The following is a 40,939-nucleotide window of genomic DNA, read 5'->3' as shown; positions in this document are numbered from 1 at the left end:
GAAGAGGGGGTGTTCGGTGTCGAAGGGTTGGGGGTGGTGTTCGGGGGAGGCGTTGGTGATGGTGTCGTGCCACCACAGGTCGCGGCCCTCGGTCCAGGGGACTTCGGTGTTGGTGCGGCGCACCACCAGCACATGCTCGACCGTCGTCGCATCGGCACCCAGTGCCTCGTCCACCGCCGCCTTCAGTGGCGCCGCCGTACCGCGGCGCCACTGCCCATCGGTGGTGACCACCAGCCGCGCACCGGCGTCGTCGACCCGCTGGCGCAGCGCCGTCGGGGAGAACCCGGCGAACACCACCGAATGCGTCAGACCCAGCCGCGCACAGGCCAGCATCGCCACGATCGCTTCCGGCACCATCGGCATGTAGATCGCCACTCGGTCACCGGCCACCAAGCCCAGTTCGGTGAAGTAATTCGCCGCCCGACTCACCTCCGCCAGCAGCTCGCGGTAGGTGATCGACCGGGAGTCGCCGGGTTCGCCTTCCCAGTGGATGGCGACCTGGTCGCCGTGGCCGTCGAGGACGTGCCGGTCGACGCAGTTGTAGGCCACATTGAGCGTGCCGCCGACGAACCACTCCGCATACGGTGCGTTGCTCCAGTCCAGCACCCGGCTCCACGGCTGGTCCCAGTGCAGCCGCCTGGCCTGTTCGGCCCAGAATTCGAGCCGGTCCGCCGCCGCCCGGTCGTACAGGGCGGCACCGGCATTGGCGTTCGCGGCGAAGTCGGCGGCGGGCGGGTAGGTGGCGGGACTGTCGAGCTGGTCGACGGTGACGGTGGTCAACGCGTTCACTCCTAACGAATGAGCAAGGGGGACAACAGGAATCCGGTAGCGATCAGTGCACCACCGCCTTCTCCGCGCCCACCCCGGTCAGCGAGCGCACCTCCATCTCGGCGGCCTTGGCCGGGTCCTCGCCGTCGCGGCCACCGACCAGGGTGCCGACAATGCCCAGCGCGAAGGCCAGCGGGATGGACACGATGCCCGGATTGGACAGCGGGAACCAGGCGAAGTCCGCGCCGGGAATCATCGCCGATGTGGAGCCCGAGACCGCCGGGGAGAACACGATCAGCACGATGGTCGAGATGAGGCCGCCGTACATGCTCCACAGTGCGCCGGTGGTGTTGAACCGCCGCCAGAACAGCGAATACAGGATGGTCGGCAGATTCGCCGCCGCCGCGACCGCGAAGGCCAGCGCCACCAGGAAGGCGATGTTCTGGCCGTTGGCCAGGATGCCGAGCCCGATGGCAAGCAGCCCGATCACCACCGCGGTGTAGCGCGAGACCCGCACCTGGCTGGCCTCATCGGCCTTACCGTGCTTGAGCACGCTGGCGTAGATGTCATGGGCGAACGAGGCCGACGCGGTGATCGTCAGCCCGGCCACCACCGCGAGGATGGTGGCGAACGCGACCGCCGAGATCACGCCGAGCAACAGCACACCACCGAGTTCGAAGGCCAGCAGCGGGGCCGCCGAGTTCTGCCCACCCGCCGCGGCGAGGATCTTGTCCGGGCCGACGATGGCCGCCGCACCGTAACCGAGGACCAGGGTGAACAGATAGAACGCGCCGATCAGGGCAATCGCCCAGACCACCGAGCGCCGCGCTTCCTTGGCCGTGGGCACGGTGTAGAACCGCATCAGCACATGCGGCAGACCGGCGGTGCCCAGGACGAGGGCCAGACCGAGGGACAGGAAGTTCAGCTTCGACATCTCGCTACCGCCGTACTGGGCGCCGGGTGCGAGCACATCACGGGCGGCGACCGCCTCGCTGGTCGAACCGCTCACCGCGGCCTGTGCCGAACCAAGGATGTCGGACAGGTCGAACCCGAACTTCGCGAACACCACGATGGTCATCACCGCAGCGCCGGTGATCAGCAGGACGGCCTTGATGATCTGTACCCAGGTGGTGCCCTTCATCCCGCCGACGAGCACGTAGACGATCATCAGCACACCGACCACCGCGATCACCACGGCCTGCCCGGTCTTGCTGGAGATATCGAGCAGCAGCGCCACCAGACCGCCGGCGCCCGCCATCTGGGCGAGCAGATAGAACAACGACACCGTCAGTGTGGTCAAGGCCGCTGCGGTGCGCACCGGCCCCTGCTTCAAGCGGAAGCTCAGCACATCGGCCATGGTGAATTTGCCGGTATTGCGCAGCATCTCGGCCACCAGCAACAACGCGACCAACCAGGCGACCAGGAAGCCGATGGAATAGAGGAACCCGTCGTAGCCGTACACCGCGATAGCGCCCGCAATGCCGAGGAAGCTGGCCGCGGACAGATAGTCACCGGCGATGGCGATGCCGTTCTGCGGGCCGGAGAAACCGCGTCCGCCGGTGAAATAGTCGGCGGCGGTGGTGTTCTTACGACTGGCGCGGATCACCACGACCATGGTGACCACGACGAACAGCGCGAAAATGCTGATATTGGCGATCGGATTGCCGACGGTGGCGTCGGCGGCCAGATGCTGCACGCTCATGCCTCGGCCCCTTCGAGTTCCTCGCGGATGGCCGCGGCACGCGGGTCGAGTTCCCGGTTGGCGAACCGGACATACAGGCCGGTGATGACGAAAGTGGATACGAACTGTCCGAGACCGAGCACCAGCCCGACATTGATATTGCCGAACAGCGTGGTGGCCATGAAATCGTGCGCGTACGCGCCGAGCAGCACATACACCAGATACCAGGTGAGGAACAGTGCGGTCATCGGGAAGACGAAGCGACGCAATCGGGTTCGCAGTTCCTGGAATTCCGGGCTTGCCTGCATCCGGACGAATTCCTCCGGCGTCGGGATACGCCGCGGCGGTGCGGCGTCGGTATCGGTTGTGGTCATCACCCGGTCCTACCTGTGACGTGGCTTACGGTGTGTATCGAAGTTACGGCCGCTACCGCCCGCACAGAATGCTGTGGCCTGGGTCACTCGGCAGACGGATTCGACCGTGCGGTGAACGGTCGGATGAGTGCGACGAACGGTCAGCCCGCCGACAAACCGCCCTCGCGATCGGCGCCCATCCCGAGACGCTCGGGGGCGTGCATGCGGACGAAGATGCGCGCCACGGTGAGACCGTCCTGGCGTCGGGTCACCATGCTGACCGCGATCATCGTCGTGAACGCCAGCGGCACGCTGATCGCCGCCGGATAACCGAGCAGCACGGCGGGCCAGCCACCGGCCGGCTCCTCGGCGACGCCGCCGAGCACCGACACCACCGTCGCGCCGCCGGCGGCCAGCCCGCCGATGATCAGCCCGGACATCGCACCGGTGGCGGTGAGTCCACGCCACCAGATACCGAGCACGAGCAGCGGGCACAGCGTGGATGCGGCCACGGCGAAGGCCAGCCCGACCGTCCGCGACAGATCCAGCGACACCACCGTCAGCGACAACCCGAGCGGCACCGCACCCGCCACCAGCGCCGCCGCCCGGAAATCGCGGATACGACCGCGCAGCACATCGGTGCTGAGCACGCCCGCGATACTGACCAGCAGTCCGGACGAAGTGGCGAGGAACGCCGCGATCGCGCCCGCCGCGACCAGCGCGGCCAGCAGTTGACCGGGCAGCCCATCGAGTACCGAACCCGGCAGCAGCAGCACCGCAGCATCGGAGGTGCCGGTGATGAGCAGCTGCGGTACGTACAGGCGCGCGAACACACCGAGCAGAATCGGGAACAGATAGAACCCGCCGACCAAGCCGATGACGGCCAGCGCGGTGGCGCGGGCGGCGCGACCATCCGGGTTGGTGTAGAAGCGCACCAACACATGCGGCAATCCCATGGTGCCGAGGAAGGTCGCGATGATCAGCGAATACACCTGATACAGCGGATGCGGGTCGCCGAATCCGCCGCCGGGCAGCAGCCAGGCCGCACCGTCGGCGGGTGCGCCCGCGACCACCGGGACCGTGGCGCCCGCGTCGAGCACCAGCCGGGTATCGGCGGCGAGTTCATGTTCACCCGCCCCGAGCGAGACCGGGCCGTCGACGGCGCGGCCGTCGACCGTTCCGGTGATCGTCACCCGCTGCGGTGCGTCGACCTGCACGATCACCGGTGTGGTCACCTCAACGGTGGTGGACTGCGCGACGGTCGGCGGTGCGGGGGAGCCCACCGGTTGGTGCGCGCCGAGGAAATGTCCGAGCAGCACCAACGCGGGCAGTGCGACGGCGGTGAGTTTCAACCAGTACTGGAACGCCTGGACCAGCGTGATGGAGCGCATACCGCCACCGACCACATTGGCGATCACGATCGCGCCGACGGCCACCGCACCCACCCACCCGGGAACGTCGAGCAGGATGCGCAGCGTCAGCCCGGCGCCCTGGAATTGGGGGATCAGATACACCCCGCAGATCAACACCACCACCAGTGCCGCGAGCCGCCGCAAACGCAGTGAGCCGAGCCGGAACTCGGCGAAATCGGGCACCGTGTAAGCGCCCGACCGACGCAGCGGCGCCGCGACGAACAGCAGCAACCCGACATAGCCCGCGGTGAATCCGACCGGATACCACAGCGCGTCGGCGCCGTATTTGGCGATCAGCCCGGCGACACCGAGAAACGAGGCCGCCGACAGATATTCACCCGATACCGCCGCCGCGTTCCAGCGCGGGCCGACACTGCGCGAGGCCACCAGGAAATCGGAGGTGGTGCGCGCGAACCGGACCCCGTACCCGCCGATGATCACCGTGGCCGCCGCCGCGAGCAGCAGCGCCGCCACCGTCAGCCAGGTACCGGCCGTCGACGCCTCGGCCATCTCAGTCCTCGGCCAGTTCGAGGAAATCGTGCTCATTGCGTTCGGCCAGCCGCACGTAGCCGCGGCCGATCGCATACAGCGCCGGATAGGCGGCGACGCCGAGTAGCAGCCACGGCAGCCGGATGCCGAGCACATGGGCGCCCGCGAGGGATTCGATCCCGAACAACAGTGGCAGTGCGCCGAGCATCGCCACCGTCACCAGGCCCAGGCGCAGGGCGAGCCCGAGTTGGGCGCGGATCAGTCCGCCGATCATGGCGGCGCCGATCTCGGTCTGCTCGGCCACCTCCATTCTGGTGTGCACGCGTCGGGCGCCGCGCCGTTCGGCCAGCACCACACGTTCCCTGGGCGGACGCGGCTGCGGGCTCGTCATCGGCCGGTCCAGGTCTGGCGTGGTCCACGGACCAGCCGCTGTTTGAGTTCACGCACCTGACGGCGGCTCACCGGCAGTTCGACCGCCGCCGCGGCGCCTTCACCGCGCAGGCACACCACGGTGCCGCTGCCCACCGTGCGCATCCCGGTCACCTGCCGCAATGCCACCAGATACGAGCGATGCACTCGCAGGAACCCGGCATCCTGCCAGCGCGCCTCGAGCGCCGAGAGCGGGATACGCACCAGATGCGATCCGGCGCTGGTGTGCAGTCTGGCGTAATCGCCGTCGGCTTCCACCCAGCTCACGCTGGAACGGTGCACGAGCGTGGTGACGCCCGCCAGCTCGACCGGGATCACCTCGTTGGTGTCGGCCGCATCCGGCGGAGTCTCGGTATCGGGTGTCGCCGCGGTGGCACGTGCGGCGGCGATGCGCCGTACCGCTTCGGCCAGTCGGGCCTCACGCAGCGGTTTCAGCAGGTAGTCGACCGCACCGAGGTCGAAGGCGGCGACGGCCTTGTCATCGTGTGCGGTCACGAAGACCACGGCGGGAGGCGTGGCGAATTCCGACAGAATGCCCGCCAGCTCCATCCCGTCCAGTCCGGGCATATTGATATCGAGGAACACCGCGTCGACCGGGTGCGCCCGCAGTAGCCGCAGCGCGCTGGTGGCATCGCTCGCAGCGTGGATCTCGGTCACCACGGGTTGGGCTCGCAACAGATAGACCAGCTCATCGAGGGCGGGCTTCTCATCATCGACGGCCAGCACCCGCAGCATCGCCAGTCCCTTCCGGTGTCCTACATCACAGCCCACTCATCGTAGACAGTGGGCAGTGCGGGGGGCGTCCCCCGTTCGGTCGCCGTCGCCGAATCGGTGCTGTGCCCGGCGGCCAATGCCATCCGGTGGGGCGCCGCCGATCGAGCGTCCACGATCCGCAGAAGATGGGGCGTCCGCATCGCCACCCTCCGTTGACGGTCGTGTCGGTTCGCCTCGGAGGAGCCGACGAGCACACTTGAACCCGGCCCCGGAACTCCGGCATTCGTAAGCCGACCTCGGTTCCCCGCGCTGGGCGCAGTGTCGGCTCAGCCGGATGCTGGTGCCCGATGCCACGGTGCGCCGACCGATCTCTGGCCGCCGCCTCACGCTCGGATTCCCGCGCGGAACTTCGGTACTCGCATGCTGACCTTGGTGCCCGCGCCGGGCGCCGTATCGACCACCAGCCCGTAATCGTCGCCAAATGCCGCGCGCAGGCGATCATCGACATTGGCGAGGCCGACGTGCGCTGATTCACTGGAAGCGGTGGCGCCGGAACCGGATTCGACGGCGTCGAGTTCACCGGAGCGCAGCAGTTCCGGGTCCATGCCCGCACCGTCGTCCTCGACACTGATCATGCAGTCGGTGCCCGCGTCGGCGGCCACGATGCTGACGGTGCCGCCGCCGGTGGCTCCGGCCAGACCGTGCCGCACGGCGTTCTCCACCAGCGGTTGCAGTGCGAGAAATGGCAGCACCACGCCGAGCACCTCCGGCGCGATCTGCAACCTGACCTGGAGCGCGTCGCCGAACCGGGCCCGCTCGAGCGCCAGATAGCGTTCGATATTGCGCAGTTCATCGGCCAGCACCGTGTACTCGCCCGCGGCGCGGAACGAGTAGCGGGTGAAATCGGCGAATTCGAGGATGAGTTCGCGGGCGCGGGCGGGATCGGTGCGGACGAAGGAGGCGATGGTGTTGAGCGCGTTGTAGATGAAATGCGGGCTGATCTGGGCGCGCAGCGCGCGGACCTCGGCCCGGTCCAGCCGGGCCCGCGAGGCGTCGAGTTCGGCCAGTTCCAGTTGACCGCAGGCATAGCGGGCGACTTCGGCGACGGCGCCGAGCGTGCCGGGGCCGGGAGTGCCGGTGGTGACGACACCGAAAGCGCCCACCACGCCGGTGCCCTCGATGATGAGTGGCTGTGCGATGAGGGTGCGCCCGGCGTGGTTGCCGCCGCGTCCGCGCGCCTCACCACCGGGCCCACCGACCAGTACCGGACGTTCGCCCGCCATGGCGCGTCGTGCGGCGTCGGTGAACGGTTCGCTCAGATCGGCGTGCGGCCCGTCCCATGCCAGCAGTGTGGCCTCGGCATCGGCCACCCCGAGCGCGTCGGCGCCGGTCAGCGCCCGCAGATGTGGTGCCGCTTCGGTAGCGGACTTCTCATCGAGTCCGCGGCGCAGCGGGCGGGCCGCCAGCGACGCGGTGTGCAGCGCCGAATGCACGGCGCGTTCGGCCGGTGTGGTGACCACCCGGCGCGTCCGCGACCAGATCAGCAGCGCCACCACCAGCACCACGCCGACGACGGCGACCGTGACGATCGTGGTCGTCATGTCGGCAGCCCGATCGCGCACCTGCGACCGCCCGGTCCATGGGGGATGCCGAGCGCAGGACGGCGGCCACCGGAGACACCATCGCTACCCGGGGCCCGCCCCGGGTAGCGATCCACCTGCGCCGTCGGCGGGCGCGGATCATTCATGTCCTGATTGTGCCGCTGGTCGCCGGCGCCGTGGCCGGTTCGGCGCGGTCGCCGGGTCGTGAGTGCTCGGTGTCGCGGAGTCGAAGGCGATCAGCCCTGGTACTTCTCGACCGTGAATTGGACGGTGCCCGGCTCCGGGATATGGGCCGCGCCGACGGTGACGGTGGCCTCGAATCGTCCGATACCCGGCGCGAACAGGGCCGAGCGCCCGTCGGGCATCCAGGTTCCCGGCCCGCTCGGGGTGTGGGTCTTCGAACCGGTCTCGCCGGTGTCGAGGTTGCGCCAGTTCAGGGTGACCGGCAGCCGACACGAGCCGACCCCGTACATATGCGCGGTGACGGTGAACGACGCGTGCTCGGGATATCCCGGCCCGGTCACCGACGCGTCGATCTGCGCCACGCACGGACCATCGGTCAGCGAGTACACCGTCTGGAACTTGCCGCCGTTCTCGGCCGCCGCGGGCGCCGCGGTCACGGCCAGCGCCGTCACGGCGAGTGCGGAGGCCGCCGGAACGGCGAAAGCGAGCTTGCTTGTCATCATCGACCACCTCGAAGGGCTCGTCATGGATGGGATCACGCCTGCTGCCCGGCGACCCTACCAGCGCCCCGGACTGCTCTCCGGTGGTTTCGCGACGTCCGTACGGTGACGGCCCCTCGGCGATTCGGCGGAATCGCTGTGTCGTGCCTCAGAGATCGCGTTCGGTGACGATTCCGCTGTGCATTGCCCGCTCGGCCAACCGCATTCGCTTCTGGTTCTGCGGCAGATCCTCGATCCCGAATTTGATGAACAGCGCTCGCAGATGGGTTTTCACCGTTTCGGCGGCGAGGAACAGTTCCCGTGCGATCTGCTGATTCGACGCCGGCGTGGCGAAGGTGGTGTTGTCCTTGTACGGCCTGCACAGGGCGATCAGCACGGCCATCTGCGCCTGCGTCAGGGATTGCGGTGTCGGCATGGTGGCCGAGACGAGGGTGTGGGCGCCACTGGCCCGGCTCAGATCGAGGTAGGTCATCCTGGTCGAACCGATGCGGATACTGTCACCCGGCCGCAACCGATGCCGTCCGGTGAGCCGGTGCCCGTTGACAAAGGTGCCGTTGCGGGAGAGTCCGTCGTCGACGATCGTCCAATGCCCGCTCAACCATTCGATCGTGGCATGCAGTCGCGATACCTTACCGTCGGTGCCGAGCGAGATATCGGCCTGCGACGACCGCCCCACCGTGATCCGCAGCGTCCCGGCGCCGAGGGTCACCTCCCGGCGATGTCCTCGGTCGTCGGTGTAGCTGAGCCGTGGTTCCTCGGCGAAGTCGCCGGTCACCACCCACCCCTTTCTGCGTTGCCGCGGGCGACGGTCATTCACATTCTAGAACCGGGCGTATGGCCGGGTCGGCGCCATGACGACGCGCTCGGGCCTGCTTTTCCCACACGCCGCCCGCTGCCGAAAGGTATGGCCGAGTTCCACCCTGGTGGGGAAGCTTCAGGCGGCTGTCGTGGGCGACGCTTACTGCACGGTCCAACCGGATCGACAACAACATTCGCTCGGTACGGAGACCGATCGGACCAGCAGAAGGTGACAACCATGAACAAGCTCGTAGTGCGTGCGACCATCGCCGCGGCGGCCGTGGCTCCGATGATCATCATCGGCGGCGGCGTCGCGTCGGCAGGGCCGGTGATCGTCCCCAACGCGCCGGGGGAGATCGCCATCGGCGATCCCACCGGCACGGAGACGTGGACCTGCGCGGTGTGGGGTCCGTGGAAGACCGACTCGGTCTCCGTCGACCCGGTCACTCCGGCGAAGCTGGTGGGCGGGTTCGAGCCCGGCGCACAGGTCACCGGCGCCTGCTTGGGCGACACCATCCCGTGGATCGCCTTCATCAACGGCCCGGCGGGTCCGTGAGGTCGTAGCCTCGACCGTCTGTCAGACGGTCAGGCACCCCGGTCCGAGCAATGCCTTCAGATCGCCCATCAATGCCGACGACGGTGAAACCCGCAGGCTGTCGTCCAGTTTCAGCAGCGTGGTCTTCTCCCGGGCGCCCACATGGCGCAGATGCACATCGGAGGTGCCCGGATGGCTGGTCAGCACTCGTTTGAGGGCGGACACTTTTTCCGGGGTGCACATGCGGGTGGGAATGGTGACGGCCAGCGGTTTGGCCACGCCGATGGCCGACAGGTCGGGGACGGCGAGGTCGTTGGCGATCAGGGAGATCCGGTCGTCGCGGACCGAGACCCTGGCCTTCACCAGCACCACCGCGTCCTCGACCACGTCCATGCCGTACACCGAGTACGACTGCGGGAAGAACAGCACCTCCACACCACCGGTGAGGTCCTCGAGCTGGGCGGAGGCCCAGGCCAGGCCGTTCTTGTTGATGCGGCGGTTCACCGAGGCGAGGATGCCGCCGATGGTGACCTGTGCGCCGTCTTTGACCTCACCTTCGAGGATGGTGGGGATCGGCGTATCCACCTGCGCGGCCAGCACATGCTCCACACCGTTGAGCGGATGCCCGGAGACGTACAGGCCCAGCATCTCCCGTTCCAGGGCGAGCTTGTGTTTGGTCTCCCATTCCTCGTCGGGCACCTTCACGTTGAACACCGACGCCATCGAATCGTCGCCGTCGTCCATTCCGCCGAACAGGTCGAACTGACCCATCGCCTCGGCCTTCTTGGTCGACATCACCGCGTCGATGGCATCGGAATGGATCAGCAGCAGACCCTTGCGCGGATGCCCGAGCGAATCGAAAGCGCCTGCCTTGATGAGAGATTCGGTGACCTTCTTGGTGCAGGCGATGGCATCGATCTTGTTCAGATAATCGGAGAAATCGGTGAACTTCGATTTCTCCTTTCGCGCGGCGATGATCGAGGACACCACATTCGAGCCCACATTGCGCACCGCGCCGAGACCGAACCGGATATCGGTGCCGACCGAGGCGAAGTTCTGTTCGGATTCGTTGACATCCGGTGGCAGCACGGTGATGCCGAGCTTGCGGCAGTCCGACAGATAGATCGCGGCCTTGTCCTTGTCGTCGCCGACGGAGGTGAGCAGGCCGGCCATGTATTCGGCCGGATAGTTGGCCTTGAGGTAGGCGGTCCAGAACGAGACCAGGCCGTATCCGGCGGCATGCGATTTGTTGAACGCGTATCCGGCGAACGGGAGAATCGTGTCCCACAGCGCCTTGATCGCGGGTTTGGAGAAACCGTTGTCCAGCATGCCCTTTTCGAAGCCCTCGAACTCGGCTTCCAGCACTTCGGCCTTCTTCTTACCCATGGCGCGGCGCAGAATATCGGCTCGACCGAGGGAATACCCGGCCACCTTCTGCGCGATCTGCATGATCTGTTCCTGATAGACGATCAGGCCGTAGGTATCGGCCAGGATCTCCTTCAGGGGCTCTTCCAGCTCGGGATGAATCGGCTTGACCTCTTGCCGATTGTTCTTGCGGTCGGCGTAGTCGTTGTGCGCGTTCATGCCCATGGGGCCGGGGCGATACAGCGCGAGCACGGCGACGATGTCCTCGAAGCCGGTGGGCTGCATGCGGCGCAGCAGATCGCGCATGGCGCTGCCGTCGAGCTGGAACACGCCGAGCGTGTCACCGCGGGCCAGCAGTTCGTAGGTGGGCGGATCGTCGAGCGGCAGATGATCCATATCCAGATCGATGCCGCGGTTGGCCTTGATGTTGTCGAGCGCGTCACCGATGACGGTGAGGTTGCGCAGGCCGAGGAAGTCCATCTTGAGCAGGCCGATGGCCTCACACGACGGATAGTCCCAGCCGGTGATGATGGCGCCGTCCTGGGCGCGTTTCCACACCGGGATCGCGTCGGTGAGCGGCTCGGAGGACATGATGACCGCGCAGGCGTGCACACCGGCGTTGCGGATCAGCCCTTCCAGCCCGCGCGCGGTCTCGTAGATCTTCGCGATATCGGGGTTGTTGTTGATGAGTTCACGGACCTCGGCGGCTTCCTTGTAGCGCTCGTGGTCGGGGTCGGTGATACCGGAGACCGAGATGTCCTTGGCCATGATCGGCGGCGGCAGCGCCTTGGTGATCTGGTCGGCGATGGCGAAACCGGGCTGGCCGAACAGTACTCGCGCGGAGTCCTTGATCGCGGCCTTGGTCTTGATGGTGCCGAAGGTGATGACCTGCGCGACCCGGTCGCTGCCCCATTTGTCGGTGGCGTAGCGCACCATTTCCCCGCGGCGGCGATCGTCGAAGTCGATATCGATATCGGGCATCGAGACGCGTTCGGGGTTGAGGAACCGTTCGAAGAGCAGACCGTGCGGGATCGGGTCGATATTGGTGATGCCCATCGCGTAGGCCACCAGCGAACCGGCCGCCGAACCACGGCCGGGACCGACCCGGATACCCACCTCGAGCGCATGCGCGATGAGGTCACCGACGACGAGGAAGTAGGCGGGGAAACCCATCTCGCAGATGACCGACAGCTCGTACTCGGCGCGGCTGAGATATTCCTGCGGCACACCGTTGGGGAAGCGCCGGTCCAGGCCGCGCATGACCTCCTTGTGCAGCCAGCTGGCCTGGGTCTCGCCCTCGGGCACCGGGAAGACCGGCATCCGATCCCGGTGTTCCCACACCTCGTCGTAGGACTGCACGCGTTCGCCGATGCGCACCGTGTTGTCGCATGCGCCGGGGATCTCGGCATCCCAGAGGGCACGCATCTCCGCGGCCGATTTCAGGTAGTAGCCGTCGCCGTCGAACTTGAAGCGGGTCGGGTCGCTCAGCGTCTTACCGGTCTGGATGCACAGCAGCGCCTCATGGTTGGTCGACTGGTCCTTGGTGACGTAATGACAGTCGTTGGTGGCCAAGGGCGGAATGGCGAGCTTGTTGCTGACCTCGATCAGGCCCTCGCGTACGCGACGCTCGATGGACAGGCCGTGGTCCATGACCTCGAGGAAGAAGTTGTCCGGCCCGAAGATCTCCTGCCATTTGGCGGCGGCCTCCAGGGCTTCGCGATCGTGGCCGAGGCGCAGCCTGGTCTGCACCTCGCCGGAGGGGCAGCCGGTGGTCGCGATGATGCCCTCGGCGTGCTGGGCGATGATCTCCTCGTCCATGCGCGCCCATTTGCCGAGCTGGCCCTCGATGGAGGCCAGCGAGGACAGTTTGAACAGATTACGCAGGCCGGTCGCGTTCTCGGCCACCATCGTCATATGGGTGTAGGCGCCCGAACCGGAGACGTCGTCGCCCTTCTGGCTCGGATCGCCCCACTGCACACGTTTGGTGTCGAACCGGGAGGCGGGCGCGATATAGGCCTCGATGCCGATGATCGGTTTGATCCCGGCCTTCTTGGCGGAGTTGTAGAACTCCGAGGCGCCGTACATGTTGCCGTGGTCGGTCATCCCGACGGCCGTCATGCCCAACCGGTTGGCCTCGGCGAACAGCGGCGAGATCTTGGCCGCGCCGTCGAGCATCGAATACTCGGTGTGGTTGTGCAGGTGAACGAACGATCCGGACGAGTCGGCCAAGACGGTCCTTCCTCCCAAGGTCGCGACGGGGGTTGGCGGATCAGATTCTAGGCCGGGCCACCGACAGGGTCGCCGCGGCGCTCCGGCGGGGAGACCGACGTCGCACCCCACTCGGCGTGTCGCCGAAGCCGACCCTCGGCGCGTCGTTCACCGGAACTCGTCGGAGCGTCGATCACGTCCGGATCGGACACCGCCGAGAGCGGCTCCACCGCGGCACCCGCCCGCACCTACCGATGCCCTCGACCTACCTATCGGCGCATTCTCGGTCCGTCGTCGACCGCGCCGCACCGCCCGGTTCTCGGCGTGTTGCAGCCGGTCCTACTGTGGGGAGCCCCGACATTGCCCATGCCGTCCGAATCCGTCGGTTCCGAGAGTTGCCCGATACCCCACCACAGCTCGCCCGTGCACACCGATCGGGACCGGGTCCCGCTGTACACCGCGGAATTCGCCGCCGATCCGCATCGCGCCTACCGCGACATGCGCGCCAGGTACGGCTCGATCGTGCCGGTGGAGCTGGCTCCTGGCGTCCCGGCGACGCTGGTGATCGGCTACCGAACCGCCGTGCGGATCATGCACGACCCCGACCATTTCCCGGCCGATCCACGCGCCTGGCAACGCGGTATCGCCGCCGACTGCCCGGTGCTGCCGATCCTGTCCTGGCGCCCGAACGCGCTGCGCAGCGCGGGCGCCGAACACGACCGCTACCGGCGTGCGGCGACCGCGGGCATCGATGGCGTCGACTTGCACAGCGTGCGCGGCACCGTCGAAGGCATCGCTACCGTGTTGATCGATTCCTTCCGTACCACCGGTGCCGCCGACCTGCACCGTTCCTACGCCGCCCCGCTGGCGTTCCAGGCGATCAACGCGTTGCTCGGATGCCCGCCCGACATCGGTAACGAGATCGCGGCGGCGACGGCGGCGATCTTCGATGGCGTCGACACCGTACACAGCGATCGGCGTCTCGCCGCGGCGATGCTGCGATTGATCGAACTGAAACGGGCCGAACCCGCCGCCGATATCACTTCCCGCCTCATCGACCATCCGGCCGGTTTCGCCGACGAGGAACTCATCCACCAGCTCGGCATCCTCTACGGCGCCGGGAACGAGCCGATGCAGAACCTGATCAGCAACTCGTTGCTGCTGATGCTCACCGATGAGCGGTTCGCCGGCAGCATGCTCGACGGCAGCCTGTCCACCCGCGACGCTCTCGATGAGGTGTTGTTCCATGATCCGCCGATGGCCAATTTCAGCGTGACCTATCCACGCCGACCGATTCTGATCGACCACACCTGGCTGCCCGCCGATCAGCCGGTGGTGATCGGACTGGCCGCATGCAACAACGACCCGGAGATCGGTGCGGGACCGGTCACGGGCAACCGGTCACATCTGGCGTGGGGCGCGGGCCCGCATGCCTGCCCGGCCAGCACCGTCGCCTATCTGATCGCGCAGGACGCCGTCGACCAGCTGCTCGACGCACTGCCCGAGGTGCGGCTGGCGGTGCCGGTACACGAATTGACCTGGCGGCAAGGGCCGTTCCACCGTGCCCTTGCCGCGCTGCCGGTCGTCTTTCCCGCATCCCCGACGTGACCGACGACCGGCGGTCGGTCAGGCCAGGATGGTGGCCAGCTGCGGCATGTTCGCCGGGACGATGAATGTCTCGGCGAACGCGTCGGCCAGCGTGGAGTCGTACGCGGCCGCGTCCATGAGCTTCTGCAACGCCGCGGGCGGGTCGAGCAGGGTCATCGTCCACAGTGCCGCCGGACGGGCGATATCGGTGAGCCACGGCTTCGCCGCCGCCGCCATCCACGGCGCGTCGAAGCTACGGTCGGGGTCGTCGAGCACCGCCGCCGCGTAGTAGGCGGCGCACTGCGCGGCGCTGTTGGCGCCTTGCGCGCCACCGGGATCCATCCGGCACACCACGTCGCCGCCGCCGAGTACCGGCAGACCGGAAGGCATGGTGCCGACGGGTTCCCGCAGCACCGGAGTGATCGCGCCGACCAAGGTCGCGCCCGCGTCGGTCGGTTCGGCATCGCGGAAACGCGCGGCCAGTGCGGGCGGCAGATGCCGGGCGAGGATCTCCCGCGCCACCCGCAGCCGCTCGGCGGGCGTGGTCGCGGTGTCGAACACGTCGATCCCACCGCCCGGAAGCACCTCGAACATCAGGGTGTCACAATGCCTTTCCTGACCGGGAGGTCCGGTGAGCGCGGGCGTGGAGACGACCTCGCCGAGGCCGGGCAGCGCCACATACATTCCGAGTCCGTCCGGATCCGGTGTGACGCCGTCCAGGTACAGTGCCGCGAGCCTGCGTGCGGGCCGACTCGGTACCTCGAGGCTCTGGTCGACGGGAAAACATCCGGCCAGTTCCGACGAGGCCCGCGTGACGACGGTCAGATCGTATGCGGTGGCCCGGCGATCGAGTTCGGCGAGCGGTAGGTCGGCGATGTCCACCCGCCCGCCCTCGGCCAGGAAATCGGTGAACCAGCGAGCGAAGACGGTGCGCTGGTCGACGCTGCGGGCCGGTGCGCTGAATCGGCCGGACCATCCGGCCACCGCCTCGCCGTCGACGGCCATGGTGAACCGGACGCCGCCGATGGCGGGTGCGGTCGATGCCCAGAAGTCGAGGCCCGCCGCCGATTCGAGCGCCACGGTCCGCGCGAATTTGACCTGGGTGCTGGTCATGGCGCCGGACAGCACCGCATCGGCGTCTCGGTCGGTGACCAGTGAGACGTCCTGTCCGCCGCGCAGCAAACGCAGTGCCAGTGGCAATCCACATTCGCCCGCGCCAACCACCTGTATCTGTGCCACGTGTGCATCCTTCTGGAATCGATCGGTACCGACGCCAGCCATCGTGTGCCGATAGGTAGGACCGGTGCATCGGTAGCCGATGCCGGGCGCACACGCGGTCACCGACGCCGGGCCGGGGACCTCCGGCCCGGGACGTTTGCCCCTTTTCGGTGTTCGCCGGCCGCTATGCTGCACCACCGTGACGGCCAGATCTTCGCGCTTCGGTGCTTCGCCACCCGCGACCACCAGCGATTTCATCGGCCGCGAGCGTGAGCTGGACAAGATCGGCATGCTGCTGCTCGGTTCGAATCGGTTGATCACCCTGATCGGTGCGGGCGGTATCGGCAAGACCCGGTTGGCGACCGAGGCCGTGCACCGATTCCACAAGGCGAAACGGGTGCCGGTGCAGTGGGCGAGGCTGGCTCGGCTACCACGCGGCGCCGACGCGGCGGCGGTGGAGAACGAACTGGCGCAATCATTGGTCGATGGCGACTTTTCCGGGCGGTCCACCTGGGACGCGCTGCTCGATACGCTGGCGCGTACCGATGCGGTGGGGCGCACGGTGCAGACGATCCTGGTGATGGACAACTGTGAACACGTGCTCGACGGCGCGGGCCGCCTCATCGCCGACCTGATCGGTGCGGTTCCCGGTCTGACCGTCGTCGCCACCAGCCGGGAGGCGATCGGCTGGGTCGACGAGTGCCTGGTGCCGGTCGGGTCCTTGACCGCGGAGCAGGCGTTGACCCTGTTCCGCGGCCGGGCCGAACTGACCGGCCACGACATCGTCGGCGATACCGATCAAGAACTCGCGGCGGCGATCTGCCGTCGGGTACACAACCATCCGCTCGCCATCCAGCTCGCCGCCGCGCGGTTGCGCAGGCAACCGTTGTCGATGATCCTGCGCGATCTCTCCGGTGCGGAGTCCGACCGCAGGTTGGGTTGGTCGCCGGGGCGACGAGTCGGAGCCGACGGCAGGCATCAGGGCATCCGCGATGTCATCGCCTGGTCCTACGATCTGTGCCACGACAAGGAGCGGCTGCTGTTCGAGCGTTTGTCGGTGTTCGCCGCCGGCTACGACCCCGATCCCGGCGATCCGGTCGGATCCGATATCGGCGCCGAACTGGAGGCCATCGAAGCAGTCTGTTGCGACGATGCCGATGCGGGTGCCGACGGTATCGCCCGCGACGAGGTCGAGGGCCTGCTCGAGCGGCTGGTGGATCAATCGATCGTCTCGGTACATCTGACCCAGGACACCGTGCGGTACTCGCTGCTGGAGAGCTTCCGGGTGTTCGCCCAGCAGCGGCTGCGCGAGCGGGCCGCGGGTGCGCAGACCGCACGGTTCGGCGACCGGCACCGCCGCTACTACCGCGATGCGGTGGCCAGGGCGGGCAGCGACTGGCTCGGCCCGGACGAACAGGCATTGCTGGAGTGGGCGCGCGCGGCGTGGGACAACCTGCTGTGCGCGATCGACAGCGCCGAAGCCACCCCCGGCCAAGCCTCGGTCGCGCTGGAGATCATGGTCGGGTTGATCGCCTTGCGGGTGCCGTTCTTCAAGGGGTCGCTGCGCGAGTCGAAACATCTGGCCGAGCGGGCGCTCGCCGCTACCCGCGATCTCGACCCGCAGCCGGTCGAGTTGCAGGTCACCGCGATGGCCATGATCGGTTGGATCAGCCTGTGCCAGGGGATTCCGGCCGAGGCCGAACGTCTGCTCGACGATTGTGTGGCCGCCTGCGTGGCCGATCCCGGCGCGGTGGAGCGAGCGCGCCGGGAGCCGGAGACCGATCTCGGCCTACCCGCGCCGGTCGAGTTCACCCGGGGCAGCCAGTTGATGTTGGCGGACAACGATCCTCGTGCGATCGAGGTGCTCGCGCGGGCGCGTCGGAAGTTCCTCGCGGCGGGAGACCGCGGTGCGGCGTCGATGGCCGAGATGTTCGAGGTTCTCGCCACCGGCTTCGCCGGAACACCCGCGCGGGCACTCGAATCCGCCCGCCGTCACCTCGCGGACGCCGGTCGATCGGGGGCACGGTGGGAACAGTCGTGGGCCGAACTCAGTTCGGCTCTCGCCCTGATCAAGAACAGTGATACCGAGACCGCGCTCGCCACGGTGCGCACCACCCTGGCCGACCAGCTGGCCATGCGTGATCAATGGGGCGCGGTGTGGGCGGTCCACATGTACGCGTGGGCGCTCGCGCGCAAGATCGCCGACGCGCACGGACAACCATCCACACACGGTGCGCAGTCGCGGGAATGGGCCTTGGAGGTTGCGCGGATCCTCGGTGGTGCGGCCACGCTGCGTCGGCGCCTCGGCGTGGATCTGACCAATCTCGCCCCGTTCCGAATGGAGACCGAGCGGGCGGCGCAGGTCTCTCGCTCGGTGCTCGGTGCGGGGGCCTTCACCACCGCCGAGCGGGAGGGCGCGATGCTGCGTCCCGAACTCGACGAGGTGACCGCCTTGGTGCTCGGCACCCTCTCGCTCGACGCTCTGCCGGTGCACCATCCGGTCCGACGGCACCGCCCGACACGGTGGCAGGAACTGTCCGCGGCCGAGCAGGACGTCGCGACCCTCGCGGCGGCGGGCTGGACCAATACCGCGATCGCCGCCCGTCGCGGCAGTTCCTTCAAGACGGTCGATGCCCAGATGGCCGCGATATTCCAGAAGCTCACGATCACCTCACGGGACGACATCATCGCCCTCGTCCCCGCCGAGCGTCGGGCACGAGTCGCCCAGGAGGCGTCCCGCCGGCCGAACAAATCCAGGAGGCGGGATCCACGACCACCGGCGCCCTGACCACACCGCCGCGCCCGAGTGGATGCGTTCGGGCGCGGCGGACATCGGCGCATCGTGGATCCTGTGCTGTCCGGGGCGCTCGATCGCCACCCGATCCGACGGCGTCGGTGTCACCGTGTCGGGTGTCAGACGGCGACCGGCGTCGGCTCCGCCGCTGGTGCGGGTCCGGCGCCGGTCGTCACACCGGCGGACCCATCGCGCCGTTGGAGCGCCGCGGCCCCGGCCACCAGCCCCAGCGCCGCCACGCCGAGCGCCGCGCCGATCCATGCCGTCGCCGGGTAGCCGAGTCCGGCGGTGAGGGCGGCCCCGCCCAGCCAGGGGCCCGCGGTGATGCCGACATTGAACGCGGAGGTGTTCACCGCCGCGGCCATGGTCGGTGCGTCGGGCGCCAGGGCGAAGACACGGGAGGTGAGGACAGGGTTGGTGCCGAAACCGAAGGCGCCCAACGCGATCGCGAGCAGCACCATCGGTGCGATGTGTGTGGCGGTGAGCGCGATCAGGGCCGAGGTGACGATCAGCCCGGCGACGCCGACGGTGAGGGTGCGCATCGGGTAGGCGTCCGCGGTCCGCCCACCGACGATGATGCCGAGCAGCGCGCCCGCCCCGTATCCGGCCAGCACCGCGGGCACCCAGGATTCGGGCAGGCCGGTGGTGTCGGTGAGCATGGCACCCAGATAGGAGAACGTGATCAGGAGGGCGCCGGTCGCCACGGCGGTCATCGCATAGGACAGCCACAGGCTCGGCCGGGTCATGGCGCTCAGTTGGGTGCGCACCCGCGGTGGCCGGGCGGGACGTCCACCGGGAATCTTCGCCAGCACGCCGAGCACGGCGGGCGCGGACAGGATCGCCACCGCCCAGAAGGCGGCTCGCCAGCCGAAATGCTGACCGATGACGGTACCGAGCGGCAGACCGATCACGGTGGCGACGGTCAGCCCGCCCGCCACCACGCTCATCGCCCGCCCGCGCATATTCGGCGGTACCAGGCTCACCGCCGTCGCCGCGGCCACCGCCCAGAATCCGGCGTAGACGAATGCCGCGACCACGCGCGTGCCGAACAGCACCCAGTAGTCGGTGGCCAGCGCCCCGACGATGTGCGCGGCGATGAACACGGCGAGGAATGCCAGTAGCGCGGTGCGTCGCGACCAGCGCAGGGTCAGCACCGCGAGCACGGGTGCGCCGACCAGCATGCCGAGCGCGAACGCCGAGATCAGCAGTCCGGCGCGCGGAATCGTCACGCCGAGGTCGGTCGACATCTCGGTGAGCAGGCCCGCGAGCATGAGTTCGGAGGTGCCCTGGGCGAATATCGATAGACCCAGGATGTAGATGGCAGTGGGCACGGATGACCTTCCCTTATTTTGAATTGATCAGTCCAAAATGTGGACATGAAAGAGTGGCGGCTCGAAAGCCGCTGGGGGAGTCGGGGTTACAGGACCTCGAGCGCGGTGGTGGCGATGGCCGCGCGTTCCTCGCGGTCGGCGCCACCCCGTGCGGCGACCTGGATGCCGCTGATCGTGGCGATCAGGAACAGTGCGAGGGTGTGGGCGTCCTTGTTGCGGCGGATGTCACCGGCGCGTTGGCCGCTCTCGATGACCGCGGTGAGCAGTTCGAGCCGATATCGCTGGTCCGTGCGCAGCGTCGCGGCCACGCGGGTATCGCGGGGGCCGAGTTCGACGGTGGAATTGACCACGAGACAGCCGATCGGGTCCTCGTCGGGAGCGTCGACCGTGCGCCACAGCAGTGTGCGCAGCTTCTCGGCGGCCGGTGCGTCCGCGTCCAGGACCTCCTCGGTGGCGGCGTTCTTGACTGCCATATAGCGGCCGAGCGCCCGCTCGAACAGATCGTGCTTACTGGTGAAGGTGTTGTAGATGCTGCTGCGGCCGAGGCCGGTCGCGGTGCACAGGTCCTGGGTCGAGGTGGCCTCGTAGCCCGCCGACCAGAATGCCCGCATCGCCGCGTCGACCGCCTTGTCCTCGTCGAAGCCTCGTGGTCGCGCCATGGGGGCACCGTAGCAGTTTTGGACCGATCAATTCAATACTGCTGTGGACCGCGGATGCCGAGGACGTCGGGCGCGTGCTCCTACGTTCCGGTTTCGGCGAATACCGGTACTGGGCAGGGTGATCGGCAGCGCGAGCGAACCGGCGAACCGCATAGGAAGATGAGCGCCACATCGGCTGAAAACGTTGGGAGACAACATGACCGAGCAACTGATCCAATTGCCCACACCCGGCGAGTCCATCCTCGACACGCACGACCGTATCCGCCGCGCCGGTGAGGTGGTCCCGATCGAACTGCCCGGCGGGGTGCCCGCATGGCTTGCCGTCAGCCATCGAGCCGTCGGCGAAATCCTCGACGACAAGTCCTTCGCCAAGAACGCGGTGCACTGTCCCGCCCTGCACGACGGCAAGATTCCCGCGGATTGGCCGCTCCGAGCGCTGACCGATATGCAGCACATGCTGAACCAGGACGGCGCCGAGCACCGGCGGCTGCGCAAAACGATCAACAAGGCGTTCACGCCCGGCCGGATCGCCGCATTGGCACCGCGCATCGAGCAGATCGCAGCCGAACTCATCGACAGCTTCCCGCAGACCGACGAGATCGACCTGATATCGAACTACACGACGCCGCTGCCGGTGCGCGTGATCTGCGAACTCTTCGGTGTGCCGGAGGACGAGCAGCCGCAGCTCAAGGGCTGGACCCTCACAATCGTCTCCACCGAGAGCACCGGCGAACAAGCGCACGCCGCGATGGCCGCCATGATCGGCTACTTCACCGAATTGCTCGACCGTAAACGACGCGACCCCGGCGACGATCTCACCTCCGCCCTGCTCGCGGCGAATGCGGAGAACGAACTCACCGACGCCGAACTCGTCGAGATGATGTGGCTGCTGATCGTCGCCGGACACGAGACGACGGTGCATCTGCTCGGCAATGCCGTCGTCGCGCTGCGCGAACACCCCGAGCAGCTCGCGAAAGCGCAGGCCGAGGACCGCTGGGACGATGTGGTCGAGGAAGTCCTGCGCTATCGCTCCTCGGTGGTCGGCGCGCTCATGCGCTATGCCCGCACGGATGTGAAGGTGGCCGATGTCGACATCCCGGCGGGCGCCATGATGCTGTGGCACGGCGGGGTCGGCCGTGACCTGCTGCGCAACCCGGACGCCGACACCTTCGATATCGACCACGACCATCGTGATCAGCTCGCCTTCGGGCACGGACCGCATTTCTGCCTCGGCGCGCCGCTGGCCCGTCTGGAGAGCCGGATCGCGCTGTCGACGCTGTTCCGGCGGTATCCGGATCTCACCCTTGCCATCGATCCGGCCCGTATCGAGTACATCTCGCAAATCAGCACGGTCGGTCCGCTCGCGCTTCCGGTGCGTTTGACCCCGGCGACGTAGCCGCCACGATCGGCGTCGGCGAGCAGCCGCGGTGTCAGCGCTGCTCGTCGGCGATCTGCTCGAGCCGGTGTTTGCGGAACTCCCTCGGTGACTGTCCGAAACGTTCTTTGAACGCCGCGGAGAACCAGTTGGGTGTGAAACCGGATCGGGTCGCCAACTCGGCGATGCTCAGGTTCGTGCGCGGGTCTTCCAGCAGATCACGAGCGACGCGCAACGCCTCGTCGCGCCGCATATCGCGAAAGGTCGTCCCGTGCTGTTGCAGCACCAGACGCAGTTGACGGGGCGACCAGCCGAGCGCCTTGGCGACGGCGGGTAACCGGACGTCGCTGTGCCCGATGTGCTCGCGCAGATGGCGCCGGATGCTCTCCGCCACCTCGGCGTGGACGAGTGGTTGCGGCTGGGTGTCACCGGCGCACAGCATGCACAGCAGCTCCGTGACGCGATCGCAGATCGCATTGAAATCCCGATCGGTGAGGTCGGCCTCTTCGGCGGACACCGTGCGGATCATCTCGCCAGCGACCCGGCCGAGGCCGCGGCTCATATCGATGACGGCCCGCAGGTGGCCGCTCGGCCGCAGCCGGTGATCGACCTCGGCCCGTGGAATCTGGAACGCGAAGGCGGTGGAGTCGGGGATGTGCAGGCCGCAGGCCACCTCCATCCCGGTCAGGATCGCGCGACCGGTCGGCACCCGGATCACCTCATCGCCGAACCGCATCGAGTAGGTGCCTCGTTCGGGGATGACGACCCAGTAGAAGTCGTCGCCCGGAACCTCCCGGACATGCCTGCGGGTGCGGGAGGCCGTCCGGTCGCCGTGCTGATTCCAGCGCAGCAGGCGATACGCGCTCGTCTCCTGGCCGGTCAGGCTGGCCCGCAACTGCTGCGGATCGTGGAAATAGTGCGCCATCGGAACGAATCCGTCGGCGATCGCCGACCATGACTCGGGATCATTCGCGACTACTCCAAACCAACGCACCGTCACCGCCCGCCGTTCGTGGATCAGCCGTATCCTAGCCCCTCGCGCCGGGGCCGCTGTCATGAAATCCCCTGTCCTGGGGACATACCCGGCGCTATGGCGACACCGCGACTCCCAGCGTCTGGGCGACCATGAATTTCGGGCGGCCACCGTAGAACACCTCGATATCGCGGATCTCGAATCCGGAGCGCTCGATGAGTCCGCGGATATCGCGGTCGAGATGGCAGCCACCGGCGACCACGTTCTGGATCGGGTCGAGTCGGTGCTGCCAGCGCTGGACCCTGCGGTCGGGTGCGAGTCCGTGCTCGACGAAATGCAGGGTTCCGCCGGGGACCAGCACACGCCGGATCTCCGCGAGCGCGGCATCGATATCGGGGATGGTGCACATGGTCCATGTCGATACCGCGGCGTCGAAGCTGTTGTCGGCGAAGGGCAGCGATTGGCCGTCCAGTCCGGCGCGCTCGATCGGCACGGTCGCGGCGGCCACCCGTTTCGCCGCGAGCTTCCAGCCGAGGTCGGCCGGTTCGACCGCGCTCACCGTCTGCACCGTCGGCGGATAGAACGGCACGTTCAGACCGGATCCGAACCCGATCTCCACCACCCGTCCGGACAGTCCGCCGCACACCCGCTCGCGCAGGGTGTCGTTGGCCTTCATCCCGCAGGCGACCTCGACCAGGCGGGGGACGACGCGATCGTTGTAGATACCCACGGCCTCCACTGTGTCAGCAACCACATCGCGGCACCAGATCCGACCCTGATCGGTGCGCCTGCTCGAGGCATGGACGGAACTGGTCGGATGGCCGACTGTCCGGCCGAACGACATCGGCGTCGCGCCCATGTCAGCAGCGTTCATACCGACGCGCGTAGGGCTGCGACTCCGGCGGGGTATCGCGCCAGGATGGCTGGCAACCGCAGATGAAGACATGAGGAGGCCGTCGTCGGCGCCCGCGCACAGCTGAGCTGATGCTGCACCATGCCGTGCGATGCTGGCGCGGTGACGAGGTTCGAGGTGTGGGCGCCGACGCCGGAGTTGGTGCGGCTGGATATCGAGGGCGTCGTCCATCCGATGCGGCGTTCGGGCGACGGCTGGTGGTGGGCGCAGGTGGATGCCGCGCCCGGCTCCCGTTACGGGTATCTGCTCGATGACGATCCGGCGGTGCTCCCCGATCCGCGCTCGGCTCGCCAGCCCGAGGGCGTGCATGCTCGTTCGGCGGTCGACCGCGGTGCACCGGATGCGTGGACCGATGCCCGCTGGACCGGCAGGCAACTGGCTGACGCGGTGTTCTACGAACTGCATATCGGGACCTTCACTCCGGCGGGCACATTCGATGCGGCGATCGAACGGCTGGATCATCTGGTGCGGCTCGGCGTGACGATGGTGGAGTTGATGCCGGTCAATGCCTTCGACGGGTCGCGGAACTGGGGCTACGACGGTGTGCTCTGGTATGCGGTGCACGAGGGGTACGGCGGTCCCGATGGGTTGCGCCGCTTCGTCGACGCCTGTCATACGCGCGGCTTGGCGGTGGCGCTCGATGTCGTCTACAACCATCTCGGACCGGTCGGCAACTATCTGCCGCGATTCGGGCCGTATCTCGCCGAGCAGCGCACCACCTGGGGGCAGCGGCTGAATCTGGACGGTCCGGGCTCCGGTGAGGTGCGTCGCTACATCATCGACAACGCCTTGCGGTGGTTCCGGGATTTCCATATCGACGCCCTGCGCCTGGACGCAGTGCATGCGCTCGCCGACACCACGGCGATCCATCTGCTCACCGAACTGGCCGCCGAAACCGACCGGCTCGCCATACATCTCGGCCGTCCGCTGACCTTGATCGCCGAAAGCGATCTCAACGATCCGACGCTGATCACTCCGCGCGCGGCGGGCGGTTTCGGGCTGACCGGTCAATGGAACGACGACCTGCATCACGCCATCCATGCGGCGGTCTCGGGCGAACGGCAGGGGTATTACGTCGATTTCGGCTCCATGGCCTGTCTGGCCGAGACTCTCGCGCACGGATTCTTCCATGCCGGAACGTATTCCACGTTCCGGGGCCGCAGGCACGGCAGCCCGATCGACCGGGCGGCGGTTGGGCCTTCTGCGCTGCTGGCCTACACCTGCACGCACGACCAGATCGGCAACCGGGCGACCGGCGACCGTCCGAGCGCCTATCTGTCCGACGGTCAGCTGGCCGTCAAGGCGGCACTGGTTCTGCTTTCGCCCTACACCCCGATGTTGTTCATGGGGGAGGAGTGGGGTGCGCGCACCCCGTTCCAGTACTTCACCTCGCATACCGACCCCGAGGTCGGCGCCGCCACCGCGGCCGGGCGGCGCGCCGAGTTCGCCGAGCACGGCTGGTCCACCGACGATGTCCCCGATCCGCAGGACCCGGCGACCTTCGAACGCTCGCGGCTCGACTGGACCGAACCCGATGATCCGGCGCACGCCCGGCTGCTGGCCTGCTACCGCGAGCTGCTGGCCCTACGCCGCAGTCGCACGGAACTCACCGGCTCGTGGACGTCATCGGCCGATATCGACTACGACGAGGACGCACGCTGGATCGTGATCCGCCGGGGATCGCTGATCGTGGCGTGCAACCTGTCCGCCGATCCGGTGCCGCTGCCCATCTCGGGTGCCGCAGTGCTGTTCTGGGACACGCCGACGCCCAACGCTGACGCGACCGTGCTCGCCGGACATTCGTTCGTGGTGCTCGATACCGAGTCGATCGGGTCGGCTCACCGCCACGCATCACAACCGGCGTAGAGCAGCCCACCGGACTCGCGTCTACCGAGACACGACCGCTCAGGTCAGATAGCGGTAGGCCGGTGAATCCGGTTCGAGCCGTTCGCATTGGATGGGTGAGGCGTCGATCCGCGCCATCAGCGGTTCCAGCTCCTCCGGCGCTCCGAGTTCGATACCGACCAGCGCCGCACCGGTCTCCCGGTTGTTGCGTTTGACGTATTCGAACAGGGTGATGTCGTCGTCCGGGCCGAGGACCTCGTCGAGGAAGCGGCGCAGCGCGCCCGGTTCCTGCGGGAAATCCACCAGGAAGTAGTGCTTGAGACCCTGATGCACCAGTGAGCGTTCGATGACCTCGCCGTAGCGGGAGACGTCGTTGTTGCCACCCGAGACCAGGCACACCACGGTGGAACCCGGTTCGACCGTGATACCGGCCAGCGCCGTCACCGCGAGCGCGCCCGCGGGTTCGGCGATGATGCCCTCGTTCTGATACAGCTCGAGCATGCTGGTGCAGATGGCGCCCTCGTCGACCTGCAACATACGAAACGATCCGGCACCCGACGGGGATTCGGTCGCCACCAGCAACGGCAGCGAACCGTGTGTGACCACCCGGCCGCCGAATCCGGCCACCGCCGCGTACGGCACATCGCCGATCCGGCGCACCGCGGCGCCGTCGACGAACGGGTCGATCTCCGGCAGCGTCACCGGACCGCCAGCGACCAGCGCCGCCGTCATCGAGGCGGCGCCGGCGGGTTCGACGCCGAGGATCGCGGTGTGCGGTGAACGTTCCCGCAGGTAGGTGCCGATACCGGCCAGGCAGCCGCCACCGCCGACCGGGACGACCACCAGGTCGGGGGCGCTGCCGAGCTGATCGAGGATCTCCGCGGCGATGGTGCCCTGCCCGGCCGCAGTGCGGGTGTCGTCGAACGGCGGCACCATGGTCGCGCCGGTGCGCGCCACATCGTCGGCGGCGGCCGCGGCGGCGGCATCGTAGGTTTCGCCGACCGCGATCAGTTCCACGAACTCACCGCCATGGATGCGGATGCGGTCGCGTTTCTGCTTCGGTGTGGTGGTGGGGACGTAGATGCGGCCGGTGATGCCCATGGCGCGGCATGCGAACGCCACCCCCTGGGCGTGGTTGCCCGCACTCGCGGTGACGACACCCGCGGCGCGTTCGACCTCGCTGAGCTGGACGACCAGGTTGTAGGCGCCGCGCAGCTTGTAGGAGCGGACCACGGTGAGGTCTTCGCGCTTGAGGTAGACCTGCGCACCGGTCCGCTGCGACAGGCGCGGGCACAGCTGCAACGGGGTCGGCTCGATGATGTCGGAAATTCGCTTCGCGGCCGCGTCGATCTCGTCCGCGTTCAACGGCGGACGGGTGGGCAGTTCAGCGAGCACATGGTGCGGATCCGACACTCGAATATGGTGCCACCCGCCGCGCCGCGACGCTGCGGCGGGTGGCGGCGGTGTCAGCGCGGGGTGAGGACGAAGACCGGGATCTCCCGGGTGGTCTTGGTCTGATAGTCGGCGTAATCGGGCCACACCGCGACCGCGCGCTCCCACCACAGCGCCTTCTCCTCGCCGACGACCTCGCGCGCGGTGTAGTCCTTCGTGATGGTGCCATCGCGCAACTCGACGTGCGGTTCGGCCTTGATGTTGTGGTACCAGACCGGATGCTTCGGCGCCCCGCCCAATGACGCGACCACCGCGTACTCGCCGTCGTGCTCGACCCGCATCAGCGGCGTCTTGCGCAGTTTGCCGGTCTTCGCGCCGCGGGTGGTGAGCAGGATGATGGGCACGCCGCGCAGCGTCGTCGCCTCCTCACCGCCGGAGTTCTCATAGGTTTCGGCCTGTTCGCGGGCCCAATCGGAGGTGCTCGGTGCGTATTCCCCAGTAAGTGGCATACCGGATCCGAACCACGGGCGGCCGCCGAATATTCCCGTATGCGGACCGCGGTCCGCCACTGGTGTCTGTGGCGCCCACGACAAAAAGTTCGCTTGCCCGAACTTTGTGGTCCGCATACCCTGAAGCCATGACCGCGTACCACCCCGAACTTCGCACCGCGAGCCGCGCACTTCCGGCCCGCCCCGCGACGATCGATATCGCGGGCAGCGACTGGCCGGTGTACAAGCTGGAAGCGCTGGTCGCGGGCCTGCTGGCCGGTCTGGCGCTGGCGCTGATCGTCGGTTCCGCGCAGTTCGCGGTACTGGCCGCAGCGGCGGTCGGCAGCGTGGTGTGGGCCGCCGGTCTGATTCGCGAGCGCTCCTGACCGCTGGCCCGCCTCAGTCGGCCCGGCTGCCGGACCGAGGTCAGGCGAACCTGAGCTGTTGCCGCATGATCTGAGCGGGCTCCCGGCTTCTGGTCCGCTCGACCTGCCGTGTCGTGCGACGGCCATGTCGGCGCCTTCGCTCAGTCCGGGCCCAGCGGCAGATCCGCCAACTCACCGCGCGAGACCACACCGAGCTTCGGATACGCCTTGTACAGGTGATGTCCGACCGTGCGCGGGCTCAGCACCAATTGGGCCGCGATATCTCGATTCGACAGGCCCTGGGCGGCCAGCCGCGCGATCTGTAGTTCCTGCGGTGTGAGTGCGGCGGCGGGCCCCCGCGTAGGTCGGGCGGTCGTACCGACACCCAGTGCGGCGAGTTCGGTCCCGGCCCGCTGCGCCCATGGTGTGAAGCCGAGCCGATCGAAGGTTTCGGCGGCTGCTTCGAGCTGGGTGCGTGCCTCGGTCTTGCGTTTATCGCGGCGCAGCCACTCACCGAACAGCAGCCGGGTGCGTGCCGTATCGAACGGGCGCCCGCCCGAGGCAAGGGCCTCGCGAAAGTAGTGTTCGGCCCGCTCGTCCGGGGCAGTGAGCGCACGGGCACGGTGGTCGAGTGCGGTGATCCAGTCGACCCCGGTCGCCTGCGCCCACGACGTCAGCCGGTCACGCGCCGCGACGGCCTGCTCCGGTGCGTCCGCGCGCACGGCCGCCTCGACCAGATCGGGTAGTACCCGCAAACCGATCACCTGATGACGCGCCGGTTCCACGGTGAGCGCGGTCAGCCGCGACAAGGACCCGTCCACCCGACCGAATCCCAGATCGAGCAGGCCGAGCGCCGCATGCGTCCACGTCGCTCCCGCCGCGTCCGGGCCGCCGAGTTCATCGGCCAGCGCCTTGTCGACCAGTTCGGCGCATTCGCGTTCGGCGCCTTCGAGCGCACCGAGATAGGCAAGGAAGCCGCACAGCTGACTGACCCAGTGCCCGTTGCCGATGTCCTCGGCGATCTGCAACCCTTCGGCCGCCGCCACCCGCGATTCCCGCGGTCTGCCGAGGAACAGCTCGGCCTCGGCGTGGAAGAACAGCAGCGGTGGCAGCAGCGCGATCCGCCCCTGTTCACGACATTGCCCCAGCAGTTCCCGCGCCAGCTCGTCCACCTGCTCGTCCGCACCGACAACCAGTCCCGCACCGCACATCTGCACCAGATCGCGCGGGCTGTCGGCCCCGTTGCGTCGGGCCTCGGCGGCGGCAGTGCGCAGGTCGGTCCGCGGGGAGATCGGAGGCATGTCGGATGGGCGTGTGCTGTCGGATGAGTGGGTGCCGTCGGGATCGGCGCCGTCGCGGACGTCGATGGGCGAGGCCGTGGTTCGGGTGTCTCGGCCGATCGTGGGCTCGGGCCGGTGGTCGTGCTCGGCGGCGGGTGGTGTGGTCCGTGCCGGACCGTCCGGGCCGGTGCGCGGTTCGAGGTCGGGCGCCGTTGTGTCGGGGTTGGTGGGGGAGTTGCGGGTCTGCGGTGGTTCGCCGACGGTCGCGGCGAGCAGGTAGTCGACTATCGGCGTCATCGGGTCGGTCGCGCAGAGTCGGAGCGCGCGGGTGCGCTCGGCGACCTGGGTGAGTTCGTCGGTGCCGAGATACCAGGCGGCGTGCACGGCCTGGGTCAGGATGCGTGCCGTTCGTGCGGGGTCGGCGGTGGCGTCGGCGGCCGACAGCAGCAGATGATGGGCGGCCCGCGGGCGGCCGATACCGAACTCGGCATTACCGCGTACATGCGCCAGTCGTGCGGTCAGCTGGCGATCGTCGGTCTGGGCCGCCGCCCGGTCGGCCAGCTCCCCGGCGCGGTCGTACTGCCCGGCCTCGATCGCGGTTTCGGCGGCCAGGACCAGGCGGCGGATGCGCGCGTCGGGGTCGACACTCAGGGTCGCCGCGCGCTCATAGGCCGCCACCGCGCCGTGGTAGCCGGTGCGCAGCCGGGCCCGCTCGGCGGTGTCCTCCAATGCGGTGGCGGCGGTTTCGTCGGACCCGGTCGCCGCGGCGGCCAGATGCCAGGCGCGCAGATCGGCGTCCTCCTCGGCGGTCGCGGCATCCGCCAGTGCGCGGTGTGCGGCCAGTCTGCGGGTCAGACCCGCGCCCTGGTAGACCGCCGAGCGCAGCAGGGGATGGCGGAAGGTGAGGCTGCGGCCGTCGCTGCGCACGATTCCCGCGTCCTCGGCGGGCGGCAGATGGGCCAGCCCGGCGCCGAGTGTTTCGGCGGCGCACAACACCGTCGCCAGATCGGCGGTATGCGCGGCGGCCGCGACCAGCAGCAATGTCATCGTGGGTCCGGGAAGTCCGCTGACCTGCCCATGGAACGCCACCCGCAACCGATCGGTGAGCGGCAGCGGATTCGGGCCCGCGTCCGGTGCCTCGGCCGCCAGCAGCGCGGGTAGCTCGAGCAGTGCGAGCGGATTGCCCGCGGCCTCGGTGAGCAGACGGTACCGAAGCACCGGCGCGAGATCCGGTGCCGTGCTGTCGATCAGGGCGGCCGCCGATTCTTGTCGCAGCCCGGTCAGCCGCAGCTCCGGGAGGCCGGGGGCCGGGAAATCGGTATCGCCGGCACGCGTGGCGAACAGCATCACCACGCCCTCGGCATCGAGCCTGCGGGCGGCGAACAGCAGCGCCTCGGCGGTGGCGCGGTCGAGCCAGTGCGCATCGTCGATGAGACACAGCAGCGGTCCGTCGGCGGATTCCTCGGCCAACAGGGTGAGCACCGCGAGCCCGATCAGCATGCGGTCGGCCGGATCTCGCGGCGCCAGCCCGAACGCGCCGCGCAGGGCGTCACGCTGCTGCGGTGGCAGCCGGTCCACCAGCGCCATACCCGGCCGCACCATCAGATGCAGCCCCGCGAACGGCAATTCGGCCTCGGATTCGATCCCCGCACTGCGCGCCGCCGGAATACCTTGCGCCGCCGCGTAATCCAGTAGCGCGGTCTTCCCGATCCCGGCATCCCCACGCACCACCAGCGCCGCGCTGCGTCCCGCGCGCGCCGCCTCGAGCAGCCGGTCGATCTCGGCTTGTTCGGCTTCACGCCCATGCAGCATGCGCCCAACGGTAGCGTCCGCCCGCCCTGTCCACCTGGTCGCGATGATCAGCGCGGCGAACCAGCTGCCGGTCCATCATGCAGACCGAAGGGCTCAGGAGTGCTGCCGGGTGAAGGCTCCCGCCGCCGCGGCTCGCGCGGTGCTGTCGGCGATCCGGTCCGGGAGGTCGGGGTCGGGTGGGGTCCGCAGTAGGACCAGGTGGTGGTAGATCGGTGCGGTGGCCGCGATCAGCACGGCCCGCGCGTCGGTCTCCGGTGGCACGTCACCGCGGCGTAACGCGCGCTCCACGACGATCTCGCACTGTGCGTACCGGCCCTCCCATAGCCGCTGCAACGCGCGCGCCGCTTCCTCCGACCGAAACGACACCGCGATCAGGGCGGCCGCGATCGACGGCTGTTCGGTCAGCGACTCCTGGATCTCCTCGTTCAGCGCGGCCAGATCACCGCGCAGGGTGCCGGTATCGCGTGGCTGCCAATCGATATCGCCCGCCGCGGCGAACACATCGGCGATCAGTCCGCCGACATCGCGCCACCGGCGATACACGGTCGCGCGATGCACCCCGGCGCGCGCGGCGACGGTGTCGATGGTGAGCGCGTCGTAGCCGTGTTCGGTCAGTTGGGCGTGCACCGCGGCCAGGACCTGGGTGCGGATGCGGGCGGTGCGGCCGCCGGGTCGCGGCCGGGGTGTGGTGGACGGCGGGGCGTCGTCGGAGGGTGCTGCGGAATTCATCGTCGGTCATCCGATGCTTGACGAAACAGAACGGAGCCTGCATTCTATTACGACAGTTGTCGCACTAGTGAGGTTTGCCGATGCTCATTCGAAGTGTTCACCCGACCCAGCGGTCCCTGATGTCCGCGCCGTCCTCGAATGCTTCGGAGTGTGTCCATGCCAACCCAGATCACCGCGCTCGCGGTCACCAAGTCCTTCCACGGTCGGACCGTCCTCGACGACGTGTCCTGCTCGCTCGGCGCGGGTGAGCGCACCGGCATCATCGGCGAGAACGGGTCGGGTAAGACCACCCTGCTGCGCCTGTTCGCCGGGCGCGAGCGGCCCGATCAGGGCGAGATCATCGTCCGATCCGATGGTGGGGTCGGCTATCTCGCCCAAGATGAGCAGCTGCCGCCGCAGCTGACGGTCCAGGCGGTCGTCGACCGAGCCCTCGGCGAATTGCGTGCCATCGAGCGACGCATGCGTCGGCTGGAGACGGCCATGTCAACGGGCGACGAGTCCGCGATGGCCGAATACGGCGAGCTGATGACGGTATTCGAACTGCGCGGCGGCTACGACGCCGACGCCAGGGTCGAGCAGGCCCTGCACGGTCTCGGCCTCGGCCTGGTGGATCGCGGCCGAACCGTCGGCGGGCTGTCCGGCGGGGAACAGGTGCGTCTGCGTCTGGCCGCGCTGCTCGCGGCCGGTCCCGAGGTGCTGCTGCTCGACGAACCGACCAATCACCTCGACGACGACGCCCTGACCTGGCTCGAAGATCATCTGCGCGCCCGCAGCGGCACCACCGTGGCCGTCTCCCACGACCGGGTCTTCCTCGAACGCGTCGTCACCAGCCTCTTGGAGGTCGATGCGGACCGGCGTCGCGTCGTCCGACACGGCAACGGCTACCACGGATTCCTCACCGAGAAGGCGGCGGCGCGACAGCGGTGGGAGCAGTCCTATGCGCAATGGCAGGCCGATATCCACCACCTCCGCGACACCGCCGCCACCACCGCGCGCGCCGTCGCTCCGGGTCGAGCCATGCGCGATAACAACAAGATGGCGTATGACCGGGCAGGCGGTCGGGTGCAGCAGTCGCTGGCGAGCCGGGTCCGCAATGCCGAGGAACGGTTGCGTCGGCTGCTCGCCGACCCGGTGCCGCCACCGCCGCGACCACTGCGTTTCCGGCCCGCGCTGCACACCGGCCAGGTGCGTGGTGCGGTGCTGGAAGCCACCGGCATCGCGGTCGAGGGCCGTTTGGAACGGACCGATCTCACGCTCGCCGCGGGTGAGCGGTTGCTGATCACCGGTCCCAACGGTTCGGGCAAGAGCAGCCTGTTGCGTGTGCTGGCCGGTGAACTCGCCCCTGACAGCGGCACCGTCACCCGCCGGGGTCGCATCGGTTATCTCGCACAGCAGCCACCGCCCGCCGAGCCGGGAGACACGGTGCTTGCCGCGTTCGCTCGCGGCCGCACCGGCGACCCCGACCGGTATGCCGAACAACTGTTGTCGCTCGGTCTGTTCGAGCGCGCCCAGCTGCGGGCGCGGGTGGCGGAGCTGTCCACCGGGCAGCGGCAGCGGCTGGCGCTGGCCCGGCTGGTCGTCGAACCGACCGAGGTGCTGTTGCTCGACGAGCCGACCAACCATCTGTCGCCCGGACTGGTGGAGGACCTCGAGGCCGCTTTGGCCGACTATCGCGGTGCGCTGGTGATCGTGAGCCACGATCGTCGGCTGCGTCAGCGCTGGCGGGGCGAGCGCCTCGACCTGCGGGCGTCGGCATCGGTCGCCTGAGCTTTTCCGAACCCCGAATACCCCGTACCCGAAGGAGTTTTCCTGTGCCCAACGCCCCCGCCGACCCGACCGTGCTCCATCCCATGCCCGGCCAACCGCGAGTGGTGCTACTGAAACCACTGGTCACCTCGCCCCTCATCGAGGTGGGGGAGTTCACCTATTACGACGACCCCGACGACGCCACCGCCTTCGAAACCCGCAATGTGCTCTACCACTACGGGCCGGAGAAGCTGATCATCGGGAAGTTCTGCGCCATCGCCACCGGGACGCGGTTCATCATGAACGGCGCCAATCACCGCATGGACGGCCCCTCGACGTTCCCGTTCCCCACCATGGGCGGTTCATGGGCGGCCCATATCGACCTGCTCACCGACCTGCCCAATCGCGGCGACACCGTGATCGGCAACGATGTCTGGCTCGGCAACGGCGTCACGGTGCTACCCGGTGTGCGGATCGGCCACGGCGCGATCATCGGCGCCGGCTCGGTGGTCACCGGCGATGTACCGGATTACGGCATCGTCGGCGGCAATCCGGCCCGCCTCATCCGCACCCGCTACGACGACCGCGATACCGCCCGGCTGCTGGCGGTGGCCTGGTGGGACTGGCCCGTGCAGCACATCACCGAGCATGTGCGCACCATCATGTCCGGCAGCATCGACGATCTCGAAGCGGCCGCCCCGGCGTGAGGCGCCGGACGCAGGCACTGCGCGAAGGGTAGGTAATCGGCCGCGAAAAGTACTTATAGATGACTGATTCGGCGACCCCCTGTCCGCCCATAACGTAGTTCTCATCAACCGATCAGGCGGAGAAACCGCAGATCAAACGTTATGGAGGACAGGATGAACACTCTCGTCGCGCAGTACCTGGAAGCCTGGAACACCACCGACGCGCAGGCTCGCGCCGCCGCCGTCGCACGGGTCTTCACCCCCGACGCCACCTACGTCGACCCGCTGGTGTCGGTCACCGGCCACGAGCAGCTGGCCGCCGCCATCGCGGGAGTGCAGGCCCAGTTCCCCGGCTGGGTGTTCCGGCCCGCCGGTCCCGTCGACGGCCACCACGACCAGGTGCGCTTCACCTGGGAACTCGGCCCCGTCGACGGCCCGGCGGTCGTCGTGGGCTTCGACGTCGCGATCATCGCCGACGGCCGCATCGCCAGCGTCTACGGCTTCCTCGACAAGGTTCCCGCCGCCGCCTGATCCGACCACCCCTCGCCTCTTCTCAGGAGTCATCATGACCACCACCGCTCCCGGCCACCTGTCCACCCTGCTCGCTCCCGGGCCCGCCCTGCTGCGGATCTCGCTGCGCCTCGACGCGGTGGTGACCGCCGCCAACGGACTCGCCTACCTGGCCCTGTCCGGTCCGATCGAATCCCTGCTCGGCCTCGACCGCGCCGTCGGCATCCCGATCGGCATCTTCCTCACCCTGTACGGCATCGGCGTCGCCCTCGTCGGACTCCCGGCGCAGATCAATACCACGGCCGTGCGCACCGTCATCGCGGGCAACACGGCCTGGGTGGTGCTGAGCCTGGCTGCCGTCTTCGTGATCGGACTGGATCTGACCGTGGTCGGCGGAGTCTGGGGCGTACTGCAAGCAATCGTCGTCGGCGGATTCGCGGCCATGCAATACGCGGGATTGCAGCGGGCTCGATAAGCAAAAATGTCTGAAGCGCAATCGAATACCGGAAATCCGGTCGGCCCCCGCCGACCGGATTTCCGGCGATATCGGATCGCACCTCGACGTATCGACGTCCTGGTGGCAGTGGGAGGAAGGGTGTGTCACCGCAGCTTGGAATGCCACTGCTCAGGGGTATCGACAATGCGGGGGCGGCTGCGGGATCTGATACTGCGGTGTGAGGTCGTGCGGTACTGCGGTGCGATGTGGGTGTGGGTCGGGGGTTTCTACCGTCGGGTCATGCGTATGCGAGTTCTTGCTCTGGCGGTCTGCACGGCTGCGGTGGTCCTGTCGGCATGTACGACGAGTTCGGTCGAGTCCACTTCGGTGGCCGAGGTCGGTGAGGCTCGCGTGGACACGGTGCGGGGTGACCTCGAGGCGATGGTGCGGGCGGGAGCCGTCGGGGCCATGGCGACGCTCACCGAGGGTGACTCCACCACGGTCGTGACTGCCGGTCTCGCTGATATCGGTGCGGGTGAACCGATTCCGGCCGATCCGCCGCAGCATGTTCGGGTCGGTAGCGTCACCAAGACGTTCACCGCTGCGATCGTGTTGCAGCTGGCGGCCGAAGGGCGGATCGATCTGGACCGGTCGATCGACACGTATCTGCCCGGTCTGCTCACCGGCGATGGCGTGGACGGGCGCGCCATCACGGTCCGCCAGATCCTGAGCCATCGCAGTGGTCTGCCCGAGCCGGTCGTCGCGCCGGAGATGAACGAGCATCGGGCGGCGGTGGACGGGATCACCACTACGCCGGTGGAGGTGATCGGGCTCGCCTTGCGGCAGCCCGCGCGGTTCGCGCCCGGCGCCCGCTTCGAGTACGCCAATATCAACTACATCGTCATCGGTATGTTGATCGAGGCGGTGACCGGGAACCGCTACACCGACGAGCTGCGCGACCGCATCCTCACTCCGCTGGGCCTGGCGGACACCTACCTGCCCGCCACCGGGGAAACCGGTCTGCGCGAACCGCATCCGACCGGCTACACCACCGTCGACGGCGCCGCGCTCGACGAGACGAGCATGGAACCGTCGGTGCCGTGGACATCGGGCGCGCTGGTGAGCACCGGCGCCGACCTGAACCGATTCTTCACCGCGCTACTGGCCGGTGAGGTGTTGCCGCCGACCCAACTGCGGCAGATGCTCGACGGAATCGATATGGGCAACGGCGACGGCATCTCCTACGGCCTCGGTATCGGATACTTCGAACTACCTTGCGGTGCACGATATGTCGGCCATACCGGCGACGTCCGCGGCTTCTCCACGATCTCCGGTGCGACCGCGGCAGGCCGATCGGTCACCTACTCCTACACCGGCACGCCCGCCCCCGTCGATATCGGTGCTGTGCTCACCCATGCCCTGTGCGGATGAACCTCCGGCACCGTATCAGCCATGGCCCCACTACTTCTCACGGATCAGTGATCTCCCGATGCGTCCGGTTCGCCCACCTTCCGGACGCGGGTTGTCGCCGCGGTGACGATCTCGCCGCCGAGATTTTCGGGGCGTAGCGGGGCGATCGCGCCGCCATCGCGGCCCACGAGGACGGAATGGGGTTCGTCGGCGGCGAAGGCGTGGCGTTCGCCCCACTGGCGCAAGGCCACGACGAGGGTGAACAGGTCCCGGCCCGCCGCGGTGAGTTCGTAGCGGTGCCGTTTACCGCCGGTGGTGGTCGTGGTGAGGATGCCGTGGTCGACGAGCCTGCGCAGCCGGTCGGTGAGGATATTGCGGGCGATCCCGAGCCGCTGCTGGAAGTCGGTGAAGCTCGCCGCGCCATCCATGGCGTCGCGCACGATCAACAGACTCCACCGGTCTCCCATGAGGTCGACGGTGCGTGCGACGGGGCAGGTGGGATCGGTCCACTCGCGGCCGGAGCCGAGCGGCGTCGGCATGGCACTCCTCCCAATTGGTTGCGATTTGAAACCATTATGCCCTACTCTCCAAATGGTTTCATTTTGCTACTTATTGGGAGGTCTGGTGGTCACGGGAGTAACCCGGTGCCAGCGAGCAGTGCTGGCGCTGGTGTGCGCGGTGGCGGTGTCGACGGTCTATGCGATTCAGCCGGTGCTGGCGGCGGCGGGCGCTGACCTGGGGCTGACCAGCGAGTCGCTCGGTGGGTTGGTCGCTGCTGGGCAAATCGGCTACTTCGTCGGCCTGATCCTGTTGGTGCCGCTCGGCGACGTGCTGAATCGTCGCAGGCTCATCACCGTGCATCTGGTACTCACCGGCGTGGGAGCCGCGATCGTGGCCGCCGCGCCGAACGGTGTCCTCGCGATGGTAGGGGCGGCGCTCGCGGGACTGTTCGCGGTGGTCGTTCAGGTGACCGTCGCCTACGTTGCCGCTGTCTCCGCACCTGGTGAGCGTGGCCGCAATATCGGTGCGGTCACTTCCGGTGTGGTGGTCGGAATCCTCGGCGTGCGAGTCGTCGCCGGTGCGTTGGGTGACACGGTCGGCTGGCGGTCGGTGTACGCGCTGCTCGCGGTGCTGTGCGTGGCGCTGGCCCTCACCGTCCCCACGATGCTCGACTCTCACAGCGGAACTCCCGGCGCTCGGTACGGGCAGGTGCTGGCGTCGATGTGGCGGCTCGTGCGTACCGATCGCCTGTTTCTGAGCCGCGGCCTGATCGCCTTGTTCCTCTTCGCGTCCTTCGGAACCCTCTGGAGCGGACTCGCTCTCGTCCTCGGCGCCGAGCCGTGGAGTTTCGGCACGACACAGATCGGCCTGTTCGGCCTGGTGGGCTTGGCCGGTATATTGGGCGCCGCCCGCGCGGGACGCTGGGCCGACTCCGGTCGCGCACAGACGATCACCGGCTACGCACTGGCTCTGCTCACCGTCACCTGGCTGCTCATCGCCCGCACCGAAACGACGCTGTGGCTGCTCATCGTCGGCATCGTCCTGCTCGACTTCGCCGTCCAGGCAGTGCATGTCGCCAACCAGCACCTGCTGACCACGGCCCACCCGGACCGCGCCAGCAGCGTCATCGGTGCGTACATGGCCTTCTACTCCCTCGGCTCCGCTCTCGGTGCGATCACCACCACGTGGGCCTACAGCATCTGGGGCTGGCCCATCTCCTGCGCGCTCGGCGCTGCCTTCTCTTTCACCGCACTGGTCGTGTGGGGACTGGCCCGCATCACCCGGCGCGATGCCGCGATCAGCCTCCGGCCTCGATCGGAGCGCCGAGACGCGGCGTCGCTGCAATGCTGACCGGCGATCCGATATCGGCTGCCGGAACCGGCCGGAACGCACGGCAGTGGTACGCCCGTCACATCGCTCGCCTCGGCCATCGGTCCCCGGTGGCTCGGCGACGTTCGGGGCGGTGGCTGAATGCCTCTACGGTGCGTTGCCACGCCGGTAGTCGGCGCGCAACTCGGCGTACATCGCTGTAGCGCGGCATCCGCGCGTATCCGGCGGCCCGACGGTCTTCGGAAATGTGAGACGGCTGTCGCCTCAGGTGGTTACGGTGGAGCGAGTAATCGGGCGATTAACGGTCCCGGGGGCGGGAACGAATATTCGGGTAGTGGAGTACGCGGGTCCCGGAGCGGGGTGCGGCGGGAGGATCGGGGTTATGAAACGTCTTGTGGTGTGCTGCGACGGCACCTGGAAGGCCGAGTCCAGCACGACGGTATCCAACATCATCAAGATCGCGCAGACCATCCGGTACAGCGCGCCCGACGAGCGCGGCGAACCGGTGCAGCAGTGGGTGACCTACGTATCCGGTCCCGGTGCGCGCGGCTTCCTCGCCGACCGGTTGATGGGCGGCGCGTTCGGCTTGGGGCTGGAGGCGAACCTGTCGGCCGCCTACTGGCATCTGGCGCTGAACTGGGAACCGGGCGATCAGATCTTCATCTTCGGTTTCAGCCGCGGTGCCTACACCGCCCGCAGCCTGGCCGGGCTGATCGGCCGGATCGGCATCATGACGCCGGAAGCCATGATCGACGGCAAGTATCCGCAGGCCCTTGCCATCCACAAGCAGCCGGTGCCGCCCGAGGGGGTCATCCCGGCGCAGTGGGAGGATTTCCGGCGCGAGAACTGCCATCCGGGTCCGGCGAAGATCGATTTCCTCGGCGTCTTCGACACCGTCGGTGCGCTCGGCGTGCCGGGGCTGACGTCGCTGCGGCACAAGTTCCACGACGTCCGGTTGGGCACGAACGTGCACTGCGCACGGCAGGCGTTGGCCATCGACGAACGGCGCCGCAATTTCGAACCCTGCCTGTGGGAGGTTCCGGTGGAGCCGAACGTGAAGTACCGCAGGGGTTTCCAACGGGTCAAGCAGGTGTGGTTCGAAGGCGTGCACAGCGATATCGGCGGCGGCTACACCGAATGCGGACTGTCGGACATCACGCTGCGCTGGATGGTGGCCGAGGCCGAATCGGTGGGTCTGGTGTTCGACCGCGACCGCCTGGAGAACCTGTCCGAACGCTGCGGCGGCGCCGACCACATGGCGCGCCACGATTCGCTCGGTATCGGCTACCGCATCCTGAATCTGCTGCGCACGCTGCGCAATCCGCGCAGTCGACGGTTCCACTGGGATTCCTGGCGCAAACTCGGCATCGCCGACGATATCGGCATCCGGCTGGCATCCTGCACCCAGAACGACGACTACCGCCCCGCCAACCTGAGCCGCTGGCAGGAGGATCTGGGCGGGATGTTCCCGGAGGAACTGATCGAGAAGACCGTCCCGGTGAGCGCTCAACTGGGCGATTGAGCGCGTCAGCGCACCAGCAGCGCCACCGGCAGCCGGGCGAACAGCTTCTCCAACCGGGCCCGCCCCTGGAAGGTGTGCCCGGTGAGCCGGTCGGTCCAGGTGCCCTGCGGCAGATCCAGCACGGTGTCACCCCAGCCGGACTCGGCCAATGACACGCTGTGCCTGGTCGCGGCCACGATGATCTCCGGCGCCTCACCGGTGCGGCCCCGCGCATACGACACCAGTTTCCCCGCCTGCTCACCGGTCGCGAACAGCGGCAGATACGTGCCGCCGACGAAACAGTCCGGCCGCTCCCGACGCAACCATAGCGCATAGGCCACGATCCACATCTTCGCCGCACCGGTGGTATCCAAACCCGGTGTGCCGGTGAGCGATTGCAGCATGCCGACGCGGGTCGCGAAATCCACCGGCCGCCGATTGTCCGGGTCGACCAGCGAGTCCTCCCACAGCTCACAGCCCTGATAGATGTCCGGGATGCCGGGCCCGCACAGTTGCAGCAGTTTCTGCGACAGCGCGTCGGTCCAGGCGTGCGGTGCGAGTTCGTGCACCAGATCGCCGAGGGCGGAGCCGACCGGGCCGTCGATCACCGCGTCCAACCAGGTGTGCACCGCGGATTCGAACTCGGGATCGGGTTCCTCCCATGAACTGTGTTCACCCGCTTCGCGTACCGCCTTCTCCGCGAACCGGTGCAACCGATCCCGCAGCCCCGGCACCGAGGCGGCGGGGCGTCCGTCGGCGGGCCAGACACCGAACATGTTCTGGAGCAGGAACAGCGTGGTCGCACCGTCGGGGCCGGGTGTGCGCTCCTGCCAGGAGGCCACCGACCGGGCCCACCGCGTCGCCACCTGCGACAGCACCCCGATGCGGGCGCGCACATCCTCACCGCGTTTGGTGTCGTGGGTGGACAGCGTGGTCATGGTGGCGGGCCAGCGTTGCGCGCGTTCACTGTTGGCGAGATGGAACTCGTTGAGCGAATAGCCGAACCGGCCCGGATTGCCGCCC

Annotated in this window: 34 protein-coding genes (1 of these 34 running past the window's edge); 13 read left to right on the top strand and 21 right to left on the bottom strand. The window is 68.2% G+C overall.

Annotation, left to right across the window (positions count from 1 at the left end; all coding sequences use genetic code 11):
- The 9 genes from QH168_RS19920 to QH168_RS19880 all read right to left on the bottom strand — a co-directional run.
- Positions 1-780, bottom strand: a 780-nt coding sequence (locus tag QH168_RS19920) for an AMP-binding protein (RefSeq protein ID WP_280236246.1), incomplete at its 3' end; no start/stop codon positions are given.
- A 52-nt stretch (positions 781-832) separates the two neighbouring features.
- Positions 833-2,470, bottom strand: coding sequence for a solute symporter family protein (locus tag QH168_RS19915; protein ID WP_280236245.1), 1,638 nt, complete (start codon positions 2,468-2,470; stop codon positions 833-835).
- Positions 2,467-2,823 carry a DUF485 domain-containing protein gene (locus QH168_RS19910; protein WP_280236244.1) on the bottom strand — a complete coding sequence of 119 codons (357 nt, stop codon included), beginning with the start codon at positions 2,821-2,823 and terminating at the stop codon, positions 2,467-2,469. Before QH168_RS19910 ends, QH168_RS19915 begins: the two co-directional genes overlap by 4 nt.
- 140 nt (positions 2,824-2,963) lie before the next feature.
- Positions 2,964-4,724, bottom strand: coding sequence for a cation acetate symporter (locus tag QH168_RS19905; protein WP_280236243.1), 1,761 nt, complete (start codon positions 4,722-4,724; stop codon positions 2,964-2,966).
- A 1-nt stretch (position 4,725) separates the two neighbouring features.
- Complete coding sequence (locus QH168_RS19900; protein WP_280236242.1) at positions 4,726-5,094, bottom strand: hypothetical protein; 369 nt, start codon at positions 5,092-5,094, stop codon at positions 4,726-4,728.
- On the bottom strand, positions 5,091-5,867 hold the full coding sequence (locus QH168_RS19895; protein ID WP_280236241.1) for a LytR/AlgR family response regulator transcription factor: 777 nt from the start codon (positions 5,865-5,867) through the stop codon (positions 5,091-5,093). The genes QH168_RS19900 and QH168_RS19895 overlap by 4 nt, the downstream gene beginning before the upstream one ends.
- A gap of 362 nt (positions 5,868-6,229) precedes the next feature.
- Positions 6,230-7,447, bottom strand: coding sequence for a sensor histidine kinase (locus QH168_RS19890; RefSeq protein WP_280236240.1), 1,218 nt, complete (start codon positions 7,445-7,447; stop codon positions 6,230-6,232).
- Between the two features lie 236 nt (positions 7,448-7,683).
- Complete coding sequence (locus tag QH168_RS19885) at positions 7,684-8,130, bottom strand: hypothetical protein (RefSeq protein ID WP_280236239.1); 447 nt, start codon at positions 8,128-8,130, stop codon at positions 7,684-7,686.
- Positions 8,131-8,278: 148 nt separating this feature from the next.
- Entirely contained in the window at positions 8,279-8,905 is a 627-nt protein-coding gene (locus QH168_RS19880; protein ID WP_280236238.1) for an FHA domain-containing protein, read from the bottom strand.
- Between the two features lie 261 nt (positions 8,906-9,166).
- Here QH168_RS19880 and QH168_RS19875 point away from each other — a divergent pair, with 261 nt between their 5' ends.
- A complete protein-coding gene (locus QH168_RS19875) occupies positions 9,167-9,484 on the top strand; it encodes a hypothetical protein (RefSeq protein ID WP_280236237.1) in 318 nt (105 codons plus the stop codon).
- Positions 9,485-9,505: 21 nt separating this feature from the next.
- On the opposite strand, the gene dnaE is transcribed toward QH168_RS19875, so the two are convergent.
- Complete coding sequence (gene dnaE, locus QH168_RS19870; protein WP_280236236.1) at positions 9,506-13,057, bottom strand: DNA polymerase III subunit alpha; 3,552 nt, start codon at positions 13,055-13,057, stop codon at positions 9,506-9,508.
- A gap of 345 nt (positions 13,058-13,402) precedes the next feature.
- On the opposite strand from dnaE, the gene QH168_RS19865 reads away from it, so the two are divergent.
- Entirely contained in the window at positions 13,403-14,644 is a 1,242-nt protein-coding gene (locus QH168_RS19865; RefSeq protein WP_280236235.1) for a cytochrome P450, read from the top strand.
- Positions 14,645-14,662: 18 nt separating this feature from the next.
- Here the strand turns inward: QH168_RS19865 and QH168_RS19860 are convergent, their stop codons facing one another.
- Positions 14,663-15,862 carry a styrene monooxygenase/indole monooxygenase family protein gene (locus tag QH168_RS19860; RefSeq protein WP_280236234.1) on the bottom strand — a complete coding sequence of 400 codons (1,200 nt, stop codon included), beginning with the start codon at positions 15,860-15,862 and terminating at the stop codon, positions 14,663-14,665.
- A gap of 178 nt (positions 15,863-16,040) precedes the next feature.
- On the opposite strand from QH168_RS19860, the gene QH168_RS19855 reads away from it, so the two are divergent.
- Positions 16,041-18,629, top strand: a complete 2,589-nt coding sequence (locus QH168_RS19855) for a LuxR C-terminal-related transcriptional regulator (protein ID WP_280236233.1) — start codon at positions 16,041-16,043, stop codon at positions 18,627-18,629.
- A 125-nt stretch (positions 18,630-18,754) separates the two neighbouring features.
- Here the strand turns inward: QH168_RS19855 and QH168_RS19850 are convergent, their stop codons facing one another.
- Both QH168_RS19850 and QH168_RS19845 read right to left on the bottom strand, forming a co-directional pair.
- Positions 18,755-19,966 carry a Cmx/CmrA family chloramphenicol efflux MFS transporter gene (locus QH168_RS19850; RefSeq protein ID WP_280236232.1) on the bottom strand — a complete coding sequence of 404 codons (1,212 nt, stop codon included), beginning with the start codon at positions 19,964-19,966 and terminating at the stop codon, positions 18,755-18,757.
- Positions 19,967-20,052: 86 nt separating this feature from the next.
- The gene (locus tag QH168_RS19845) at positions 20,053-20,625 is read right to left on the bottom strand and encodes a TetR/AcrR family transcriptional regulator (RefSeq protein WP_280236231.1); all 573 of its coding nucleotides are present in this window, start codon (positions 20,623-20,625) and stop codon (positions 20,053-20,055) included.
- Between the two features lie 196 nt (positions 20,626-20,821).
- On the opposite strand from QH168_RS19845, the gene QH168_RS19840 reads away from it, so the two are divergent.
- The gene (locus QH168_RS19840) at positions 20,822-22,021 is read left to right on the top strand and encodes a cytochrome P450 family protein (RefSeq protein ID WP_280236230.1); all 1,200 of its coding nucleotides are present in this window, start codon (positions 20,822-20,824) and stop codon (positions 22,019-22,021) included.
- A gap of 34 nt (positions 22,022-22,055) precedes the next feature.
- On the opposite strand, the gene QH168_RS19835 is transcribed toward QH168_RS19840, so the two are convergent.
- Both QH168_RS19835 and QH168_RS19830 read right to left on the bottom strand, forming a co-directional pair.
- Positions 22,056-23,057 carry an AraC family transcriptional regulator gene (locus QH168_RS19835; protein WP_432421140.1) on the bottom strand — a complete coding sequence of 334 codons (1,002 nt, stop codon included), beginning with the start codon at positions 23,055-23,057 and terminating at the stop codon, positions 22,056-22,058.
- 31 nt (positions 23,058-23,088) lie between these two features.
- Positions 23,089-23,703: a class I SAM-dependent methyltransferase gene (locus QH168_RS19830; RefSeq protein WP_280236256.1), complete on the bottom strand. Its 615-nt coding sequence runs from the start codon at positions 23,701-23,703 to the stop codon at positions 23,089-23,091.
- A 285-nt stretch (positions 23,704-23,988) separates the two neighbouring features.
- Here QH168_RS19830 and treZ point away from each other — a divergent pair, with 285 nt between their 5' ends.
- The gene (gene treZ, locus QH168_RS19825) at positions 23,989-25,752 is read left to right on the top strand and encodes a malto-oligosyltrehalose trehalohydrolase (RefSeq protein WP_280236228.1); all 1,764 of its coding nucleotides are present in this window, start codon (positions 23,989-23,991) and stop codon (positions 25,750-25,752) included.
- Between the two features lie 39 nt (positions 25,753-25,791).
- Here the strand turns inward: treZ and ilvA are convergent, their stop codons facing one another.
- Positions 25,792-27,144, bottom strand: coding sequence for a threonine ammonia-lyase IlvA (gene ilvA / locus QH168_RS19820; RefSeq protein ID WP_280236227.1), 1,353 nt, complete (start codon positions 27,142-27,144; stop codon positions 25,792-25,794).
- 53 nt (positions 27,145-27,197) lie between these two features.
- Complete coding sequence (locus tag QH168_RS19815) at positions 27,198-27,632, bottom strand: nitroreductase family deazaflavin-dependent oxidoreductase (RefSeq protein ID WP_280236226.1); 435 nt, start codon at positions 27,630-27,632, stop codon at positions 27,198-27,200.
- 128 nt (positions 27,633-27,760) lie between these two features.
- Here QH168_RS19815 and QH168_RS19810 point away from each other — a divergent pair, with 128 nt between their 5' ends.
- A complete protein-coding gene (locus tag QH168_RS19810) occupies positions 27,761-27,997 on the top strand; it encodes a hypothetical protein (protein ID WP_280236225.1) in 237 nt (78 codons plus the stop codon).
- Between the two features lie 140 nt (positions 27,998-28,137).
- Here QH168_RS19810 and QH168_RS19805 read toward each other — a convergent pair whose 3' ends face one another.
- Positions 28,138-31,068, bottom strand: a complete 2,931-nt coding sequence (locus tag QH168_RS19805; protein WP_280236224.1) for a helix-turn-helix transcriptional regulator — start codon at positions 31,066-31,068, stop codon at positions 28,138-28,140.
- Positions 31,069-31,161: 93 nt separating this feature from the next.
- Positions 31,162-31,797, bottom strand: a complete 636-nt coding sequence (locus tag QH168_RS19800; protein WP_280236223.1) for a TetR/AcrR family transcriptional regulator — start codon at positions 31,795-31,797, stop codon at positions 31,162-31,164.
- A gap of 156 nt (positions 31,798-31,953) precedes the next feature.
- Between QH168_RS19800 and abc-f the strand changes: the two genes are divergently transcribed.
- The 5 genes from abc-f to QH168_RS19775 all read left to right on the top strand — a co-directional run bounded on the left by abc-f (position 31,954) and on the right by QH168_RS19775 (position 36,606).
- On the top strand, positions 31,954-33,564 hold the full coding sequence (gene abc-f, locus QH168_RS19795) for a ribosomal protection-like ABC-F family protein (protein ID WP_280236222.1): 1,611 nt from the start codon (positions 31,954-31,956) through the stop codon (positions 33,562-33,564).
- 83 nt (positions 33,565-33,647) lie between these two features.
- A complete protein-coding gene (locus QH168_RS19790) occupies positions 33,648-34,250 on the top strand; it encodes a CatB-related O-acetyltransferase (protein ID WP_432421141.1) in 603 nt (200 codons plus the stop codon).
- A gap of 153 nt (positions 34,251-34,403) precedes the next feature.
- Positions 34,404-34,760, top strand: coding sequence for a nuclear transport factor 2 family protein (locus tag QH168_RS19785; RefSeq protein ID WP_280236220.1), 357 nt, complete (start codon positions 34,404-34,406; stop codon positions 34,758-34,760).
- A 34-nt stretch (positions 34,761-34,794) separates the two neighbouring features.
- Positions 34,795-35,214 (top strand): hypothetical protein, encoded by a 420-nt coding sequence (locus QH168_RS19780; RefSeq protein ID WP_280236219.1) that lies wholly within the window; start codon positions 34,795-34,797, stop codon positions 35,212-35,214.
- A gap of 261 nt (positions 35,215-35,475) precedes the next feature.
- Positions 35,476-36,606 (top strand): serine hydrolase domain-containing protein, encoded by a 1,131-nt coding sequence (locus tag QH168_RS19775; protein WP_280236218.1) that lies wholly within the window; start codon positions 35,476-35,478, stop codon positions 36,604-36,606.
- Between the two features lie 44 nt (positions 36,607-36,650).
- On the opposite strand, the gene QH168_RS19770 is transcribed toward QH168_RS19775, so the two are convergent.
- A complete protein-coding gene (locus QH168_RS19770) occupies positions 36,651-37,124 on the bottom strand; it encodes a winged helix-turn-helix transcriptional regulator (RefSeq protein ID WP_280236217.1) in 474 nt (157 codons plus the stop codon).
- A gap of 85 nt (positions 37,125-37,209) precedes the next feature.
- Here QH168_RS19770 and QH168_RS19765 point away from each other — a divergent pair, with 85 nt between their 5' ends.
- Both QH168_RS19765 and QH168_RS19760 read left to right on the top strand, forming a co-directional pair.
- Positions 37,210-38,436: an MFS transporter gene (locus QH168_RS19765; RefSeq protein ID WP_280236216.1), complete on the top strand. Its 1,227-nt coding sequence runs from the start codon at positions 37,210-37,212 to the stop codon at positions 38,434-38,436.
- Positions 38,437-38,797: 361 nt separating this feature from the next.
- Complete coding sequence (locus QH168_RS19760; protein WP_280236214.1) at positions 38,798-39,937, top strand: DUF2235 domain-containing protein; 1,140 nt, start codon at positions 38,798-38,800, stop codon at positions 39,935-39,937.
- Between the two features lie 5 nt (positions 39,938-39,942).
- Here the strand turns inward: QH168_RS19760 and treY are convergent, their stop codons facing one another.
- On the bottom strand, positions 39,943-40,939 hold the end of the coding sequence (gene treY, locus QH168_RS19755; protein ID WP_280236255.1) for a malto-oligosyltrehalose synthase. 1,400 nt of this gene lie beyond the right edge of the window; the window shows 997 of its 2,397 coding nt (coding positions 1,401-2,397); the start codon falls outside the window, past its right edge; it ends in the stop codon at positions 39,943-39,945.

The organism is Nocardia cyriacigeorgica, from assembly GCF_029868385.1.
Taxonomy (GTDB): Bacteria; Actinomycetota; Actinomycetes; order Mycobacteriales; family Mycobacteriaceae; genus Nocardia; species Nocardia cyriacigeorgica_F.
The sequence above is the reverse complement of the archived record's forward strand: the minus strand, read 5'-3'. Positions and strand labels throughout refer to the sequence as shown.

Excerpts from the sequence above, each read along its gene's own strand:
- QH168_RS19770 (WP_280236217.1), bottom strand. The coding sequence starts at position 37,124 with ATGCCGACGCCGCTCGGCTCCGGCCGCGAGTGGACCGATCCCACCTGC.
- QH168_RS19890 (WP_280236240.1), bottom strand. The coding sequence starts at position 7,447 with ATGACGACCACGATCGTCACGGTCGCCGTCGTCGGCGTGGTGCTGGTG.
- QH168_RS19800 (WP_280236223.1), bottom strand. The coding sequence starts at position 31,797 with ATGAATTCCGCAGCACCCTCCGACGACGCCCCGCCGTCCACCACACCC.
- QH168_RS19845 (WP_280236231.1), bottom strand. The coding sequence starts at position 20,625 with ATGGCGCGACCACGAGGCTTCGACGAGGACAAGGCGGTCGACGCGGCG.
- QH168_RS19915 (WP_280236245.1), bottom strand. The coding sequence starts at position 2,470 with ATGAGCGTGCAGCATCTGGCCGCCGACGCCACCGTCGGCAATCCGATC.
- QH168_RS19875 (WP_280236237.1), top strand. The coding sequence starts at position 9,167 with ATGAACAAGCTCGTAGTGCGTGCGACCATCGCCGCGGCGGCCGTGGCT.
- QH168_RS19810 (WP_280236225.1), top strand. The coding sequence starts at position 27,761 with ATGACCGCGTACCACCCCGAACTTCGCACCGCGAGCCGCGCACTTCCG.
- QH168_RS19900 (WP_280236242.1), bottom strand. The coding sequence starts at position 5,094 with ATGACGAGCCCGCAGCCGCGTCCGCCCAGGGAACGTGTGGTGCTGGCC.
- QH168_RS19840 (WP_280236230.1), top strand. The coding sequence starts at position 20,822 with ATGACCGAGCAACTGATCCAATTGCCCACACCCGGCGAGTCCATCCTC.
- QH168_RS19785 (WP_280236220.1), top strand. The coding sequence starts at position 34,404 with ATGAACACTCTCGTCGCGCAGTACCTGGAAGCCTGGAACACCACCGAC.
- QH168_RS19805 (WP_280236224.1), bottom strand. The coding sequence starts at position 31,068 with ATGCTGCATGGGCGTGAAGCCGAACAAGCCGAGATCGACCGGCTGCTC.
- QH168_RS19780 (WP_280236219.1), top strand. The coding sequence starts at position 34,795 with ATGACCACCACCGCTCCCGGCCACCTGTCCACCCTGCTCGCTCCCGGG.
- QH168_RS19790 (WP_432421141.1), top strand. The coding sequence starts at position 33,648 with ATGCCCGGCCAACCGCGAGTGGTGCTACTGAAACCACTGGTCACCTCG.
- QH168_RS19815 (WP_280236226.1), bottom strand. The coding sequence starts at position 27,632 with ATGCCACTTACTGGGGAATACGCACCGAGCACCTCCGATTGGGCCCGC.
- QH168_RS19910 (WP_280236244.1), bottom strand. The coding sequence starts at position 2,823 with ATGACCACAACCGATACCGACGCCGCACCGCCGCGGCGTATCCCGACG.
- QH168_RS19865 (WP_280236235.1), top strand. The coding sequence starts at position 13,403 with ATGCCGTCCGAATCCGTCGGTTCCGAGAGTTGCCCGATACCCCACCAC.
- QH168_RS19905 (WP_280236243.1), bottom strand. The coding sequence starts at position 4,724 with ATGGCCGAGGCGTCGACGGCCGGTACCTGGCTGACGGTGGCGGCGCTG.
- abc-f (WP_280236222.1), top strand. The coding sequence starts at position 31,954 with ATGCCAACCCAGATCACCGCGCTCGCGGTCACCAAGTCCTTCCACGGT.
- QH168_RS19760 (WP_280236214.1), top strand. The coding sequence starts at position 38,798 with ATGAAACGTCTTGTGGTGTGCTGCGACGGCACCTGGAAGGCCGAGTCC.
- QH168_RS19835 (WP_432421140.1), bottom strand. The coding sequence starts at position 23,057 with ATGACAGCGGCCCCGGCGCGAGGGGCTAGGATACGGCTGATCCACGAA.
- QH168_RS19885 (WP_280236239.1), bottom strand. The coding sequence starts at position 8,130 with ATGACAAGCAAGCTCGCTTTCGCCGTTCCGGCGGCCTCCGCACTCGCC.
- QH168_RS19775 (WP_280236218.1), top strand. The coding sequence starts at position 35,476 with ATGCGTATGCGAGTTCTTGCTCTGGCGGTCTGCACGGCTGCGGTGGTC.
- QH168_RS19895 (WP_280236241.1), bottom strand. The coding sequence starts at position 5,867 with ATGCTGCGGGTGCTGGCCGTCGATGATGAGAAGCCCGCCCTCGATGAG.